The following is a 57162-nucleotide window of genomic DNA, read 5'->3' on the forward strand; positions in this document are numbered from 1 at the left end:
GTGCGTCATCGTGGTGAACGAGCCGGCCAGGCGGGCCACCTCGTCCCGTCCGGCGCCCATGCCCTCCAGCCCGTCGGCGGTGAGGGTGCCGGTGACGGTGACCCGCTCCACCACGGCCGTCAGCCGGGCGACGGGCCGCAGCGCCCGGCCGGCGAGGAGACGCGCGCCCGCCGCCGCGACCAGCGCGCCGCCCAGGGTCAGCGCGGCCAGCAGCAGCTTGAGCGCGTTCAGCGTCTCCTCGTCGCGGTTCAGCGGGAAGGCCGTGCGCACCAGGACGCCCTTGCCCAGGTTGAGCGGGGCGGTGTAGAGCCGGTAGCGCACGCCGTCGTGGGTGACGTCCCGGAAGTAGGGGGGCAGCTTGCCGAACGCGACCGCCTGGTCCTGCTCGGCCAGCGGCACGAACCCGTCGGTCGGGCCGGTCAGCAGCGGGTCGGGGCAGAACTGCAGCAGCGTGTTGCCCACCGGGAGGGGCCTGGCCGGCAGCGGCGAGTCGGCGGCCTTCAGCGACTCCAGCAGCCGCGGCGCCTGCCCGGCGGCCAGCACCAGCTCCCCGTCGTGCTGGCCGGCCAGCCCCGCCGCGGCCGCCGGGTAGACCACCAGCGAGACCGCCAGCAGCGCGGCGGCCACCACGGCGGCGACCGTCAGCGCGACCCTGGTGCGCAGCCTCACGGCTCCTCCCGCAGCACGTACCCCAGGCCGCGAACGGTCTGGATCAGCCGCGGCTCTCCCCCGGCCTCCAGCTTGGCCCGCAGGTAGCTGATGTAGACCCACAACGCGTTCGAGGACGGCCCGAAGTCGTACCCCCAGACCGAGTCGAAGATCACCTCGCGGCTGAGCACCCGGCCCGGGTTGCGCAGGAACACCTTCAGCAGGGTGTACTCGGTCCTGGTCAGGTCGAGCGGCCGGCCGCCGCGGCTGGCCCGGCAGGCGGCCGGGTCCAGCTCCAGGTCGGCGTGGCGGAGCAGGCCCTGCGCGGGCGCGCTGCGGCGCAGCAGCGCGCGCAGCCTGGCCCGCAGCTCCTCCAGCGCGAACGGCTTGACCAGGTAGTCGTCGGCGCCCGCGTCCAGGCCCGCGACCCGGTCGCCGACCAGGTCGCGGGCGGTGAGCATCAGGATCGGGGTGCGGTCGCCCGCGGCCCGCAGGCGGCGGCACACCTCCAGGCCGTCCAGGCCGGGCATCATGATGTCCAGCACCACCGCGTCCTGACGTCCGCCGCCGGCCGCCTCCAGGGCGCGCAGGCCGTCGGCGGCGACGCTGACGTCGTAGCCCTCGCGGGTGAGCGCGTGGGTCAGGGAGCGGCGGACCGCCTCGTCGTCGTCGGCAACAAGGACGTGCATGGTGCCACTCTCCCCTCCGCACCCCCGGCTGAGGAAGATCGGTGCCGGTCTCTATGCGGGCTCGGCACCGGCCAGCGCTCGTTTGACGTTCCGCAGGGCCTGCTCCAGCCGGTCCGGCGTGACGCCGAGGTGCTCGGCCACCGCGCCGAACCCGGCCGAGTCCGGGTCCACGCGGCCCTTCTTCGTCAGGGCGTCCAGCTCCTTGACGGCGCGCAGGGCGCGGTCGTACCCGACGCCCAGCTCGGCCGCGAGCGCCTTGGCGAACGCCTCCTGGGAGATGCCGTGGTCCTTGTTGTCCGGTTTGCCGGGCTTTCCTGGGTGGTCCGTCTTTTCGGGGCCGCAGCCGGGCCTGCCGTCGCGCGGCTTCCCGCCGCCGGGGTCCTTCCGCACGTCGGTCCGTACGCCGGCCTTCACGCCGGCCTTCACGCCGGCGGTCTTCTCGCCCGCGTGGCCCTTGGCCACGTCGGCGGGCGCGCACGTCGACGAGACCTCGGCACACGGGCCGGCCGCCGCGGCCGGCACCGCCCCGGAGGCGGCCAGCGTCAGGGCCGCCGCCGCCCCGAGGGCCAGCGCGGTCTTTCGTGGGTTCATGTCGGTTGCCCTTCTGGCGGCCGGTCCCCGGTGGCCCGGCCCGCTGCGGCAACTCAACCGCGGCCACCTTCACCCCACCGTCGGGGAACCTTAGGAACGCCATAGAAGCCGTCGGGAACCTTCAGCAACGCCATGGAAGGCGCGCCGTCGCGTCCCGCGCGCCGGACCTTCGCCCCGCGAACGGGTTCGGGCGGCGGGGCATTGTGCCAGGCGCCCGGGGAAGAGACCGATCCGCCCAGCGGAAGGGAAGGCGAGGACCCGTGAGACTTCTGGTGATCTGCAACCGGCAGGCCGGCGGCGTCGGCGACGACAGCACGCGGGAGGTGCTGCGGCTGCTGCGGGCGGAGGCCGACGTGCGGGTCTGCGACGGCGACGCGCGGGAGGCCGCCCGGTCGCACGACGACCGGGTCCCGGTGGTGATGGGCGGCGACGGAAGCGTGCACGCGCTGGTCGCCGCGCTGCTGGAGCACGGCCGCCTGGACGCCGGCCCGGTCGGGCTGATCCCCATGGGCACCGGCAACGACCTGGCCCGCACGCTGGGCATCCCGCTCGACCCGGCCGAGGCGGCCCGCGTCGTGCTGGCGGGGCACGAACGACCCGTGGACCTGCTGATCGACGACGACGGCGGCATCGTGGTCAACGCCGCGCATCTCGGCGTGGGCGCGCACGCCGCCGAGCGGGCCGCGCCGCTGAAGCCGCTGCTCAGCCGGGCCGCGTACGCGGTGGGCGCGGTGCTGGCGGGCGCGGGGACGGGCGGATGGCGGCTGCGGATCAGGGTGGACGGCGCCCAGGTGTGCACCGGCCGCCGCCGCGTGCTCATGGCCGGCGTCGGGAACGGCGCCACGATCGGCGGCGGCACGCCGCTGACCCCGGCGGCCCGGCCCGACGACGGGCTGGCCGAGGTGGTGGTCTCCTACGCCACGGGACCGCTGGCGCGGCTGGCCTTCGCCACCGGGCTGCGCCGCGGCCGGCACCCCGCCCGCCCCGACGTGCAGACCTTCCGTGGCAGGCGGATCACCGTGGCGGGCGGGCCCGTCCCGGCCAGCGTGGACGGTGAGCTGGAGCAGGTGGCGGAGCGGCGCACCTGGATCGTGCGGCCGTCCGCCTGGCGGGTTCTGGCGCCGCCGGCGTCCTGACCGGTCAGTGCTCCGGGTGCACGGACTGGCCGAGGTACATGGCGGTGAGCATGGTGAACAGGTACGCCTGCAGGAACATGACGAAGATCTCGAACGCGGTCAGCAGGCACGTCATGAACACGCCCAGCACGCCCACCGCCACGCCGCCCACGGTCGGCCGCTCCACCAGGAACCAGTAGCCGACCGCGCTGAAGAAGGCCAGCAGCGTGTGCCCGGCGAACATGTTCGCGAACAGCCGCACGGCATGGGTGAACGGCGCGGTGACGAAGATGTAGAACAGTTCGAGCGGCGCGTACAGGGTGATCGCCAGGGCCTTGGGCAGGCCCTCGGGGAACATCGCGTTCCTGAGGTAGCCGGCCAGGCCCTGGTGCCTGAACCCGAGGTAGAGCTTGAGCAGGTAGACGACTCCGGCCAGCACCCAGGGGAAGGCGACGTGGGCGGTGACCGGGAACTGGAGCAGCGGGATCACGCCCATCACGTTCCAGAGCAGGATCAGCAGGAAGAGCGTGAGCAGCAGCGGCATCCAGCGGTCGGCGTCGGCGCCGAGCGACGGGCGGGCGATCTGGTCGCGGACGAACAGGTAGGCGTACTCGCCCGCGTTCTGCAGGCCGCGCGGCACCAGCCTGGGCCGGGAGAAGGCGCCCCAGGCCAGCGCGCACACCACGAGCACGCCGGCGGCGGCCAGCAGCACCGGCTTGGTGAGCCAGAGCGGCGCGCCGTCCCACAGCGCGGGGTAGTCGAACAACTCCGGTCCGGGCGGGCGGAAGTCGTCGGAGGGCATGGCGAAGCTCCTCTTGAGAGGTTGCGAGGTTACGGGCTTGCGGGGTCACGGGTTGCGGGCTTGCGGGGTTCCCGGGCTACGGGCTTGCAGGGTTGCGGGGTGGCCGGGTTGCGGGCTTGCAAGGTTGCGGGGTGGCCGGGGGGTCAGAGCCAGCCGCGGGACTCGGCGACGCGGGCGGCCTCGGCGCGGTTGCGCGCCCCGGTCTTGGTGATCGCCGAGGACAGGTAGTTGCGTACGGTGCCCTCGGTCAGGAACAGGGTGCGGGCGATGTCGGCGACGGTCGCGCCGCCGGAGGCGGTCCGCAGCACCTCGGCCTCGCGCTGGGTGAGCGGGCTCGGCCCGACGGTCAGGGCGGACACCGCCAGCTTGGGATCGATCACCGTCTCACCGGCCATCACCCGGCGCACGGCCGCGGTCAGCTCGGCCACCGGCGCGTCCTTCACCACGAACCCGGACACGCCCGCGTCGAGGGCGCGGCTGAGGTAGCCGGGCCGGCCGAACGTGGTGACGATGACCACCCGGTGGCCGCGCAGGCGTTCGGCGACCTCCAGGCCGGACATGCCGGGCATCTCGATGTCGAGCAGGACCACGTCGGGGCGGTGCTCGGCCACCGCGGGCTCGACCAGGTCGCCCCGGCCGACCTCGGCCACCACCTCGATGCCGTCCTCCAGGGCGAGCAGCGCGGCCAGTCCGCCGCGGACGAGGTCCTGGTCGTCGGCGATGAGGACGCGGATCACGGCACCTCCAAGGGCACTCGGGCTTGCAGCCGGTAGCCGCCGGCGGGCAGCGGCCCGGCCTCCAGACGTCCGCCGGCGGCAGCGATCCGCTCAGCCAACCCAGTCAGCCCATTGCCCCCAACAGCCCCGCCCCCCTGAACCACCGCTCCCCCGACCCCGACCCCGCCGGCCGCGTCCCCTTCCGCCCTGCCCCCGTCGGCCCTGCCCCCGTCGGCACCGGCCCCTCCAGCACCGGCCCCTCCAGCACCGGCCCCTTCAGCACCGGAGAGGCCCCCCTCAGCCCCGGATCCGGCTCCGTCGGCCAGGCCCCTGAAGGCCGCAGGCCCGGCCGCCTCGGCTCTGGTTCCGAGCCCTTCGGCTCCGGGGTTGTGGGCGTCGTCGCCGTTGACCGCGTCTCCGGCGGATCGGGTGGCGGGGCCGGGGGCCGCGTCTCCGGAGGATTCGGGGCCGGGGCCGTCGTCGCGGATCTCGACGGTGGCGGTGTGGTCGTCGACGGCGAGGTCGATGTGGCAGTGGCGGGCGCGGCTGTGGCGCACGACGTTCGTGGCGGCCTCCCGTACGGTCCAGGCCAGCAGCGTCTCGGCGGCGGCCGGGACGGGCCCGGCGGCGGGCGAGACCTCCAGCCGGATCCCGGCCAGGTCCAGGCTGTGGGCCGCCGTGCGCAGCTCGCCCGACAACGAGGGGGCACGGTAGCCGGCGACGGCGTGGCGCACCTCGTCGAGCGCCTGGCGGGCGGCGCGTTCCACGTCGGCCATCTCGCGGGCGGCCCGTTCCGGGTCGGTACGGGCCAGCCGGGCGGCCAGCTGGCTCCTGATGGTGATCGAGGTGAGCGTGTGGCCGAGCGTGTCGTGCAGGTCGCGGGCGAAGCGCAGGCGTTCGTTGTCCACGGCGAGCCGGGCGACGTGGGCGCGGGCGGCGTCGAGCCGGGCGACCATCTCGCCCAGGTGCTTCAGGCTCGACACCGTCACCGCCTCGACCAGGATCACCAGCGGCACCCACCAGACCTGCTCGAACGGCCGCCCGTACGCCGCCAGCGCGGCCACCACCACGACCATCGTCACCGCCGCCGACACGACGAAGGCGACCCGCGAAAGGCAGGCCGACAGGGCGCTGACCACGAACACGAACCCGACGTACGCCCACGGCGCCCGCAGCACCGGCAGCAGCGCCAGCGCGGCGGCCACCAGCCCCACCGGCGCCCAGGTCAGCGTCGCCGCGCCCAGGGCGCTGAGCGCCCGCCACATGATCCGCAGCCAGCACGCCACGAAGATCGCGACCGCCGCGACCACCCACACCACGGCGAGCACGCCGGGACGCGAGGAGAAGAACGACCACAGCGGCCACACCACCAGCAGCAGCCACCCGCACGACCCGGCGCGCGCCGCCGTCCGGCCCCGGCCGAACTCCACCTCCCGCACCGCCGCCTCACCCGTCACAGGGCCCGACGGTAACGCCCGGCGGCCGGCGCGGCGACCGCCGGGGGCCGCCGTCCTTGAGTTTCAGCATGGGACCAGCCTGCTGGGAGTGGCGGCGCCGGGTGTAGTGCCGACAGTCAGAGACGCCTCCATGACAAACGTCATGGTCGACTCCCGTCGGAAGCGGCGCGCCCGGGGTGGGGTGGGCGGTTCGTCAGCACGAGCACGCCCGCGGTGACGAGCCCCGCCGCGTGCAGACACAACGCGGGAACGATGCCGACGACCTCGCCGAGCACCCCGGCGGCCGCCATGCCGAGCAGCGAGGTGACGGCCTGGGCACTCGCGAGCAGCCCGATGAGGCCGCCCCGGCGCTCGTCGGTGGTGGCCGTCTGGGCCAGCGTCGCGAACCCGGCCATCGCCGCCGCCGCCGGGAGCCCGGCCAGCGCGATCAGCACGAGGGCGGGCCACAGCGCGTCGAGGGCGAGGGGGTAGGCGAACAGCGCCAGGTCGAGCAGGCCGAACGCGACCGTGCCCCAGCCGAGGAGCACCCGTGGCGCGGGGTCGCGCCGGTGCAGGGCCACGGCCAGCCCACCGGCCAGCCCGCCGACCGCCTGCACCGACAGGAACAGCCCGTACGCGTCGCCCTGGCCGCCCAGCACGTCGGCCACGAAGGGGGCGGCGAGCGTGGCGAAGATCCCCTCGCCCAGCCCCGTGATCACCATGTACGCGACCAGCAACCGGATGCCGGGATTCCCCATGGCCGACCGCACCCCGGAGGCCCACTGGGCGCGGACGGACGGCGCCCGCGCCACGACCGGCGACCTGGCCGGGACACGCAGGGTCGCCTGCAGGACCGCGGAGATCACGAAGCTGGCCACGTCGAGCAGGACGATCGCGGGCAGCCCGCCCGCCGTGACGGCGACGCCGCCCAGCATCGCCCCCAGCAGCCGGGCGAGCTGACCGCTCTGGCCGTGCAGGGCGTTGGCCCGGACCAGCCCGGACGCGGGCACGAGCTGCGGGACGAGCGCCCGTTGCGCCGGGGCGAGCAGGGTGCCGAGCACGCCGGTCCACAGGGCGACCGCGTAGACGATCCAGACCTGGGCGGGGCCGCGTACCGCCAGCAGGGGCAGCAACCCGAGCCCGAGCAGCACGTCGGTGACGACCAGCAACCGGCGGCGGTCCCAGCGGTCGGCCAGCACCCCGGCCACGGACCCGAGCAGGACGGCGGGCAGCCGGGAGACCAGCAGCATGATCGCGGTGGACAGCGTGGAGCCGGTCAGGCGATAGACGTGGAACGCCAGCCCAGTGCTGATCACCCAGTCGCCCGTCTGGGACACGACGGACGCGACCAGCAACCGCCCGAACCCCCGCCCGCCGCCGGGCGACACCCACCCGCCACCGCCCCGCGCCGGCCACCGACGAGCCGCGCTCTCCCGGCCCGGCGGCTCCTCGGCCGTTCGCCCGCCGGCCCGGCCGGTCTCCGCGGCCGGAGGACGTCGCTCAGTCACCGGAGGCCGTCGGGGCGAGCGGGATCACCATCTGCGTCACCAGCACGGGCCGGGCCCCTTCCGGACGGGCCGCCGCGTCGTCCACGCGGGCCATCAGCGGCCGCAGCAGGTCGGCGACGGCCTCGCCGAGCGCCGTGATCTCCTGCGGGGTGACGTAGAGGTAGGTGTTGCCGATGCCGCCGACGCCCCGCCAGGGCTCCTCCTCGCCCCGCCGCGCCTCCTGCCACTCCACCAGCCGCGACAGCGCCCGCTCGGCCAGGACCTGCTCCAGCAGACTGCGGGCGGCCGACCGCTCTGACCCGGTGACGTCGTCGTCCCACAGCTGGACGCTCGCGGTCACCTTCCAGGGCCGCTCCCGCTCGTCGCGCGCCTCGGCCTGCTCCACCAGGCCGTATTTGGCCAGCTGCCGCAGGTGGTAGGAGGCCAGCGCCTGGCTGATCCCGACCTCGCGGGCGGCGTCGGCGGCGGTGGTCGCCCCCGATCGCAACAGCAACTCGTGCAGCGCCAGCCGGACCGGATGGGCGAACGCCCGCATCGCGGCGGGATCGTCGAGCACCAGCCGCCGCCCCGCAGATTCCAAAGACATGCTTGGAATGTTCCGCCACCCGCCCCGGCGATGTCAAGGATTCCTTTGGAATGCCGCCGGAATGCCGCCGGGATACCGCCCGCGGTTACCTCCGGGGTAATCGACGGCGTTCAGGCGGGCCGCAAGACTGGGGGCATGGAGAGGGACACGCGGGACATCGTGCAGGAGTTGTTGCGGCGGATCGGCGAGGGCGATCCGGAGCAGGTGGCGGAGTTGTTCGCCGAGCCGGTCGACTGGCAGCTCAGCTGGCCCGTCGAGGGGCATCCGGCGGTGCCGTGGATCCGGCCCAGGTCCGGGCGGGCCGAGGTGGCCGAGCACTACCGTTCGCTGGGGGCGCATCACGTGCCGGAGCTGAACGGCACCACGGTGCGGCAGATCCTGGTCGACGGGCCGGACGCCGTGGTGCTGGGGCAGATCGTGCAGACCGTGCGCGCGACCGGCGTCGCCTACACCACGCCGTTCGCGCTGCACCTGACCGTCGAGGGCGGGCTGATCACGCGCAGCCACATCTACGAGGACAGCTTGACGGTCGCGGAGGCCATGACCGCCAAGGGGTGATCCCTTGGGAGTGCCGGTGGGGGCGCGGGCGACGGCGGGATCCTCGCCTGATGACCCGTATTCGGCAATGCCCGCCACCGTTTTGTCCCTCGACCGGCGCACGGACCGCGTCGTCCCGCCCAGATGCGGGTTACGGTGATCGCCACAGTTCGTACGGCCGGAGGGATGGGATGGACGGCCGCGCCCCGCTCCCCCTGCGCGTCAACGGCCGGCCGCACGAGCCGCCGGCGGACCCGCGCGTGTCCCTGCTCGACTTCCTGCGCGAGCATCTCCGGCTGACCGGCACGAAGAAGGGCTGCGACCAGGGGGCCTGCGGCACCTGCACCGTCCTGGCCGACGGCTCGCGGGTCTACGCGTGCCTGCTGCTGGCCGTCCAGTGCGAGGGGATGGAGATCGTCACCGTCGAGGGGCTGGCGGACGACGAGGTGGGCGCGCGGGTGCAGGACGCGTTCGTCCGGCACGACGCCCTGCAGTGCGGATACTGCACGCCCGGCCAGGTCTGCTCGGTCGCCGGGCTGCTGGCCGAGCTGCGGGACGGCGTGCCCAGCGCCGCGACGCCCGACCTGACCGCTCCCCCGCGCGAGCTGACCGACGCCGAGCTCGGTGAGCGCATGGCGGGCAACCTGTGCCGGTGCGGGGCGTACCACCACATCGCCGCCGCCGTCCGGGAGGTCGCCGCGAGGTGAGGGAGTTCGCCTACCTGCGGGCGGCCAGTGTGGCGGAGGCCGTCGCGATGATGGCCGCGACGCCGCCGGACGGCGGCCCGGCCCGCTACCTGGCCGGCGGGACGAACCTCGTCGACCTCATGCGGGAGGAGGTCGAGCGGCCGGGCCGGGTGGTGGACATCTCGCGCCTGCCGCTGTCGGCCGTCGAGGACCTGCCCGGCGGCGGGCTGCGGCTCGGCGCGCTGGCCGGCAACACCAAGGTCGCGGCCGACCCGCGGGTGCGGCGCCGCTATCCGGTGCTCGCCCGCGCCATCCTGGCGGGCGCCTCGCCGCAGTTGCGCAACCGCGCGACCGTGGGCGGCAACCTGCTGCAACGTACGCGCTGCCGCTACTTCTACGACACCGCCGCCGCCTGCAACAAGCGCGTGCCCGGCGCGGGGTGCGACGCGCTGGAGGGCTTCAACCGCGCGCACGCCGTCCTGGGGGCGAGCCCGAGCTGCGTCGCCGTCCACCCCTCGGACATGTGCGTGGCCCTGGCCGCCCTCGACGCGACCGTCAACCTGACGGGGCCGCGGGGGGCGCGGAGCGTGCCGTTCACCGGCTTCCACGTCCTGCCCGGCCGGACGCCGCAGGTGGAGACCGTGTTGCGGGACGGCGAACTGGTCACGAGCGTGGATCTGCCGCCCGCGCCGCCGGGGCGCGGGGCGTACGCGAAGGTCAGGGACCGGGCCGGGTTCGCGTTCGCGCTGGTGAGCACGGCCGTGCTGCTGCACGTCGAGGACGGCCGGATCGTGTTCGCGCGGGTCGCGCTCGGCGGGGTGGCGCACAAGCCGTGGCGCGCCCACGCCGCCGAGGACCTGCTGACCGGCGCCGTCCCGGACGCGTCCGCCTTCGCGCGGGCCGCCGGCGTGGCGCTGGCCGAGGCCCGCCCGCTGCGGCACAACGCCTTCAAGCCGGTGCTGGCCGCACGGCTGCTCCGCCGCACGCTCACCGAACTCGCGCGCCCGTCGTAACTCGGCCGCACAGGGTGAATCGGCCGCACAGCGTGAATCGGCCGCGCGCCGGGCGGCCGGGGCGAGTAGGTCTGGTAGCCATGACGCTGATGACGTTCTACCCGCCCGTCGAGCCCTACGAGAGCGGCCTGCTCGACGTCGGCGACGGCCAGGAGATCTACTGGGAGACCTGCGGCGACCCCGGCGGCAAACCGGTCGTCCTCCTCCACGGCGGTCCGGGCGGCGGGCTGCTGCCCGTGCAGCGCCGGTTCTTCGACCCCGCCGCCTATCGGATCGTCCTGTTCGACCAGCGCAACTGCGGGCGCAGCCGCCCGCACGCCGCCGACCCCGGGGTGTCGCTGGAGGCCAACACCACCTGGCATCTGGTCGCGGACATGGAGCTGCTCAGGCGGCGGCTCGGGATCGACCGCTGGCAGGTGTTCGGCGGTTCGTGGGGGGCGACCCTGGCCCTGGCCTACGCGCGCCGCCACCCCAGCCGGGTGACCGACCTGGTGCTGCGCGGCGTCTACCTGGCCAGCGCGGCCGACGAGGCGTGGGCGTTCACCGGTTCGGGGGCGGCCCGGCTGTTCCCGGCGGAGTGGGCGGCCTTCCGGGACGCGATCCCGCAGGCCGAGCGGGACGACCTGCTCGGCGCGTACCACCGCCGCCTGTTCGACCCGGACCCCGAGGTGCACCTGCCGGCGGCGCGGGCGTGGGCGGCGTGGGAGCTGGCGGCCAACACGCTGCTGCCCGCGCCTCCCCCTCCGCTGACGGACCGGGAGGTGCTGGGCTTCGCCCGGATCGAGGCGCACTACTTCACCCGGCGCTGCTTCCTGCGGGAGGGCGAGCTGCTCGACGTGGCGGCGATCCGGGACGTGCCCTGCGTCATCGTCAACGGCCGCTACGACATGAAGACGCCGCCCGACGCCGCCTGGGAGCTGCACCGCGCCTGGCCGGAGGCCGAGCTGCGGATCGTCGAGGACGCCGGCCACGGCGGCGCCGAACCCGGCACGCTGCACGAGCTCGTCAGGGCCACCGACGGCTACCGTCCGAACGCCCGTGCACCACAGGATTCATGATCTACAATGCGAACTTGTAGTGGTTTTGCAGGACTTGCTGGTCTTGCACGCTTCTGCTCACCGTTGTTGACATGTCACCTCGTTCGCAGCCTGCCGCGGAGCAAGACGTGATCCGGATCGCCGTGATCGACGACCACGAGCTGATCCGCCATGGGCTGGAGTACCTCCTGCACCGGCACGAGGACCTGCAGGTGGTGCTGCGGGGCTCGTCCGTCGGGGACCTGCGCGGCTTCGACGCCGGGTACGACGTGCTGATCCTCGACCTCTACCTGGCCGAGGACCGGCCGTGCCTGGCCGCGGTCAAGGAGTTGTCGGCCGTCACGCGGGTCCTCATCGTGTCGGCCTCCGGACGGCCCGCCGACGTGCTGGCGGCGATCCGCTGCGGAGCCAACGGATACGTCACCAAGGACGCCCCCTCCGAGCTCATCGTCGCCGCCGTGCGCACGGTGGCCGCGGGCGGCTTCTACCTGTCGGCGGGCCTGGCCGACATCCTGCAGAGCGAGCTGGACGACGACACCCGCCCGCCCGCCGCGGCCGACGGCTCCGGGAACGGCGAGGACGGCTCGGAGGGCGGCTCGGAGGGCGACGCCCGGCCCCGGCTGTCGGCGCGGGAGGAGGAGACCCTGTCCTACATCGCCCAGGGCTTCACCCACGCCCAGGTGGGCCGCCGGATGGGCGTCAGCAAGGCCACCGTCGACACCTACGTCGAGCGCATCAGGGCCAAGCTGCAGGTCGGCAACAAGGCGGAGCTCACGCGCGCGGCGCTCAACCGGCTCGAACGCCGCGACCGGCCGTGAGCCCCCCGCGCCCGCCGCGTCCGCCCGGGACGGCGGTCGCCGGCATGGAGCGCAGCCGGGCCCTCACCATGGTGGTCGTCCGGGTGGGCGCGCTGGTGTTGTGCGGGTCGCTGGAGGTGCTGGGCGACGGGCGGTGGCTGACGCTCGGGCCGCTGCCGTACCTGCTGGGGGCGATGGGCGCGGTCAGCCTGCTGGTGTGCGTGGTCACGGCGGCCCGCGCCGCGCTCGCGCCGCGCGCGCTGCTCTGCGTGGACCTCGGCCTGGTGACGGCGGCGGTGCTCGCCGCCGGGCACTACGCGGGCTCGCGGGTGACCGACGGCTGGCCGGGCACGGTCCTGCCGTACGTGCTGCTCGTCGGCATCATGGCCGGCATCTCCTTCCGCACGTTCCCCGTCGTGCTGGCGTGGACGGCGGCGCTGGGCGGCGCGCTGGTCCTCGGGTACGTCCAGGCGGACCTGGCGTGGTGGGCCGGGCTGCCGCACGTCGCCGGGCTGACCACGAACGCCACGATGGCCGCGTACGTCATGCGCATCCTGTTCAGGACCGCCGGCGACCTGGACCTGGCCAGGGCCGAGGAGCTGCGCCGCTCGGCGCAGCTGTCGCAGGAGCGCGAGCGCGGCAGGACGGCCCGCGTGCTGCACGACCGGATCCTGCAGACCATGGAGGCGCTGACCCGCGACGGCTGGATCGCCGACGACTCGGTCAGGGCGCGGGTGGCGGAGGAGTCGCAGTGGCTGCGCGCCTTCCTGCGCGGCGACGACGGTGATCCGGCCGAGGACGTCGTCGCCGCCCTGGAGGAGGTCGTGCGGCAGGCGGTCGGCAGCGGGCTGCGGGTGGAGTTCAACGCGGGCCGGCTGCGTTCGGCGCCGGAACGCGAGGGCATGCCGGCCGAGGTCGTCGAGGCGCTGAGCGGCATCCTGCGCGAGGCGCTGACGAACGTGCGCAAGCACGCGGGCGTGCGGCACGCCGTGGTACGGGCCGAATGCCGGTCCGGGACGCTGGCGCTGAGCGTGCTCGACCACGGCAGCGGCTTCGACCCGGACGCGCCGACGACCGGCCTCGGCATCGCCCGTTCCATCCGGGAGAGCGCCCGCGCGGTGGGCGGCAGCGCCGACGTCGAGGCCGCTCCCGGCGAGGGGACGCTGGTGTCGGTGCGCATCCCGCTGCCGTCGGCCGAATGACGTCCCGCCGACACACCACAGGTCGCATGACAGATCTGCGCGGGGTGAGGCTCTTGCCGTCGTAGCCGGTCGAGCGACCGACCAGCCTGCGTTCCACCCACACGTTGCAGTTGCTCCGACCAGGTGCACGCGCCCGAGGTCCCGGCGCGGGCCTGCCCGAGCCCGCCGCCAGGGCTGCTGGACGCGGGCCGGCCCAGCACTCAGCCGGCAGTGGGCGATCAGCGATCAGTGACGGCTCTCGGCTGGACGACGGGGAGACAAGCGTACGGGGAGTGACTGGACGGAGTTGGAGAACAGGGACGGAACGGGGACGAGGTCGCCGGCGGGCACGGCCAGCCGCATGTCGGGGTAGCGATCGAAGAGCGCGGCCAGCGCGAGCGTGACTTCCAGACGGGCCAGTGAAGCGCCTGGGCAGGCGTGGGGGCCACCTCCGAAGGCCAGATGCCTGCTGGGCGGCCGGCGCCAATCGAAGTCGGCGGCATCGGCGCCGTGCTGGGCACGGTCACGGCCGAGGAGGCTGTAAGGGGCCAGGATGGCGTCGCCGGCGGGGATGGTGACGCCCGCGAGGGTCAGGTCGGTGCGGGGGTAACGCGCCATGAAGTTGCCGATCGGCGCGTCCCAGCGCAGGACCTCTTCCACCACGGCGGCCCACGTGTCCGCCGGATTCGCCGCGGCCTGATCCAGGGCGGCACTGAGCTGGCCCGGGTGGGTCAGCAGGGCGCGGACCGCGTTGAGGAGCAGGCTGAGGGTGGTTTCGTGACCGGCGGCGATCATCAGCCACAGTGTGCCGACGAGTTCGGCGTCGGTGAGCGCGTCAGGGTCATCGCGTTGGAGTGCGATCAGGTCGGTGGTGAGGTCGGCTCCGGGTTCGTCGTGGTGCTGCCGGACGAGTTCGGTGAGAACGCTGGTGATCCCGGCTTGTGTCCGGATGACCTCGTGCGGCGGTGTGGTGGACCGGAAGATGGATTCGACCAGGTGGCGCAGGTGGAGACGGTTGCTCTCGGGCACGCCGACGAGTTCGCAGACGACGGCCATCGGGATGGGATAGGCGAAGTGCCGGCGCAGGTCGACGGCGCCGGTGCCGTCGGCGTGGGCGGGCAGCGCGTCGATGACCTCGGTGATGAGGGCGGTGATGCGGGGGCGCATCTCCTGCAGGCGCCGTGCGGTGAGGGTGCGGGTGACCGGCCGGCGCAGCCGTTGGTGGGCGGCGCCGTCGGCGGTGACCATGTTGGTGACCTTGAGCATGCCGGTGAGAGGCCAGTCGTCGGGGATGGCGCCGTTGCGGACGCAGGTCCAAAGGCGCCAGTCCTTGCTGATGCCGGGGTCGGTCAGGACACTGTGCAGGAGGTCCTGATCAGTGATGGCCCATGCGGGAATGTTGCCGGGCAGCACGACGCGTACGACCGGTCCGGCGGCACGTAACCGGGCGGCTTCACCGTGGTGGTCGGCGCCGCTTTCATCCAAGGTGATGACGGGGACCACGTGATCGCCGGATGCGGCCGCTGCGGCGTCGTCGGGGTTGGCGGCGGGAGTGGACTGATGGGAAGCGGGCACCGAATCCTCCAGCACGTTGGGGTGGCGTGAGCGGCCTCGTCGATGCCCAGGCGTCCGCCGTTGACGCGGCCGGCCAGGTGTGGGTCGGTGAGCATCATCCTCAACGCTTGCGCGATCCAGATCAAGGTGGTCTCGTACCCGGCGCCGATCGTCAGAACCGACCAGCCGAAGCCGGCGGAAGGGTGCGGATCAGCCGAAGCCGTTGGGGCACAGGAAGCTCTTGATCGAGGCGGGCGCGCTCGCCACCAGCGCCGGGCGGCCCTCCAGGGAGCAGAAGTTGCTGCCGATCTGGGCGTCGAGGAACCGGGAGGCGTTCCGCCGGGCGATCAGGTCGATGGCGCCGACGCTCGGGGAGGACAGCTCGGCGGCGACCCAGGAGCCGACGCAGCGCTTGCGGGCGACCACGGCGTCCTGCGGGAGGCTGCCGCCGTTCAGCGCGGCGGCCTCGCGCAGGATCGAGCCCGAGGAGGCGCACGGCAACGTGCGGGGCCTGCTCCTGGTGGGCGTCGCCTCGGGCGTCTTCTCCGGCGTGTCGGTCTCGGTCGGGGTGTCCTCCGGGGTGTGGGTCTCCTCGGGGGTCTCGCTCTCCTCCGGGGTGTCCGTCGGGTCCGGGTCCGCGGAGGTGGCGGGCGGGTCGGTGTAGGCGGAGGCGCTGCCGTCCGGGGACGGCAGCGCCTCCGGCGTGCCGGCCGCGTTCAGCGCGAACGCCGCGCCGACCGCCACGACGGCGACGACCGCGACCACGGCGGCCGCCACCGGCCACGACCGCGCCCGCCCCCCGGACGAAGATGGCCCCAGCGGTTCCTGCCCCCCGGACGACGGCGGCCCCAGCGGTCCCTGCCCGCCGGGCGGGGGCGGTGTCAGGGGCAGTGTGCCGGGTGGAGGGGGCGGGGGTGTCAGAGGGAGCGTGCCGGACGGGGGCCGCGGCAGGAGGAGCGTGCCCGACCGGAACGCGCCGAGCAGCTCCACCGCCCCGGGACGCGCCGCCCTGTCCTTGGCGAGCGCCGCCCGGACCAGGTCGCGCACGCCCTCGGGCACCCCGGACAGGTCCGGATCGACGCTCATGACCCGGTAGGCGAGCACGTCGGGCGCCCCCGTGCCGAACGGCGGCCGTCCGGTCGCGGCGTAGACCATCAGCGCGCCCCAGGCGAAGACGTCGGCGGCGGCGTCGGCCTGGTCGCCCCGGTACTGCTCGGGGCTGATCCAGCCGGGCGAGCCGATGAGCGCGCCGGTGCCGGTCAGCCCGCTCTCGTCGAGGGCGCGGGCGATCCCGAAGTCCAGCACCTTCGCCCCGGACGCGGCCAGGATCACGTTGCCCGGCTTGAGGTCGCGGTGGACGATCCCGGCCCCGTGGATGTCGGTGAGCGCCTCGGCGATGTCCACCCCGAAGGCGACCAGGTCGTCCGGCGGCAGCGGCCCGTGGTCGCGTACGTGCTCGGTCAGCGTGGGGCCGGGCACGAACTCGGTGGCCAGCCACGGCGGCGAGGCGGCGGTGTCGGCGGACAGGACCGCGACCGTGCACCGCCCGCGCACCCGCGACAACATCTCGACCTCGCGCACGAACCGGTCGTGGAAGTGCGGGTCGGCGGCCAGCCCCGGATGGATGACCTTGACCGCGACCCGCCCGCCGTCGGGCGCGACCCCGGCATAGACCACGCCCATGCCGCCCGCGCCCATGCGGCCCACGATCCGGTAGGGACCGATGCGCTCGCGTTCGTCCATCTCCAGGGGGCCGAAGCCGCCGGGGTCGCTCATCGTGCTCCCGATCGCCGGATCTTCGCAACAGCGACGATCTTATTGACACATCGGTGTAAACCGCGCCCCCCTCAGGCGGTTGCCTCGTCGAGGAGCTCCAGGAGATGCCGGTAGGTCTGGCCGGTGGCGCGGGTCAGGCCCAGCTCGCAGGTGCGGTTGACCGAGGCGTGCGCGGCGCAGCCCGCCTCGGCCACGGAGGCGGCCTCGGCGCGGGTGGCCGAGGCGGTCAACTCGGGGTGCAGCAGGCCGCGGTCGCCGGCGAAGCCGCAGCACTGCCATCCGTCCGGGATCACGACCTGCTCGGCGACCGCCTCGGCGAGGCGGGTGACGGCGGCGTCCAGGCCGAGGCGGGTGGAGGAACAGGTCGGGTGGAGCGCCAGCGACGGCAGGCGGCGCGCCTGCGGCAGTCGGGGCAGGACGTGCTCGGCGGTGAAGGCGACCGCGTCGACCACCTGGAGGCCGGGCACCAGGTGGGCGTAGCCCTCGGTGCAGGAGGCGGCGTCGCTCACCACGGGCAGCCGGCCGCCGTCGGTGGCCCGCGCGAGCACGTCCCGGACGCGCTCGCCCATGGCCTCGTGACCGCCGGCGAAGCCCTTGGACGACCACGGCGTGCCGCAGCACAGGCTCGCGATCTTCTCCGGGACGTGCAGCGTCAGCCCGGCGCGGGCGGCCAGGCGCTGGAAGGCGGTCATCACGCCGGGGCCGCCGTCGGCGGGGGCGAACAGCGTGTTCAGGCAGGACGGCAGGTAGACGGCGTCGGCGTCGTCCGCCGGGGACGGGCGGCGCCGGGTGCCGCCGCGCGGCAGGTCGCGGCTCCACCGCGGGACGTCGTCCGCCCCGGCCACGGCTCGGGCGGCGCGCGAGGCGGCCTCGGGCAGCGCGGGCGGGACCGCGGCGGCGGTGTCGAGGGCCAGGTTCATGGCGCGGGTGACGCCGTCCCAGTGGCGGGCGGCGCTCGTCCAGGCGCGCTCGGCGGCGCGGCCGTGGCGTTCGGCGCGCAGGCGTTTGGTCAGGTCGCCGGTGTTGATGAGGACGGGGCAGGCGGTGGCGCACATGCCGTCCACGGCGCAGGTGTCCACGGCGTCGTAGGCGTAGGCGTCCTCCAGTTCGCGGGCCAGGGCGTGGTCGCCGGCCGCCTGGGCCGCGGCCAGCTCGCGGCGCAGCACGATGCGCTGGCGCGGGGTGGTGGTCAGGTCGCGGCTGGGGCAGACGGGCTCGCAGTAGCCGCACTCGACGCAGCGGTCGACCTCGGGCTCGACGGTCACGACGGTCTTGAGGTCGCGCAGGTGGGCCTGCGGGTCGTCGGTGAGGACGACGCCGGGGTTGAGCGTGCCGGCCGGGTCGCACAGGCGTTTGACCTCGCGCATCACCTCGTGCAGCTCGTCGCCGTACTGGCGGCGCACGAACGGGGCCATGACGCGGCCGGTGCCGTGCTCGGCCTTCAGCGTGCCGCCCCTGGCCAGGACGGCCTCCACCATGTCCTCGGTGAAGGCGGCGTAGCGGTCGAGGTCGGTGGCGAACCGCTCGTTGAGCATGAAGTGCAGGTTGCCGTCCTTGGCGTGGCCGAAGACGACGCTGCGCTCGTAGCGGTGCTCGGCGAACAGGGCGGTCAGGTCGTCGCACAGGTCGGCCAGCGCGGGCACGGGGACGGCGACGTCCTCCAGCAGGGCGGTCGTGCCGCTGGGGCGGGCGCCGGCGACGGTGGCGTACAGGCCCTTGCGGATGTGCCACAGCGCGGCCCGGCCGCCGGCCTCCCTGCTCAGCCGGGCGGGGGCGGCCAGGCGCAGCCCGGCGAAGACCCGCTCGGCGGCCTGCTCCCGCTCGGTGAGCAGTCCGGCGTCGGACTCCTGCCATTCGACCAGCAGCGCGGCGTGCTCGGCGACGGTCATCGCGCGCAGCGTCCCGTCGGCCTTGGGGTCGGTCTGGGCGACGCGCAGGGACTCGGCGTCCAGCAGCTCGACGGCGGCGGGCCCGGCGGCGACCAGTTCCGGCACCGTGGCCATCGCCTCGCGCAGCGTGGGGAAGACGAGCAGGCCGGTGGCGGCCAGGCGGTGGGCGGGGACGGTGCGGAAGACGGCCTCGGCGACGAAGCCGAGGGTGCCCTCGCTGCCGATGACCAGGTGGGCGAGGATCTGCGCCGGGCCGTCGTGGTCGAGGAAGCTGTTCAGTCCGTAGCCCATGGTGTTCTTCAGCGAGAACTGCTCCTGGACGCGCCGCACTGAGCCGGGGTTGCCGCGGACGCGGTCGCGCAGCCGTTCCAGTCCGGCCGCGAGGTCGGGTTCCAGGGCGCGCAGCCGCTCGTCGGCGTCGGGGGCGCCGGTGTCCAGGACGGTGCCGCTCGGCAGCACCAGCGTCATCGACTCCAGCGTCCGGTAGGTGTTGGCGTGCGTGCCGCAGGTCATGCCGCTGGAGTTGTTGGCGACGACGCCGCCGATCGTGCAGGCCGACTCGCTGGCCGGGTCGGGGCCGAGCTTGCGCCCGTACGGGGCCAGGCGGGCGTTGACCTGCCGCAGCACCGCGCCGGGCTGGACCCGTACCCGGGCGCCGTCGTCGAGCACCTCGATCGAGCGGAAGTGCCGGCGGGTGTCCACGAGCAGGTGCTCGCTGACGCCCTGGCCGCTGAGGCTGGTGCCGCCCGAGCGGAAGGTCAGCGGCAGGCCGGTGCGCAGCAGCGCGGCGACCTGGCCGGCGCTCTCGGCCACCAGCACGGCCTGCGGGGTCAGCAGGTAGTGGGAGGCGTCATGGGCCATGCCGAGCCGGTCGCTCGCGCGGGCGCGGGTGATCCCCGGGACGGCCGTCTCGACCGCCGCCAGGACGGCGGCGTCCGGCGCGTTCAGCCGTCGCGGTTCACGGTGGGTCATGCTCGTGCTCTCTTCCAGGTTCATTGCCGGGGATCGATGTGGATCTTGGGCCCCGGGCCGGCGCCGGGCGGTCGCCGTCCGGCCAGCACGCCGGCCGTCTCGGCCAGCCCGACCGTGGCGGCCACCAGCGGACGGGCGTCCACCGAGCCGCCGGCGTAGGCGTCGATGGCCCCGGCCAGCCCCGCCGAGCCGCCCAGGACGCCGACCGCGGTGACGTCCTTGAGCACCAGCTCGCGGGTGTCGAGCGTGGACGGCGTGCCGGCCAGGCCGATGTAGACGACGCGGCGGGCGGGTTCGGCCAGGCCGAGCGCGAGCGCGGGCATCGCCGCGGCGTTGGTGGCGTCGATGACGGCGTGCCAGGGCAGGTCGGGCAGCGTCGCACGGGTGTGGGCGTGCCGGAACCCGAGGCCCGCGGCCAGGCGCAGGTCGGGCTCGGCGCGGCCCATGAGGTGCACCTCGGCCCCGCCGGCGCGCGCGAACAGCGCGGCCAGCAGGCCGATCGTGCCCGTGCCCAGAACCAGCAACCGCTCCCCCGCCTCCAGCCCCGCCGCGCGGACGGCGCGTAAGGCGTTGCCACCGGGCTCGACCAGCGCGCCCGAGGTAGCGTCCACCGTATCGGGCAGCCGGTGGAGCGCCGCGACCGGGACGGCGAGCCGCTCGGCCAGCGCTCCCGCGGCGCCCCGGCTGATGCCGAGCTCGGCCAGGTCGGGGCACACGTGGTGGCGGCCCTGACGGCAGCGGTCGCAGCGCCCGCAGCCGAGCATGGTGTCGCCGACGACCCGCCGCCCCAGCCACGACGGGTCCACGCCCGCGCCCAGCTCCGCGACGCGCCCGCACCACTCGTGGCCGGGGCGCAGCGGGTAGCGGGAGCGGCCGGTGCGCAGGTAGCTCATCCCGCCGCTGAACAGCTCCATGTCGGTGCCGCACACGCCGGCGCGCTCGACGTCCACGACCACCTGGCCGGGCCCCGCGGAGGGGGGCTCGACCTCCTGGACCTCGGCCGCGCCCGGCCCGGTCAGGACGAGCGCCCGCACTACCGGGGCTCCACGACCCGCTGGCGCTGGCTGCCGAGCCCGTCGATGCCGAGCTCCATGACGTCGCCCGGCCGCAGCCAGATCTGCGGGTCGTGGCCCATGCCGACGCCGGGCGGGGTGCCGGTGTTGATCAGGTCGCCGGGCTCCAGCACCATGAACTGGCTCAGGTGGTGCACGATGACGTACGGGTCGAAGATCATCGTCTTGGTGCTGCCGGTCTGGCGGCGCACGCCGTTGACGTCCAGCCACATGCCCAGGTTCCGGACGTCGGCCAGCTCGTCGGGGGTGACCAGCCAGGGGCCGGCCGGGTTGAACGTCTCGGCCGACTTGCCCTTGCTCCACTGGCCGCCGCGTTCCATCTGGAAGGCCCGCTCGCTGACGTCGTTGACCACGCAGTAGCCGGCGATCGCGGCCGCGGCCTGCTCGGGCGAGTCCAGGTAGGAGGTGCGGCGGCCGATCACGATGCCGAGCTCCACCTCCCAGTCGGTCTTGGTGGCGCCACGCGGGATGCGCACGTCGTCGTCCGGGCCGACCAGGGTGTTGGGCGACTTGGTGAACAGGATCGGCTCGGCGGGCACGGCCTGGCCGGTCTCGGCGGCGTGGTCGCGGTAGTTCAGGCCGATGCACAGGATCTGGTGCGGGCGGGCGATCGGCGCGCCGACGCGCTCGCCGGCGAACGCCTGCCGCGGGCCGGCGGCGACCCGCTCGGCGAGCAGGGCGGGACCGCCGGCGGCGAAGAAGCGCTCGTCGAAGTCGGGGGTGAGGTCGGAGACGTCGACGTAGTGGTCGTCGTCCACGCGGACGACCGGCTTCTCGGCGCCGGGCGCGCCGATGCGCATGAGGTACAAGGGGGACTCTCCGGTTCTGTACGGGTCAGGGAAGGTGGCGCCCGGCGACGACGGCGCGGATGGCCGGCACGTCCTCGACGAGCACGCTCAAGGGGGTGCGGTAGGCCAGGCCGCTGATGCTGACCGCGCCGCTCGGCACGGTGGGCGAGGTCAGGTACGCCGGGACCGCCACGCAGTTGACGCCCGGCTCGTTCTCCTGGTCGTCGGCCGCGTAACCCTGCGCGCGGACGCGTGCCAGCTCGGCGTGCAGCTCCTCGGCGGTGCCGACCGAGCGTTCGGTGGGCCGCTCCAGCCGCCGGTCCCCCACCCAGGCGCGCACGGCGGCCTCGTCCCGCAGCGTCCCGGCCAGCAGCATCTTGCCGACGGCGGTGCAGTGGGCCGGGTTGCGCCCGCCGACGACCGAGGTCAGCCGGACCGCGCCGGACGGCGGGTCGAGCTTGGACCGGTAGACCACCGACGTGCCCTCCAGCACCGCGTAGTGCACGGTCTCGCCGTAGCGGTCGCACAGCGCCTGGAGGATCGGGGTGACCCGGACGTGGTCGGGCCGGGCCTCGTGATGGGCGAAGGCCATGCGCAGGAACTCGTCGCCGAGCACGTACCGGCCGTGGCCGTTCTGGACGGCGAGCCCGGCGCGGCGCAGCGCGGCCAGGGCGCGGTGGGCGGTCGGCTTCGGGCTGGACACGGCGCGGGCCATCTCCTCCAGGCCGATGCCGTCGGGGTGCCGGGCGAGCTCGGCCAGCACGGCCAGCACGCGGTCGGCCCCCACCAGCTTGGCGTCACCGTCGGACATGTTCCGAAGGTTAGACCACCGTTCCGGAAAACGGAAGTTTGCCCCGATCCTGCCCTGCGTTGACGCAACCAGCCGGTTGCCATAATGTGGCAACCGATCGGTTGCTATTATGTGGAGGCCGCAATGAGTGTTCCTGTCGCGACCGTCGAGGCCGCCCCGCCACGCCTCGACGGCAGACAGCGGTTGATCGCGTTCGTCCTGCTCGGCGCCGGTTTCATGCTGGCGGTCGACTTCTCCATCCTGAACGTCGCCCTTCCCCAGACCGGCGCGGGCGTCGGGCTGAACCCGGCCCAGTGGCCCTGGATCACCTCGGCGTACGCGTTGCCGGCGGCCGGGTTCACCCTGGTGTTCGGCCGGACGGCCGACCTGTTCGGCCGGCGGAGGCTGTTCCTTGCCGGCATGGTCGTGCTGGCCGGGGCCTCCCTGCTCGGCGGCTTCGCCGGCGGGCCCGCGACGCTCCTGACCGCCCGGGTGCTGCAGGGCCTGGCCACGGCGATGACGGTCCCCGCCGCATTGTCGCTGCTCACCACCACCTTCAAGGAGGGCCCGCTGCGCGCCCGCGTCCTCGGGCTGAACGGCGCCCTGCTGTCCGGCGGCTTCACCGTCGGCGCGCTGCTCGGCGGCGCCCTGGTCAGCCTGCTGAGCTGGCGGGCGGCGTTCCTGTTCAACGTGCCGGTCGCGGTGGCGATCGTGGTGCTGACGCCGTTCCTGATCCGGGAGAGCGTGCTGCCGGAGCGGGTGCGGCTCGACCTGCCCGGCGCGGTCACCGTGACCGGCGGCCTGCTGGCGGTGATCTACGCGGCCGTCGAGACGAACCTCCTGGCGGCCGTCGCGGGCGTGCTGCTGCTGGGCGCGTTCTGGCTGATCGAGCTGCGCGCGCCCGCACCGCTCGCGCCGGTGCGCATCCTGCGGCGGCCCACGGTGAAGTGGGGGAACTTCGCCGGGTTCGTCATCTTCACGATGGAGCCGGCCATGATCTTCCTGGTGACGGTGTACCTCCAGCGGGTGCTGGGCCTGTCGCCGCTGGTCACCGGCCTGGTGTTCGGCATCCCCGGGCTGGCCTCGGTGGTCGCCGGGGTGATCGCCGGGCGGTTCGTCGGACGCCACGGCAGCCGCCGCGTCCTGGTCGCCGGCATGACGGTCCAGGCGCTGGCGACGCTTCCCGCCGTCTTCCTCGGGACCGGCTGGACGGTCCTGGCGATCCTGGTCCCCGCGCTGTTCGTCGGGTTCTTCGGGCACGTCACCGCGATCGTCGCCTACACCGTCACCGCCACCTCGGGCCTGCCGGACGAGGAGCAGGGGCTGGCGACCGGGCTGACGTCGATGACGCAGCAGGTGGCCGTCACCGTCGGCATCCCGCTCCTCGGCGCGGTCGCCGCCACGCGCGCCGGGGAGCCGGCCGGCATCCGCCTGGCCCTGCTGGTGGACGTCGCGGTGACGCTCGCCGCCGTCGTCCTCGTCTCCTACGGCCTGCGCCGGCACGCACGCCCGGAGCGGTGACCGTCCACCTGTCGCCACGAGGTGTGGCAACCTTTTCCCTGCCGCATATGGAGGTCGTCATGGGATTCCCCGATCGGGTCGAGCGCACCGTCGAGCTCGCCCATCCGCCAGGCAAGGTGTGGGCGGCGCTCACCACCCCCGAGGGGCTGGCCGCCTGGTTCGGCCAGGAGGCGGCGATCGAGCTGCGTCCCGGCGGGCCGGCGCGGATGAGCTGGAGCGACGGGCACACCGTCGACCTGCGCGTGGAGCGCGTGGAGGAGCCGTCGGTGTTCGGCTTCACCTGGCCGGTCTTCGGCATGCCGGAGGGCGACCCGCGCCGCACGTACGTCGAGTTCACCCTCGAACCGGCCGGCACGGGCACCCGGCTGACCGTCGTCGAGACCGGCTTCGCCCAGTTGCCGGACGACCACCACCGCAAGGCGTACGACGCCCACACCGAGGGGTGGGCGAGCGAGCTGGGCGAGCTGGCCGGGCACCTTGACGCCGCCTGACGTCGAGGCGGTCGCCGAGCAGGTCTTCGTCGCGCTGGCCGACCCGAGCCGGCGCGCCGTCCTGGCCGAGCTGGCCGCCCGAGGCCCGGCCACGGCGACCGACCTGGCCGCCCGCCTGCCGATCACCCGGCAGGCGATCGCCAAGCACCTGACGCTGCTGGGCGAGGCCGGTCTGGTGACGGCCGAGCCCGGTGAGCGCCGCCGCGTCCGCTACCGGCTGCGCTCGGCTCCGATGCGGGTGGCCCAGCAGTTCCTGGCCGCGCTGGCCAGCGACTGGGACGGCCGCCTCGACGCCCTGCGCGACCACCTCGACGGCTGACCGCCCGTCCCCTCCCCCGCTCACGCGGCCCGGCGGGGACGGGTGAGCCAGGAGAACGACCCGGCCATCACGAGCGCGACCAGCCCGCCCGCGACCATCGCGGCCGAGACCGAGAAGGCGTCGACGACCGTGCCGCCCAGGAGCGCGCCGAGCGCGAAGGTCGCCTGGAACGACGAGGTGAAGACGACGGTCGCCGCCTCCGGCGCGCCGGGCGCGGCCCGCAGGAACCACGCCTGGGAGCAGACCGGCACTCCCCCGTAGGCCAGCCCCCACAACACCAGCAGCACGACCGCGCCCGCCGGCGAGTTGCCGGCCAGGGGCAGCAGCAGGGTGGCCGCCGCGATCAGGCCGCCGCAGACGGCGAAGGCCAGGCGGGGTGCGGTGGCCACGGCCCGGCCGGCCAGGAAGTTGCCCGCGATGCCCGCCGCGCCGTAGGCCAGCAGGACGGCGCTGACGGCGGCCGGGGACAGACGGGTGACGTGCTCCAGGAACGGCGTGACGTAGGTGTAGGTGCCGAAGTGCGCCAGCACGACGAGGAACGTGCCCAGCAGGGCGATCCCGGTGCCGCGCACCCGCAGCAGGTCCAGCAGGACGCGCGCGCCGGTGACCTGGCGGGCGGGCAGCGGCGGCAGCACGCACAGCAACGCGACCAGCACGAGGACCGAGAGCCCGGCCAGGACCAGGAACGCCGTCCGCCAGCCCGCCAGGTGGCCGATGAAGGTTCCGGCCGGCACCCCGAGCACCGAGCCCAGCGGCACGGCCGAGAAGATCACCGCCGTCGCGGCGCCCACGGCGGCCGGCGGCACCAGCCGGGACGCCAGCCCCGCCGCGATCGACCAGAAGCCGCCGATGGTGAGCCCGACGAGCACCCGCGAGGCCAGCACCACCCAGTAGGCCCCGGCCACGGCCGCCAGCACGTCGGCGGCGGCCAGCACCGCCATCAGGACGCAGAGCATCACCCGGCGGTCCAGCCGGGCGGTGGCCACGGTCAGGACGGGCGCCGCGACGGCGGCCACGAAGCCCGGCAACGTCATGGTCAGCCCCGCGGTGCCGTCGGTGACGCGGAAGTCGGCGCCGATGGTCGTCAGCAGGCCGATGGGCAGGATCTCGCTGGTGACGATGGCGAAGATGCCCAGGGTGATCGAGGCGACCGCGAGCCAGGAGATCAGCGGCGGGCGCGGCGGGGCGAGGGTGGTGGTGGCCATGGTTCCGTTCCAGGACAGGGGTTGATCTACGGCGACCCAGCCAACCAGCCACGACGTCCCCGGCACCGGCCGATTTCGGACCACACCGTCAACCGCCCCCGGACCACACCGTCAACCCTCGGACCACACCGTCAACCGCCCCCGACGACGGCGCGATGCGCGGGAAGGGCCCGTCAGTCGGCGTGCAGCGCGGTCCGCAGGCCGGCGAGCAGGTCGGGGGTCGCGGCGCCCGGCGTCCTGAGCCGGACCGAGAGCAGCCGCCCGTTCCACCGGGCCGGGACGCGGTACCGGCCGGAGACGGGCAGCCCGAGGTCGTGGCCGAGCCGCAGCCCGGCCCCGCCGTGCTGGAGCGCGACCGGCAGCAGGCCGTCGAACGCCAGTGTGCCCACCACGACCCCGCCCTGCGACAGATGGAAGGCCGAACCCGTGGGGCCCGTGGTGTGCACGACGTCCACGGACTGGCGGCCGGCGGGCAGCGGGCGGTCGGCGGTGAGCTCCAGCGGCTCCCCGGCGCGGGAGAAGGTGAAGGCCAGGCGGCCTCCGGTGACGTACAGGGCGAAGCCGCCGTTCCAGTCGCCCAGCGCGAACAGCACGCCTTCGGGCTCGCGGGCCGCCTCGATCTCGGCCGTCCAGCGGAAGCCGCCGAACAGCAGCGGCAACGACTCGTCGCACACGGGCGAGGCCCCGGGCCGGAACGTGCGGTCGTCGCCGGGCGGCCAGGCCGGCCCGATGAGCGCGCCGAGGCGGGCCACCAGGTCGTCGTACAGCGGCAGGACGTTGTTGCGCCCGGCCTCCCGGTCCCACAACCGCCGCAGCTCGGCGACCACGTCCGGATGCCCGGCGGACACGTCGGCCGCCTCGGAGAAGTCGGCCGCCAGGTCGAACAGCGCCCAGTGGTCGGCGTCGAGGTCGCGGCTGCCGGTGAGCAGTTCCTCCTCGTCCAGGACGCCCGTGGACACGTGGTCGGTGGTGACCTTCCAGCGGCCGTGGATGAGGGAGCGCGAGCCCAGCATCTCGAAGTACTGGGTGGTGCGCGGCGCGGGCGCCCCGGGGTCGGCGAAGGTGGCCAGGAAGCTGGCCCCGTCCACCGGCTGCTGCTCGATCCCGTCCACGACGTCGGGCGCCTGGATGCCGATCGCGTCCAGCAGGGTCGGGAACAGGTCGTTGACGTGCACGATCTGGTCGCGCACCGCGCCGCCGCCGCCGATCCCGGCCGGCCAGTGCACGATGAGCGGCGTACGGGTGCCGCCGAGCCAGGTGTAGCGCTTCCACAGCCGGAACGGCGTGTTCCCGGCCCACGCCCAGCCCCACGCGTAGTGGTTGTAGGTGCGCGGCCCGCCCCAGTCGTCGTGGTGGGCCAGGTTGTCCTGCGGGGACTCGCGGATGCCGGCGGAGAAGCGGTGCTCGTTGACGCTGCCGTCCACGCCGCCCTCGGCGCTGGCGCCGTTGTCGGAGAAGATCACGATGATGGTGTCGTCGAGCCGCCCGGTCTCCTCCAGGTGGGCGATCAGGCGGCCGAGCTGGGCGTCGGCGTGGGTGAGGAAGCCCGCGAAGACCTCCTGCTGGCGGGCGTACAGGCGGCGGCGGTCGGCGGGGAGGCCGTCCCAGGCGGGCACCCACTCCGGGCGCGGGGTGAGCACGGTGCCGGGCGGGACGACGCCCGTCTCGGTCTGGCGCCGGAAGATCTCCTCCCGCCAGGCGTCCCACCCCTGGTCGAAGCGGCCCCGGTAGGGCTCGCTCCACTCGGGCGGGACGTGGTGCGGGGAGTGCGTGGCGCCGAGGCCGAGGTGGAGGAAGAAGGGTTTGCCGGGGGCGGCGTGGCGCTGGTCGTCGAGGTGCCGGATGGCCTGCGTGAGGAGGTCCTCGGTGAGGTGGTAGCCCTCCTCGGGGGTGGCGGGCGGCTCCACGTGGTGGTTGTCCCGGACGAGGTTGGGCGCGTAGTGGTTGGTGTCGCCCTGCAGGAAGCCGTAGTAGCGCTCGAAGCCCTGGCCGAGCGGCCAGTGGCCGAACGGGCCGGCGGCCGAGCGCTCGTAGCGCGGCGTGAGGTGCCACTTGCCGATGGCGATGGTGGAGTAGCCGTGGTCGCGCAGGATCCGCGGCAGGGTCGCGGCCGAGCGCGGGATGCGGGCGGTGTAGCCGGGGTGGTCGAGCGGGATGTCGGCGAGGAAGCCCATGCCGACGGCGTGGTGGTTGCGCCCGGTGAGGAAGCAGGCGCGCGACGGCGAGCACAGCGCGGTCACGTGGAACCGGTTGTAGCGCAGGCCGCCGGCCGCGAGCCGGTCGATGTGCGGCGTGGCGATGCCGGAGCCGAAGCAGCCGAGCTGGGCGAAGCCGGTGTCGTCCAGGACGACGGCCAGGACGTTCGGAGCGTGCTCCGGCGGGCGGCCGGCCCGGCGGAAGATCGGTTCTGCGGTCACGGCGAGGCTCCTGCCAGGAGAGGCGTACGGTCTTGGACAGCAGACGGCACGAGAGTAAGACAGGTTGTCTTAATCCGCGACGATACCTCGGTGATCCGGAAAAGGTGGGAATGCAGGCCAAAGAGAAGATTCTCCTGGCGGCCGAACGGCTCTTCGCCGAACGCGGCCTCGACGTCTCGCTCCGGGAGATCGCCGTCGCGGCCGGGCAGGGCAACCATTCGGCGGTCCAGTACCACTTCGACGGCAAGGCCGGCCTGATCGACGCCCTGTACGCCCACCGCATGACCCCCCTCAACGAGCGCCGCCGCGCGCTGATCGGCGACCTGCGCGCCCGCGGCCTGGAGGAGGACCTTCCCGCCCTGGTCGCGGCGTACCTGGCCCCGCTGGCCGAGCACGTGCTCGGCCACCCGGGCACGAGCTGGTACCTGCGCTTCACCAGCCGTTACGTGTTGTCCGGCGGCTACCGCTCCTGGCCCTACTCCAGCGACCACCATCCCGGGGTCGCCGAGCTGGCCGTGCTGCTGCGGCGGCGGCTGCCCGGCCTGACGCGGGAGCGCCTGCGGGTGCTCAACCTGCACGTCGTCGTGGTGCTGGCCGACCTGGAGCAGCGCCTGTGCGACCCCGCCTTCGACGCCGGGCGGGCCGCGGCGGCCGTCGCCGACCTGCACGTCACCTCTCAGGCCCTGCTCACCGCCTGACGTCCGGGAGGGCCCGCGCCGGGGCGGAAGGCGTCCCGGCCCGCCACGCGGTCGCCGGGCACGCGGAACGCCCGGGGCGGCCGCCCCGGGCGTTCCGGTCAGGCTCAGGCCAGGTCGAACCGGTCGAGGTTCATGACCTTGTCCCACGCCGCGACGAAGTCACGGACGAACTTCTCCTTGGCGTCGTCGCTGGCGTAGACCTCGGCGACCGCGCGCAGCTCGGAGTTCGCGCCGAAGACGAGGTCGGCGCGGGTGCCGGTCCACCGCACCTCGCCGGTGGCGGCGTCACGGCCCTCGAAGAGGTTGGCGTCCTCGGTCGAGTGCCACGTCGTGCCCAGGTCGAGCAGGTTGACGAAGAAGTCGTTGGTCAGCGTCCCCGGGGTCGTGGTGAGGACGCCGAGCGTCGACTGCCGGTGGTTGGCGCCCAGCACCCGCAGGCCGCCCACGAGGACGGTCATCTCCGGCGCGCTCAGCGTCAGCAGGTTGGCCCGGTCGAGCAGCAGGTACTCGGCCGGAAGCCGGTTGCCCTTGCCGAGGTAGTTGCGGAACCCGTCGGCGACCGGCTCCAGCGCGGCGAACGACTCCACGTCGGTCTGCTCCTGCGTGGCGTCCGCGCGTCCCGGCGTGAAGGGCACCTGGACGTCGAAGCCGGCCTCCTTGGCGGCCCGCTCGACGCCCGCGCACCCGGCCAGCACGATCAGGTCGGCCAGCGAGACCTGCTTGCCGCCGGTCTGGGCGCCGTTGAACGCCTTCTGGACGCCCTCCAGCGTGCCCAGCACGGTCGCCAGCCGGTCGGGGTCGTTGACCTCCCACGCGCTCTGCGGCTGCAGGCGGATGCGCGCGCCGTCGGCGCCGCCGCGCTTGTCGCTGCCGCGGAAGGAGGAGGCCGAGGCCCACGCGGTGGAGACCAGCTCGGACACCGACAGCCCCGTGGCGAGGATCTGCTCCTTGAGCGCGGCGACGTCGGCCGCGTCGACGAGCTCGTGCGTCACCGCGGGCAGCGGGTCCTGCCACAGCAGGGTCTCGGCCGGGACCTCCGGGCCGAGGTAGCGGGCGCGCGGGCCCATGTCGCGGTGGGTGAGCTTGTACCAGGCGCGGGCGAAGGCGTCGGCGAGCTCGTCGGGGTGCTCCAGCCAGCGGCGGGTGATCTGCTCGTAGATCGGGTCCACGCGCAGGGCCAGGTCGGTCGTCAGCATCGTCGGGGCGTGCCGCTTGGCCGGGTCGTGGGCGTCGGGCACGGTGCCGGCGCCGGCGCCGTCCTTCGGCCGCCACTGGTTGGCTCCCGCGGGGCTCTTGAACAGCTCCCACTCGTAGCCGTACAGGATCTCCAGGAAGCTGTTGTCCCAGGTCGTGGGGGTGTTCGTCCAGATGCCCTCAAGGCCGCTGGTGATGGCGTCGCCGCCCTTGCCGGTGCCGAAGGTGTTGCGCCAGCCGAGGCCCATCTGCTCGATCGGGGCGGCCTCGGGGTCTGGGCCGACGTGGTCGGCCGGGCCGGCGCCGTGCGTCTTGCCGAAGGTGTGACCGCCCACGATGAGGGCGGCGGTCTCCTCGTCGTTCATCGCCATGCGGCGGAAGGTCTCGCGGATGTCGCGGGCCGCCGCCAGCGGGTCGGGGTTGCCGTTGGGGCCCTCGGGGTTGACGTAGATGAGGCCCATCTGGACCGCGGCCAGCGGGTTCTCCAGCTCGCGGTCGCCGGTGTAGCGCTGGTCGCCGAGCCAGGTGGACTCGGGGCCCCAGTAGACGTCCTCGTCGGGCTCCCAGGCGTCCACGCGGCCGCCGGCGTAGCCGAAGGTCTTGAAGCCCATCGACTCCAGGGCCACGTTGCCGGTGAGGATCAGCAGGTCGGCCCAGGAGATCTTGCGGCCGTACTTCTTCTTGACCGGCCACAGCAGGCGGCGGGCCTTGTCCAGGTTGCCGTTGTCGGGCCAGCTGTTGAGCGGCGCGAAGCGCTGCTGCCCGGCGCCGGCGCCGCCGCGTCCGTCGCTGATGCGGTACGTGCCCGCGCTGTGCCAGGCCATCCGGATCATGAACGGGCCGTAGTGGCCGAAGTCGGCCGGCCACCAGTCCTGCGAGGTCGTCAGCACCTCGGCGATGTCCCGCTTGACGGCCGCGAGGTCGAGGGTCTTGAACTCCGCCGCGTAGTCGAAGTCCTCGCCGAACGGGTTGGCCACGGCCGGGTTCTTGGCCAGGATCTTGACGTTGAGCCGCTCCGGCCACCACTGGCGGTTGCCGCCGCCCTGGGTCGGGTGCGGGGCGCGCTCGTGCGCGACCGGACAGCCGCCCGAGTCCTCCGACTTGGCGTCTGTGACGATCGCATCATGGTTCTCAGACATGGGAATCCTTCCGGACGAGGCGGAATCTGGGTGCTCAGGAACTGCTGCCGGTGGAGCATGCGGGGCACAGGCCCCAATAGATGACCTCGGCCTCGTCGATGGCGAAGCCGCGGTCGTCGGAGGCGGTCAGGCAGGGGGCGTGGCCGACGGCGCAGTCGACGTCGGCCACGGCGCCGCAGGACCGGCACACGAGATGGTGGTGGTTGTCCCCGACGCGGCCCTCGTACAGGGCCGAGCTGCCCGGGGGGTCGAGGCGGCGGACGAGCCCCGCGGCGGCCAGCGCGTGGAGGGCGTCGTACACGGCCTGCAACGAGATATGACCCACGCGCTCGCGCACCCCGGACGCGATCGCCTCGACCCCGAGGTGGTCACCCTCGCGGACGGTCTCGAGCAGCGCGACCCGGGCGGCGGTCACCCGCAGCCCGGCGCCGCGCAGCTCCTCGGCGGTCGTCGGAGCCTTCGATGCGGTCATAGCCGCCAAACCTACCTATACAAACCTGAATGACACAAGAGAACGAACCATCCAAGTTTAGTAATATGTCCGGAAATAGCCCCCTACAAGGGACGTCACCCCAGCTCCGGCCCGCCGCCCTCCAGCAGCCGCCCGCCGGACAGCTCCAGCCTGCGGTCCACCCGGATCTCCGCCAGGAACCGCTCGTCGTGGCTGACCACCACGAACGCCCCCTCGTACGCGCCGAGCGCGCTCTCCAGCTGGCCCACGCTGACCAGGTCGAGGTTGTTGGTCGGCTCGTCCAGCAGCAGTAGCTGTGGCGCCGGCTCCGCGCACAACACGCAGGCCAGCGTGGCGCGCAGCCGTTCGCCGCCCGACAGCACACCTACCCGCAGATGGGCCCGCGCTCCCCGGAACAGGAAGCGGGCCAGCAGGTTCATCCGCTCGGCGGCCGGCATCGCGGGGGCGAAGGCGGCCAGGTTCTCGGCGACGGTGAGGTCGTCGTCGAGCAGGTCGAGCCGCTGCGACAGGTAGGCCACCCGGCCGTCGGCCCGCCTGGCGGCGCCGCCGTCGGGCTCCAGGTCGCCGGTGATCAGGCGCAGCAGCGTGGACTTGCCGGCGCCGTTGGGGCCGGTCAGCGCGATGCGCTCGGGCCCGCGCACGACCAGGTCGATGCCGGGCTCGGCGAACAGGCCGCGGGCCATGAGGTGCTCGCCCTGGAAGACCGTGCGCCCGGCGGGCACGTTGGTGCCCGGCAGTTGCAGGGAGATGCGCTGGTCGTCGCGCAGGGCGCGGCCCGCCTCGTCGAGCCGGGCCTTGGCGTCGCTGACGCGGGCGGCGTGCGTCTGGCTCGCCCGGCCGGCCGACTCCTGGGCGCCGCGCTTCATGTTCCCGGCGAAGATGCGCGGCAGGCCGGCGTTCTTGAGGTTGCGGGCGGCGTTGCCGGCCCTGCGCTCGGCGCGCTCGCGGGCCTGCTGCATCTCCCGCTTCTCGCGCTTGAGCTCCTGCTCGGCCGTGCGCACGTTGCGCTCGGCGGCCTCCTGCTCGGTGCGTACGGCCTCCTCGTAGGCGGTGAAGTCGCCGCCGTAGAAGCGCACCTCGCCCCGGTCGAGCTCGGCGATGCGGTCCATGCGGTCGAGCAGGGCGCGGTCGTGGCTGACCACGAGCAGGCAGCCCTTCCAGTCGCCGAGCACGGCGTGCAGCCGGTGGCGGGCGTCGAGGTCGAGGTTGTTCGTGGGCTCGTCGAGCAGCAGCACGTCGGGCCGCCGGAGCAGCTGCGCGGCCAGGCCGAGCGAGACGATCTGCCCGCCGCTCAGCGTGCGCAGGGTGCGGGCGAAGTCGAGGTGGCCGAGCCCGAGCCGGTCGAGCTGGGCACGGGTGCGCTCCTCGATGTCCCAGTCGTTGCCGATGGTGGTGAAGTGCTCCTCGGCGGTGTCGCCCGCCTCGATGGCGTTGAGCGCGGCGATCACCGGGGCGATGCCCAGGACCTCGGCCACGGTCAGGTCGCCGGCCAGCGGCAGGCTCTGCGGCAGGTAGCCGAGCACGCCGTTGACGGACACGCCGCCCGAGCGCGGCCGGTACTCCCCGGCGATCAGCTTGAGCAGCGTGCTCTTGCCGGCGCCGTTGGGGGCGACCAGGCCGGTACGGCCGCCGGGCACGCTGAAGGACAGGTCGCTGAAGACGGGGGTGTCGTCAGGCCAGGAGAAGGACAGGTTGGAGCAGACGATGAACGCGTCGGACATGTGAAGAAGACCTCGACGGAGAACGCGGGCATGCCGAAGCCGCCCGCTGAAAGGACAGGGATTCGGGAAACGACGAACGCGGCCACACCGGCGGCGCTCACACGCTCACGCCGGGGCCGATCACCCTCCGGTATCACCCGGAGATGTCGTCGTCACCTGCCATGTCTGGTCTCCTAGCTGAGAATCACAAGCATTTCACACTTTAGCAGGCGCCTGCCGCGCTCCGGACGCCTGCCTCCTGCGCGCCCGCCGAGGCCGGGCCCCGCCGGGTCAGTGGGCTCCGGCTGCGCGGAGCAGGGCGGCCACTTCCCTCTGGCCCTTGGAGACGGCGTGGGCGAGCGGCGTGACGCCGTCGCGGTCGGCCAGGTCGACGTCGGCGCCCGCGGCGATGAGCAGCCGCACGACCTCCTGGTGGCGCTCGCCGCCGTCGCCCAGGATGACCGCCTCCAACAGGCCCGTCCAGCCCAGGTCGTTGACGTGGTCGACGTCGATGCCGGTCTTCAGCACCTCGCGCACGTACTCGACGTGCCCGCGCTCGCAGGCCGGGATGAGGGAGACGCCTCCGTACCGGTTGCGCCTGGTCAGGTCGGGCCCGGCGGGCAGCAGCGCCTTGAGCATCGCCACGCTCCCGGTGACGCCGGTGACCAGCCAGGGGGTGTCCTTCCTGGCGTCCTGGGCGTCGGGGTCGGCGCCCGCCGCGACGAGCACCTTGGCCACCTCGACGTGGTCGGCCGCCGCCGCGAGCAGCAGGGCCGTACGGCGTTGCCCGTCGCGGGCCTCGACGTCGGCCCCGGCGCCGAGCGCGTCCCGGACGGCGGCGGCGTCCCCGCGCGCGGCTCCCGCCAGCAGTTCCTCGTCGGCCATTCCCGCTCCCTTCACCTCGCGCCCGCCGCAGGCCGCGAGCATCAGACCGAGTCCCCAGGTCAGGATGGCTCGGCGGTTCATCCCCTCATCCTTCCGTCCGCCCGCCCCCGGCGGCGCGCCGGGGGCCGGTCCAGCCGGTCAGCGCAGCTGCCCGGCGACCGCCTTGAGGCCCGCCTGGGCGATGGACTCGTCGATGTCGCCGCTGGGGGCGCCGCCGACGCCGATGCCCGCGACGGGGGTGCCGGCCGAGGCGACCGGCACGCCGCCGCCGAGGAAGAGGGTGCCCGGGATGTCGGCGATGGACGGCCCGCCGCCGTTGATGCCCTTGCCCAGCTCGGACGTCGTCCGGCCGAAGGAGACCGCGGTGAACGCCTTGCGCCGGGCCGACTCCTCGGTCTGCGGGCCCGCGCCGTCGCCCTTGAGCACCAGGCGGGTCGCGCCGGACCGGTCGACGATCACGACGGTGACGCGCTGCTTCTGCTTGACGGCCTCCTTCAGGGCGGCGTCGGCGATCTTCAGCGCGGCGTCGGCGGAGAGCGTGCCGGTCTGCACGACGGGCTCGGCCGCGGCGACCCGGGCGACCCGAGCGCCGTGGGCGGCGTCGGCGGCCTGGGCGGGCGAGGTGGCGGCGACGGCGCCGGCCAGCACGGCCAGCCCCGACAGCGAGCCGGCGACCAGGCGAGTACGGATGTTCATGGTTTCTCCAGTTCGTCAGGGCGAAGTCGGACACCTCTAGGTTTCCGGGCGGGCCGCCGCGGGCCATCGGGAGCACGGGCGATCTGCGCGCGCCGAGCGGTCGAGGGCCGGGTCAACCGATCGGTTGATGCGCCGCCGCCCTGGCAGGGGCCATTCTCGGGCAGGGGATAGTGTCGAAGGGCGCGGCGACGGGGAGGGCCATGAGGGAGCGCACCTGGCTCAACTGGGCCATGCACGTCGGCTTCTACCTGCTGCTCGCCGCCTCGGCCCTGCGGCTGGTGTCCCGCCACGGCATGAGCGCCCAGACGGTGACGTCGCTGGTCGTCTGCGGCCTGCTCGCGCTGGCGTACGCGGCGGGGATCGTCTGGTGGCACCGGCTGGGGCGGCAGGGGCGGCTGGTCTGGCTGGGCGGCGTGGCGGCGGTGTGGCTGGCGCTGGTGGTGCTGGCGCCGTCGTTCAGCTGGTGCGCGGTCCCCCTGCTCTTCCTGTGCCTGCGGCTGCTCAACGCGCACGGCTTCGCGGTGGCCGCCGCGGCGCTGACCCTGGTGGTGATCGTGGCCCAGCTGGAGATCGCCCGCGAGCTCGACGTCAGCCTGATCCTCGCGCCGGTCGGCATCGCGGCCATGACGGCGGTGATCTTCGGGGAGCTGCAGCGCGAGAGCGCCGCCCGGCAACTGCTCATCGACGACCTGATCAGCACCCGCGGCACGCTGGCCGACTCCCGTCACCGCACCGGCGTCCTGGAGGAGCGCGAGCGGCTGGCCAGGGAGATCCACGACACCCTCGCCCAGGGCCTGACCAGCATGGGCATCCTGCTCCAGGCCGCCGACCGCATGTGGGTCACCGACCCGGCCCAGGCCCGCGCCCACGTACGGCGGGCCGCCGCGGCCGCCGCCGACAACCTGGCCGAGGCGCGGCGGTTCGTCCGCGACCTCCAGCCGCCCGGTCTGGTGGACGTCACGCTGCCCGAGGCCCTCGCCCGGCTCTGCGCGGACGCCGGCGAGACCGGGCCGCGGGTGCGCTTCCGGCTGGCGGGCGAGGAGTACCCGCTGGCGCCGGAGGTGCAGGCGGCGCTGCTGCGGGTGGCGCAGGCGGCGCTGGCCAACGTCCGCGACCACGCCGCCCCGGCGGCGGACCCGGCGTCCGGGGTGACGGCCACGGTGACGCTGTCCTACCTCGACGGCGAGGTGACGCTCGACGTGTTCGACGACGGCGTCGGCTTCGCCGAACCGGCCCCCGCTCCCGGCCGCGGCTACGGGTTGCGGGCGATGCGCGACCGGCTGGCGGAGGTGCACGGCGTCCTGGTCGTCGAGAGCGCGCCCGGCGAGGGCACGGCGGTCGCGGCCCGGGTGCCCGCCGTGTGGCCGCCGCGGGCCCTGGACGGCGGTGGGGCATGAGGTTGTTCCTGGTCGACGACCATCCGGTGGTCCGGGCGGGGCTGGTGGCGCTGCTCGGCGGCGAGCCCGACATGGAGATCGTCGGCGAGGCGGCCGACGGCGCCGAGGCGTTGCGCGGCATCGCCGCCCGCTCCCCCGACGTCGTCCTCATGGACCTGCAACTCGGCGAGGGCGTCGACGGCGTGGAGGTCACCCGGCGGGTCCGCGAGCTGCCCGCGCCGCCGCAGGTGCTGGTGCTGACGACGTACGAGAGCGACGCCGACATCATGCGGGCCGTCGACGCGGGGGCCATCGGCTACCTGCTCAAGGCGTGCCCGCCGGAGGAGCTGTTCCAGGGCATCCGGGCCGCGGCCAGGGGCGAGAGCGTGTTGTCGGCCAAGGTTGCGACCCGGATGATGCGGCGCATGCGCGAGCCTGGCCCGGCGCTGAGCGCCCGCGAGGTCGAGCTGCTGGAGCTGCTGGCCAGCGGGGCGAGCAACCGGGAGATCGCCCGGCGGCTCTACATCACCGAGGCGACGGTCAAGACCCACCTGGTGCACATCTACGACAAGCTCGGCGTGGACACGCGCACGGCCGCGGTCACGGCCGCGGTCGAGCGGCGTCTCATCCGGCTCCCCTGACCGCCCCCGGCCAGAGCCGCGTGTCAGCGGACGGCGGCCGGGGAGCTCGCGCCGGGGATCAGCCGTCGGGGCGGGCCGCCGCCGACGTCGGCCGCCCACACGTCGCCGTCCTTGGCGTACATGACGGTGCGGTCGTCCAGCCAGGCGGCCTGGTCGTCGATGCTGGCCCGCTCCCCCAGCGGGGTCTCCCGCATCGTGGCCAGGTCCAGCAGGTGCAGCCGCCACGGGCCCGGCGAGAGGCGTTTCTTGAACACCAGCCGGGTCCCGTCCGGCGACAGGGACGGGCACTCGGCGTTCTCCCTGAGCGCGCGCGCCCGCCAGGCCCCGAAGTCGCCCTCCACCAGGTACGTCCTGCCCTTGGTCGAGACGGTCGCGTAGAAGCGGTTGTCGTCGGCGGCGAACGTGACCCCCCAGTAGTTGACGTCGGCCGAGTGGTAGCGGCGGCCGTCGAGGTAGAGCGGGATGTCCTCCATGTTGGTGACGAGGTAGCCGGTCCGGGTGTCGAGGATGCCGGTCCAGGTGGAGAAGCCGCCGGTGCTGTAGGAGTCGCCGGTGACGAACACCGTCCAGGAGGCCATCCGGCCGCTGGCCGACACGCGCGCCCGGCTCGGGACGCCGGCCAGGTTGATCCGGCGGGTCTCCTTGAGCGACCGGTCCAGGACGAGCGCCTCGGTCTTCGGCAGCGGGCCGGGCCGGGTGACCAGGCAGAGGGTGGTGCCGTTCGCCGTGTAGAAGCGGTCGCAGGCCCGGGAGCTGACCCGTGGCGGCGCGCCAGGGTCGGCGAGCGGCACGGAGGCGACGCGTCCGCCGCTGCGCACCAGCACCCGGCCCGGCTCGCCGGCGTCGAAGCCCGCGACGGCGGGTCCGGTCTGCCGCGAGGACGCCGCCCAGGTGGCGTACGCGGTCGCGCCGCCCGCCAGCAGGACCACCGCGGCCAGGAGCACGAGCACCCGTCTCATGGACGACCTCCTTGTGATCGCAGCGCCCGCCACGCGATCGCGGACGCCGTCACCAGCCCCGCGGCCATCACCGCCAGCGCCGGCCCCTCCCCCGTCCCCGCCCACAGCAGGCCGAACAGGATGGACGACACCATCCGGGCCGTGGCCTGCCCGGTCTGCAGCAGCGCCAGCCCGCCGGTGCGCGCGCTCTCGGGCAGCATCGGCCCGGTCAGGGCCATCAGCACTCCGTCGGTGGCGGCGTAGAACAGGCCGTGCAGCAGCAGCGCGGGCAGCAGCCAGGCCGGGCCCATCAGCACCAGGTAGACCGCGAGCAGCGCCACGTGCCCGGTGACGAACACCGCCGCGCGCCCGAACCGGTCCGCCAGCCGGCCGAGCGGCACGGCGAGCAGCAGGTACGCGCCCGCCGTGCCGAGCGGCAGCAGCGGGAACAGTTCGGGCGCGATCGCCAGCCGCCGCTGCAGCACGAGGTAGACGAACGAGTCGCTGACCGTGACCAGGCCGAGCGCCACCGCCACCAGGCAGGCCCGGCGGAACCCGGGCTCCCGCGTCACCGCCGCCCGCAGCCGGACGCGGACGGTCAGCGGGCCGCGCCGGTCGCGTACGTAGAGGATCAGCAGCAGCACGGCCAGCGCGGCCACGCAGAAGCTCGTCACGAACACCGCGTCGTAGGCGCCGGCCGTCGCCGTCAGCACCGCGAAGGCGGCCAGCGGCCCGAGGAAGGCGCCCACGGTGTCCATCGCCCGGTGCACCCCGAACGCGCCGCCCAGCCGGTCGGGCGGGGCGCTCAGGGTGATGAGGGCGTCCCGGGGCGCGGTGCGCAGCCCCTTGCCGGTGCGGTCGGCGGCCAGCACCAGCCCGAGCGCGGCGGCCGATGCGCCGGCCGCGAGCAGGCCCAGCTTGCAGACGGCCGAGAGCCCGTACCCGAGCCCGGCGACCAGCTTGCGGCGGCTCCACCGGTCGGCGGCGTGCCCGCCGGCCAGCCTGACCAGCGCGGTGACGCCGAAGTACAGGCCGTCCAGCAGGCCGAACTGCACCAGGCTGAGCCCGAGCGTGCCCACCAGGTACAGCGGCAGCACCGCGGTGACCATCTCCGACGAGACGTCCGTGACCAGGCTGACCAGGCCGAGCGCCACCACGTTGGCGGGCACCGCCCTGGTCAGCCGGGTGCCGAGAAGCGAGATGTACATCTAGTGGCAGGAGTAGGTCGGGCTGCTGTCCTTGACCGAGCCGTCGGTCCCGATCAGCTGCCAGCCGAACGTGCTGCCGGTGAAGGTCAGCTTCAGCACGCCGAACGTGCCGCTGAGCCGCTTCTGGCTGTTCGGCTGCACGTTCTCGATCTGGTACGGCGACGCGCCGCCCATCCCGCCGAGCACCTCGACGATGCCCTTCGCGGTGTCGGCCTGGGCGCTGGGGTTCTGCGGCCCGAACCGCTCGTAGTGGTGGTCGTGCCCGTTGAGCACGAACTCGGCGCCGGCCGCGTACAGGGCCTGCCACACGGGCTTGGAGACGGGGTCGTTGCCGTGCTCGCCGGAGCTGAACAGCGGGTGGTGCCAGTACGCGGCCACGCACGGCTTGGTGGTGGCGGCGAGGTCGCTCTTGAGCCAGGTGAGCTGGGCGGACTGGTCGAAGTGGTTGGAGTCGAGCGCGACGAAGTGCCAGTTGCCCCGGTCGTAGCTGTAGTAGCTCTTGCCCTGCGGGAAGGCGATCGCGCCGAAGTACGACTTGTACCCGGCTTCCGATCCGGCCGGGTCGTAGGTCTCGTGGTTGCCGGGGACCGGGTGGGTCTTGGCCTTGAACCTGCCCCACGTCTTGTCGTAGTAGTTGCGGAAGTCCGACAGCAGGGCGTCGTCGTACTGGTTGTCGCCCATGGTGATGACGAACTCGGGGTTCATCGACTCGACCAGGGCGGCCGTCTTCGGGTGCACGCAGGAGGACGAGCTCGCGGTGCACTGCTCGGCGATGTCACCGGCGGCGGCCACCACGAACGTGTCGCCCGGCGGGTCGGTGGGCTGGGTGCCGCCGCCGTAGACCTGCATCTCCCACAGGGAGTAGCCGTAGTCGGTGCCGCGCGCGGTCCCGTACATGCGGACGTAGCGGCCGGTGGCGGTCAGGGTGAGGTCGTCCACGCCGCCGTCGCCGCTGGTGGTGGAGTAGACGTCGGTCCAGGCGCTCCCGTCCGGGGAGGTCTGGATCTTGTACGACGTGGCGTAGGCGTCCTCCCAGGTCAGCTTGACCCGGCTGATCTGCTGGGCGGCGCCGAGGTCGACGCGCAGCCATTCGGGGTCGTGGCCCTCGGCCGAGGCCCACCGGGTGGCGGCGAGGTCGCCGTCGAAGGCCTTGGCGGCGGCGTAGGAGGTGGCTTCCTTGGAGGAGGAGGTGGCGGGTTTGCCCTGTGACAGCAGCGTCTCGGCGGTGCCGGCCGAGGCGTTGGCGGCCACGAGCAGGCCGGCCAGCAGGCCGATCACGGCCATGACGGCCAGGCGGACTCTGGACATGGCGATTCTCCTGGGAGTGAGAGATCGGAGCACGGTCCGGTGGGCGGCCGGGGCAGGAGGTCTTTCGCTGAGCGCGTCACATCCTGGGGAAGGAAGCCGCGCCGAGCCGCTTACCGGGATCGTGGCGCAGGGCGCTGAGGGCTGTCAATGAAGTTAGGAAGGTTTCTTAACCCTGTTGGGCGGGGTTCACCTGGGCGGCGCGCGGCACGGCGGGACGGCCGCCCGGAGGCCGGGCGGCCGGTCCTGAGCGGGCCGTCAGCCCGGGGTCACCGGGACGTTCGTCAGGCCGCGGGTGGCGCCGGTGACGGTGTTGGAGGAGTGCACGACGTTGGGATCGGCCGCGCACTTCGACGTCGAGGTGATCTTGATGGCGTACCCGCCGACGCCGCCGAGATCGGACCGGTTGCCGCGCCACACGTTGCCGCAGCCGTTGAGGAAGGACGGCGTGGTGGCCGGATTGTGCGTCTCGTAGCCGTTGGCGAAGGTGCCGGGCGGGGCGAACGTGCCGGTGTTGTTCTCGATGGTGTAGCCGGAGCCCTTGACGTCCACCCAGGAGTCGGCGGAGTTCTGGCCGCTGACGCCGGTGCCGTCGAAGGTGTTGCCGCTGATCAGGCCGCCGCTGGTGCCCTCCTTGACGTCGATGTGCTCGGCGGCGACGTACGGGCCGATGGTGTTCCCGGTGACCTGGACGCGGTCCGAGCGGTCCGCGCCGCCGGTGTTGCCGTGGCAGCCCCAGTTGGAGCCGGCCGAGCCGAGGTAGACGCCCTCGCCGTAGCCGGGCTGGACGAGGCCGGTGTGGGTGATGCGGGAGTCGCGCAGCACGCCGTCGGACGAGCTGCGCCGGAAGTGCACGCCCTCGTCCTCGACGTGGTGCACGTACACGCCGTCGATGACCACGTGCGGGGAGGCGTCCAGGACGACACCCTTCTTGGAGTCCTTGACGGTGAACCCGGTGAGCCGCCAGTACGGCGCCTCGTACAGCCACAGCCCGTAGCCGGAGTCCCAGCCGCCGCCGGGCGCGGGGCAGGACGGCGCGGCGCCGGAGGGACCGTCGTTGACCAGGACGGCGTCCGCCGGTCCGGTCAGCGTGATCGGGGCGGCGGACGTTCCGGGGCGCCGGGCGACGAAGGCGCCGTGGTACTCGCCGGGCGCGAGCCTGATGGTCTGCCCGGGAACCGCCGCGGCCAGCGCGCCGGCGAGCTGGGCCGCCGTGGCCACCTCGACCACCTCGACCACCTCTGCACCGGTCTCTCCGGAAAGTGGCGTCGCGGCGGCCGGGGCGGACAGCAGGAGTGGCAGCAGGCCGGTCAGCAGGGCCCGTCTCATGGGGTTCCTCCCTTCGGGGGGCCGTGCCCGCGGACGGCGTCCGCGGGCACGGCTCGGGTTCCGCCGCCGGTCAGGGCACCCAGTGGTTGCCGGTCACCGTGATCATGACCTGGAGCTGGATGCTGGCCGAGTAGTAGCTGCTCGCGTCGATCGGGGTGCCGAGCATCTTGTTCCAGAGCACGTCGAGCCAGGACTGGCTGCCGGAGTCCGTCATCGCCGCCACCGCGAACGGGGCGAAGAAGGCGGCCTCGCTGCCGCTGGAGATCTGCGTGCCGTTCAGCTTGTAGCCGATGGCGATCTTGCCGGGGTCGCCGCCGGTCTTGCTCTTGATCCAGGAGTTGAGCTTCCGGGCCGAGGCGAGCGACTTGGCGTCGCCGCTGGTCACGGCGTCGTCGGCGATGCGCCACGGAGTACGGCAGGCGTTCCACCAGTACTGGCCGTCGTTCGGGTCCTCCAGCACCTGGCCGGGGGCCGGCTTGGCGGTGGTGTTGGTGTTGACCACGAAGTCCGGCAGCAGGCCGGTGGCCGAGGCGTAGTTGTTCTGGAGGGTGGTGATCAGGTTCTGGTGGGCGGTCCTGATCGTGTCCCAGGCGCTGTTGCCGGTCGCCTTCCTGAAGGCCCTGAAGTGGTCGACCATCCAGTCGGAGGTGCGGGTGATGTAGTAGTACTGGTCGCCCGAGCTGCTCCAGTCGCCCAGCTTGAGCAGGTTCGTGGACGGGTTGATCTCGTCCTTCTTGATGGCGTTGATGTGCTTGACCGCCAGGTCGAGGTAGTTGTACGTGCCCGCGCTGCCCCACTGCCGGTGGGCCAGGAGCAGGCCGTAGGCGACGTCCATGTCGCCGTCGGTGGCGCCGTCGCCGCCGTCGACGCTCTTGCAGGCGGTGTCCTGCTCGGCGGCCAGCAGGTCGGGGTTGATGGACGACGGGTGGGCGAGCATCCACTTGACCATGCCGTCGAAGATCTTCTTGGCGTCGGGGTCGGCCCCGGCCATGGTCGCGACGATCACCATGCCGTAGCCCTGGGCCTCGGCCACGTACGGGTGGTCGGCGTCCGGGGAGATGACCTCGTACCAGCCGTTCCCGCAGTTCTGCCGGACGAAGGCGGCCTTCCACCGCTTGTAGTAGTCGACCACCCGCGCGTCCAGCGTGGCCTGGTCGCCGGAGGGACGCAGCATGCCCGCCGCGTACGGGATGGTGTGGCTGCCGAAGGGCACCGCGGGGCCGCCCCCGCTGCCGGGCTGGGTGGTCGCGGTGACGGCGCCGGTGGCCGCCGACTGGTTGCCCGCCGCGTCGCGCGCCTTGACCGTGTAGCTGTAGGCGGTGGCGGGGGTCAGGCCGGTGTCGGTGTACGTGGTGCCCGCCACGGTGGTCACCAGGGTCGAGCCCCGGTAGACCAGGTAGCCGGTGACGCCCACGTCGTCGGTGGCGGCGTCCCAGGCCAGGGAGACGCTGGTGGAGGTGGTGCCGGTCGCGCGCAGGTTGCCCGGGACCGAGGGCGGGGTGGTGTCGGTCCCGCCGCCGCCGCTGCCGTAGACCTCCAGCTCGTAGAGCGAGTAGCCGTACGTCGTGCCGCGGGCGGTGCCGTACATGCGCACGTACCGGCCGCTGCCGCTGACCGTCAGGTCGTCGGTCGCGCCGTTGCCGGAGGTGGTGGCGTAGACGTCGGTCCAGGTGGCGCCGTCCGGCGAGGTCTGGATCTTGTACGACTTGCCGTAGGCCGCCTCCCAGGTCAGCTTCACCCTGGAGACGTTGTACGTGTCGCCGAGGTCGACCCTGATCCATTCGGGGTCGTGGCCCTCGACGCTGGCCCAGCGGGTGGAGGCGTTGCCGTCCACCGCCTTGGCCGCCTCGAAGCCGCTGCCCTCGACCGAGGAGGCGGTGACCGGTTTGCCGCCTGACAGCAGCGTGTCGGCGCTGGAACCGGCCGCGGCGGTGGCCGGCGGCGCCAGGGGCGCGGCCGCCATCAGGGCCGCGACCAGGGCCGTGACGAGCAGCGACGACCGCCGGGGTCGCCGCTCAGGACGTTTGATCATGCGTTGATCCTTCGGATAGGGGGTGCCATGGGGCCATCCGCAGGTGGACCGTGATCGGTGAACAGGCGTTAGGAAACTTTCCTAACCCTCACAGCGGACGGTAAACAAGAACACCCCCATCCGCAACCCTTCCCCCCAAACCAACCCCGCCGTTCACCTCCCCGACACGCACACACCACCAAAAACCCAGACAAACCCCACCCTTGGACGGGCCCGTCTTTCATGAGCCGCGACCGCGCACACGGAACCCCCGGACGGGCGGCAACCCCGGCGTGGCCCTTCGGCGATGCTCTGCCTCCAGGCATCACCCCGCCGCGTCCACGAACACCTCCGCCCCCCGGCCGTACAAGGGGAAGGCACGGTTCGCGCGGTGACAGTGGCCGGGCAGGACGCGCCCGGCGCCGCCCGGACGGCGCATGCGTCCGGGCGGCGGGTGGCGTCAGAGACGTTCGAGGAGCTTGCGGAGCTGGGCCACCTCGGCCTGCTGCGTGCTCTCGATGGCCTTGGCCAGCTCCTTGGCCTGCGGATTCACCCCGCTCGCCTGCTCGGTACGGGCCATCTCGATCGCTCCCTCGTGATGGGCGATCATCTGCTCGGCGAAGAGCCGGTCGAAGGCGGCCCCCTTGGCCCCGTCGAGCTTCTTCATGTCCTCGGCGGACATGATCCCGGGCATGTCATGCCCCATGCCCCCGGACGGGACGGGCTTGCCCCACTCGGTCAGCCAGCCCTTCATGGTCTGGATCTCCGGGTCCTGGGCGGCCTTGATGTCGGCCGCGAGCTTTTTGATCTCGGGGTCCTTCGCCCGCTGCGGGGCGAGCTCGGCCATCTCGACCGCCTGCTGGTGGTGCGGGATCATCATCTGGGCGAACATGACGTCCGCGTCGTTGAACGACGGCTGCGACGGCGGCGCGCTGGCGGTGGCGCTGGCGGTCGTGGCCTCGGGCGCGGCCGTGGAGGCGGTGTCGTTCGCGCCGCACGCGGCGAGCAGGACGAGCGCGCCCGCGGCGGCGGCCAGGCCGATCTTACGGTTGGTGGACATGCTGATGTGCTCTCTCGTTCGCTGGAACTGCGGGTAGGCCGATGCGCGCGGATCGCCGTCGAGGGCGTCCGCGCGGATGACCGGCCTATATGCGCAGGATCGAGAGACGAGCCAGCCGCAGGGACGTCGGTCGCGGCGGCGGCCGGGCGACGGGCCGGAAGGCCGGGCCGGGACCGGCGCCGCCGACGGCCCGCCGCCGCACCCCCACCCACAGGGCCAGCAGCACCACGACGAGCAGCGAGGTCAGGACGGCCAGGCACACCCCGGCCGGATCGAGCCCCGGCATCTCGTGGCCGGGCGCGAGCCCCGCCAGCGCGGCGACGGGGACGACGGGCAGCTCGTGGGCGACCGCCAGAACGGGCCGGGCGTTCGCCATGTCGTGCCGGGCGTTCACATGGCCGAGCGTGTGCATCCCGCACACGCCGAGGGCGAGGACGACGAGCAGGAGTGCGCGCGCACCCCGCCGCAGGATCCCCACCGGCCCTCCCCCCGTCGCTCCGGCTCTCACGAACGTGCAGGATACGGGAGGCGCCCCACTCGGGCAACCTGGACCCGGTACGGGTATGTGCCGGCTCCCTGCTCGGACCAGGAACGATCCGGGCGGCGGCAGCGCGTCAGAAGAACTGGCCGAGGCGGAACGGGCGTACCACGAGCGGGACCTCGGACCGGCTGATGACCTTGACCTTCCTGAGGCCGGTCAGCCAGTCGGCCGTCACCTTGACGCATTTCAGGCGCACCACGTGCTCCCCCGGCGGCGCGTACCGGGAGATGACGACGCCCTTCTTGCCGAACCCCATCCCGCCCAGCCCGACCCCCACCTCGCGGAAGATCCGCCACGACCCCTTGATCGGGAACGCCGTGGACCCGACGACGGCGTGGTTGGCCTGGGAAGGGCAGTGGATGAGCAGCCGGAGGGCGTCGTTCTGGTGCGGCGCCGCCGGCGAGACCCGGAAGGAGGTGAGCTTCTGCCAGGTCGTGTCCCCGTCCGGCCCCGTGTCCGCCGCGGCGAGGGCGGCGGGTCCCGCGACCACAACCGTGACGGCGACCGCTGCCGCCCATGTGATCGACCGCATCGTTCCCCTCACGTTGAGTGACCAGATGCTTCCCATTCTGGCCACTTCGCCCCAGCGACGAAGGACGCCACGCCGCGCAGGCCGACGACGTGATCCCGATGGCGTACAAAGGAGGCGTGAACCGGCCGGAGGCACGCCTGATCGCCACGTTCGTCGTGATGGGGCTCGCGTTGAGCGGGACGTTCACCGCGCTGCTGCTGGAGGGCGCCGGCGACCGCGCCGCCCCGCCCCCTCGCACGCCGCTCCCGGCGACGGCCTCCCCCACCTACCTCGGCTCCATGCCCGCGCTGTCGGGCGTGGAGCTGGACGCGGCGAACGGGCGGCTCGCCGCGCTGGGGGTCACCGCGCGGGTGCGGCGGATCAACCCCGACGGCGGTCCGGAGACGGGCGCATGGGTGGTGACCGCCCAGGCGCCGGCCCCCGGCGCGCTCCTCACGATCACCATGCCGGTGTTCCTGTTCGTCGAGCCGCGCGACTGAGGCCCCGGCGCCCTCGCCCCCCGGACCGGCGGCCCGGGGGGCGGGCGGGGTCAGCCCTGGTGCAGGCGGGCGATGCCGCGTTCGATGGCCTCGATGATCCGCGGACGCAGCTCGGCGGCGCTGATGATCGCGTCGACCGAGCCCACCTCGACCGCGCGCTGGATGTTGTGCACCCGGTCGAACTCCGCGGCCACCTCGCCCAGCTTCTCCGCCCGTACGGCCGGCTGGACCTCGGCCAGGCGAGCGTTGAGCGCGGCCCGCTCGGCGCCGCTGGCCGCCGCGACCTGCCGCTGCAGCTCGCTCACGCGCGGGTCGGTCGCGGTGCGGTTGTTCACCTCGCCGGAGAAGACCACCGCCGCGGCCGGGGCGCCGCCGAGCACCGAGGCGAACGAGCCCTCCAGCGCCAGCACGGTCATGTTCGGGTTGAGCGCCTTGGAGAACACCACGAACGCGCCGCCGTGGTAGCGGGAGATGACGCAGAACACGATCGGCCCGTCGAAGTTGACGATCGCCCGGCCGATCTCCGCGCCGTACTCCAGCTGGAGCTTGCGCATCGACTCGGGCGAGCCGTCGAAGCCGGACAGGTTCGCCAGCACCACCAGCGGCCGGTTGCCGGAGGCCGCGTTGATCGCCCGCGCGGTCTTCTTCGACGAGCGCGGGAACAACGTGCCGGCCGTGTACGAGTCGGGCCCGTCCGCGGGCGGGAAGCCGCGCCGCGGCACCGGCCGTGACTCGATGCCGATCAGGCAGACCGGCCGGCCGCCGATGTGCACGTCCTGGACGGCCGAGGTGTCGGCGTCGGCCATGCCCGCCCAGCGTTCCAGCACCGGGTGGTCCTGGTCGGACAGGGCGCGCATCACGGTGCGGATGTCGAACGGCTTCTTGCGGTCGGGGTTGTGCTCGGCGGAGAAGATCTGGCCGACGGTGGTGAAGTCGCTGCCCGCCACGGCGTGCGGGTAGTCGCGGACGTCCCGGTCGGCCGGGTCGGCGGTCGGGGCCCGCCGGGGGCCGTTCTCGCCGGGCACGACGTAGGTGTGGTCGTAGTGGGCCATCAGCACGTCGCGGGCGGCCGGCAGGTTGGGCGCCCAGTACTGGGCCTGGCCGTTGGGCCCCATGACGCGGTCGTAGCCGCCGATGCCGAAGTTGTCCTCGGCCGACACGCCGCCGGAGAAGTCGAGGGACTGCTTGCCGGTGAGCACCATCGCCGAGTCGGGGGTCATCACCAGGATGCCCTTGGTGTGCATGAGCATCGTCGCCTCGGCGTTCCAGTACGGCTGCGCCCCCACGGTGATCCCCGCGACCACGATGTTGATCTCGCCGCCGGCCTGGGTGAAGGTGACGATGCGCTTGAGCGCCGCCGCCACCCAGTCCATGTTCTCGGTGCCCGAGGTCATCGAGATCCGGGCGCCGGCCGACAGCGCGAACCACTCCAACGGCACGCGCATGCGCTCGGCCAGGTCGAGCGCGGCGATCACCCGCGAGCACTCCGGCTCCGACAGCGCGCCCAGCGCCTTGGTCGGGTCGCCGAGCAGCACCACCCGGGTGACGCCTTCGGGGTGGCGGGCGGTCGGCGTGGTGACCACGCCGGCCACGATCGCCGCGGAGTTGTTGCCCTTGGGCCGGTCGACCGGGACGAGCACGCCGTCGGCGTCGAGGTCGTGCTCGACGAAGCGGCCCTGCGGGCCGGCGAGCAGGCCGGTCAGCTCGTAGGGGTAGGCGTTGCCGCGCCGGGCGGCGCGCAGCACCTTTTGGCGGTAGTCGTCGAGCGGCTGGACCGGCTCGTCGGACGGCTTGCCGACGTGCAGGCTGGCGCCGTGGCCGGGGCCGAGGGTGATGCGCACGGCGACCTCGCTCAGCTCGCCCGAGGGGGTGCGCTGGCGGGCCACGAACTGGACCTCCTCCAGCCCGGCGCCCGCCGTGGTCGGCAGGATGCGCTGGACCAGCATGTTGAGCTCGTCGGTGGTCAGCTCGGTCGAGGGCCAGACGTACATCATGATGCGGTTGGTGTCGAAGCGCTTGTTCTGGGGGCGCTGGGCCTGGATGTTGCGGATCGCGTCGAGGCCGGCGTTGAGTGCGTCCTCGACGGCGGGCAGCGCGACCAGGCGGCCGTCGGCCTCGCGCAGCGGCGTCAGGTCGCGGACCTGGCCCATGGCGATGAGCCGCTCGTCGGCCGGGTTGCTCTTGGCGACGGCCTTGAACAGGTAGAGCTCCTCGTCGACCGAGGGCAGCCGGGTGAGGTCGAACTCCTGGAGCCGGTGCAGTTGCAGGCGCTGGGCGATCTGCGGGTGCAGGCCGCGGATCAGGCGGTCCTCGGCGAAGCCCGCGCCGTCGGGGCGGAAGGTGAAGTGGTGGTGCATGACCGCGCCGCTGGTGCCCACGACGGTGGTGGTGATCCGCCGTACGCCCGCGATCTGCGGGCGCTCGGCCAGGACCTGCCCGAGCCGTACGGCCATCTCCTCGGCGTCGGGCTGGTCGTCCCAGGTGAGGTAGAGGTCGGCGACGAGCCCGCGCCCGCCCACCCCCTCGGCCAGCGCGCCCACGGCGTCGACGGCGGCGGGCAGGGCGGCGATGTCGACGGCGGTGGTGACCAGGCGGGTCACGCCGCGCGGGCCGGTGTGCTCGGCGGTGACGAACCGGCAGCCCGCGCTGTCGCGGGTGGTGACCTGCGCCAGCCCGCGGTTGCCGTAGTAGCGGCGGGTCAGGACCTCCAGCAGGGGCGCGAGGTCGCGTTCGGGCCGGCCGATGCGCTGGCCGAGCAGCCGGACGAGCGGCTCGGAACTGGCCACCATGGCCTGGATGCGCTCGGCGCGGTCGGGCGCGTCGGGGTCGCGGTCGAGGTGGCGCAGCTCGTCGCGGACCGCGGCGTAGACCTTGGCGCGGTTGCGGCGCAGCAGCGGCTGGGCGAACCAGCGGAACACGACGCCGCGGGCCAGGTCGGCGACCACGGGGAAGCGCACCTGCGTGGCCTCGACCAGGTGCTCCAGGGCGAGCCCGGCCCGCTCGCCGAGCGACTCGCGCGGCGGCGCGCCGGCCAGCCAGGTGCGCAGCAGCTCCGACACGACGGCGACGCCGGCGGTCATCCGCTGCTGGGCCAGGAAGATCCGGAAGACCGCGGCCTCCAGCTCCGGGGTGCGGTCGAGCTCCTCGACGCCGTAGTGCCTGAGCATGCGCCGCAGCTTGGCCTGGAACGCCTCCGGCAGGCCGGCGCGCTCGACGTCGAGGCTCTGCAGGTAGCTGTGGAAGTACTCGCGCGGGCTGTGCACCGGGCTGCCCGGCTCGACGTCGAGCTCGCCGCCCGGCTTGTTGCGGCTCAGCTCGGACAGGTCGGCGAAGACGGTGAGCAGGTCGAGCTCGCCCTCGATCACGCGGTCGTCGAGCTCGGCCCGCGCGGCCAGGTAGCCCGACAACATGCGGGTGCGCTCGTGGCGGTCGGCGTCGAAGCCGAGCAGCAGCTCGCGCAGGTCCTGGACGCCGCGCTCGGCCTGTTCGGCGGCGGAGGCCCGCGGCGGGGCGGCGGGCAGGTCGATCTCGGCGGCGCCCGTCGTGGCGGCGGCCTGCTCGGCCTCGGCGCCGGCGAGGGGTTCCAGGCGCATCAGCGGCGCGCCGGCCTCGACCTGGCTGCCGACCGAGACGCCGCACTCGCGGACGCGGGCGCGGAACGGCGCGCGCAGCACCGTCTCCATCTTCATGCTCTCCAGCACCAGGATCGGCGCGCCCGCCTCGACCTCGTCGCCGGCCGACAGGGGCGTCGCCACCACCAGCGCGGGCGCGGGCGAGCGGACGACGCCGCCCTCGTCGCGGCTGATGCGGTGGGTGACGCCGTCGACCTCGACCAGGTGGATCGGGCCGTGGGTGGCCGACATCAGGCGGAAGCGGCGGCCGTTGACGGTGATGCGGCCGGCGTGCTCGTCGAAGCGGTCGATCTCGACGTCGAGCGGGTGGGAGCGGTCGCCGTCGGAGATGCCGACGCGGAAGCGCCGCTGCCCGGCCCTGGCCACCGTGAGCCGGTAGCCGGCGCCGCGGAGCTTGAGGGTCAGCGGGCGGCCGGTCTCGTGCTGCACCTGCGGGCGCCCGCCGTGGGCGGTGGCCAGCAGCCGGTTGCGGCTGACCTCCTCCTCGTCCTGGTACGCCTCGATCGCGGCGGCGGCCAGGGCGACCGCGGAGTGGCGGTGGCTGACCAGGCGGCCCTCGGCGCGTACGCGGTCGATCCAGCCGGTGTCGGCGACGGCGTCGATCACCTCGGGCTGGTCGAGCAGGTCGAGCACGAAGCTCTTGTTGGTGGCGCCGCCCTCGATGATCACGGTGGTGGCGGCCATCGCGCGGCGCAGGCGGGCCAGGGCCTGCTCGCGGTCGCGGCCGTAGGCGATGATCTTGGCGATCATCGAGTCGAAGTCGGCGGGGATGGTGTCGCCCTCGCTGACGCCGGTGTCGACGCGGATGCCGGGCCCGGCGGGCAGCACCAGGCGGGCGATGCGGCCCGGCGCGGGGGCGAAGTCGCGGTCGGGGTCCTCGGCGTTGAGCCGGGCCTCCACGGCGTGGCCGCTCTCGGCCGGCCGGGGGCCGTCCAGGCGTCCGCCGGCGGCGACGTGCAGCTGCAGCCGGACCAGGTCGGTGCCGGTGGTCAGCTCGGTGATCGGGTGCTCGACCTGGAGCCGGGTGTTGACCTCCAGGAAGGCGAACATCTTGTCGCCGGGGTGGTAGAGGAACTCGACGGTGCAGGCGCCGCGGTAGCCGACGGCCACGGCGAGCCGCGCGGCCGACGCCTTCAGCTCGTCGGCCTGGTCGCCGGTCAGGACCGGGGAGGCGGACTCCTCGATGATCTTCTGGTTGCGCCGCTGCACCGAGCAGTCGCGCACGCCCAGCGCCCACGCGGTGCCCTGGCCGTCGGCGATGACCTGCACCTCGACGTGGCGGGCGCCGGTGACCAGGCGCTCCAGGAAGACCACGCCCGAGCCGAACGCGCGCTCGGCCTCCTGGCTGGTGCGCTCGTAGGCGTCGGCCAGCTCGTCGGCCGAGGCGACCATGCGGATGCCGCGCCCGCCGCCGCCCGCGGTCGCCTTGAGCATCAGGGGGTAGCCGATCTCGTCGCCGGCGCGCAGGGCGTCGGCGAGCGTGGCCACCTCGCCGCGGCTCCACGGCGCGACGGGGACGCCGACCTCCTCGGCGATGAGCTTGGCGCCGATCTTGTCGCCGAGCCGGCGCATCGCCTCCGCGCTCGGCCCGACGAAGGTGACGCCGATCTTCTCGCACAGCTCGGCGAAGGCCGGGTCCTCGGCGACGAAGCCCCAGCCGACCCACGCGGCGTCGGCGCCGGTCTCGATCAGCGCCCGCTCCAGCACGGCGTGGTCGAGGTACGGGCGCGCGGAGGCGGGCCCCAGCGGGTAGGCGACGTCCGCCTCGCGGACGAAGGTCGCGTCGCGGTCGGCGTCGGTGTAGAGCGCGATCGTCTCGATCCGCTTGCCGGTCTCCGCCGAAAGATCCCGGACGGCGTGGATGAGCCGCATCGCGGCCTCTCCGCGGTTGACGATGGCGACACGATTGAACACCGGTTGAGCCTCCCACGTACCCCGTACAAGTAGGCGAAGTCCGGGGTTGTCCCGGAGCCTCGCCTGTCACTGTCTCTACCGTGCTCGATCACCGCCGCGTGCACCAATGTCCGCATAGTGCACGCCGGGGCTCCTGCTTTGTGTGGATCCCACAAAAACAGGCCCCGCCACAGGGTTCGAGCGCCGGTTCCCGTGGCAGCCTGCCACAAGCCGTCACGGTACCGACGACTGTACCGGCGACCCGGGGTCACGCCTGCGCAGCCCTCGCCCGCCGAGCCGCTTCCCCAGGACGGAACGTCCATGAATGTGGCAGAGTGCGGGCAACTACAAGATCGAAAGGTGCGTGCCTTGGCCGTCCCCCTCGCCGCCTCCCTCGCCGCCCTGACGCTGGCCTCCTCGCTCACCTCGCCGTCCGCCGCCCAGCCCGCGGCCCAGCCCGCCGCCCAGGCCGCCGCACTTCCCGCCTGCCCCCTGATCTTCGGGCACGGCGGCTACCCGACCGGCGCCAACGCCTGGGAACGGGACCAGGTGCGCCAGCCCAACAACCCCACCGCCGTGAAGCGTTACAAGGGCTGGGGCGCCTCCGGCGTCGAGGCCGACCTCCAGCTGACCAAGGACGGCACCAAGGCCGTCATGTGGCACAACACCTCGACCTGGGGCCTGTCGGGCACGAAGAAGAACATCACCGAGATCTGGTGGGCGGCGGGCGACACCGCGCTCAAGGGCCGGACCATCGTGCGCGGCCTGTTCAAGGGCGAGACCGTCTACACCTTCCGCGAGTGGCTGGCCGCGATGAGGTCGGCCGGCATGATCGGGCTGGTCGAGATCAAGCCCGAGGCCCGCCAGTCGCTGCTCAGCTCGAACGCCACCGTCAAGGCGCAGGCGTGGAACGAGGTGCTCGGGCCGGTCAAGGAGAACCACCAGGCGCAGGAGATCATCCTGTACTCCCACGACAGCGCGATCGCCGCCGAGCTCAGGACCCGCGTGACCGCCGCGGGCCTGAGCCAGGTGCTGACCGGCGGCCCGATCTGGCCGGAGGTGACCAAGTGGGAGGAGCCGCCGCCCTCCTGGACCCTGAACGAGAACGCGTGGAAGTCGGCGCTGGCGAGCGGGGCCAAGCGGGTGGCCACCGACTACACGCCGGAGTTCAGCGCGTGGCTGAAGGGCAAGTGCCAGTGACCGCGTCCTGAGGACGCGGGCGAGGTTCGGCCGGGCGGCGGGGCGCCCCCGAGGGACGCATCCGCCGCCCACGCCGTCCTGGGCGCTCCGTGGCGCCGGGTCAGGCCGTGCTGCCGGTCAGTCCGTGGTGAGGGCGTCGAGCAGGTCGCCCACCTTGGCGTCGGGCACCGACTTGGCGACTTCGGCGAGCGCGACGATCCCCACGAGGCGGTGCCCGTCGATGACCGGCAGGCGCCGCACGCGGTGGCCGGCCATGGTGCGCAGGATCTCGCGGGCGTCGTCGTCGGCGCCGATGGTGACGGCCTCGCCCTGGGCCAGCTCGCCCGCCCGGCACTGAGCCGGGTCCTTGCCCGCGGCCAGCACCTTCACCACGATGTCGCGGTCGGTGAGCATGCCCTTCAGCCGGTCGTCGGAGCCGCAGATGGGCAGCGACCCGACGTCCAGGCGGGCCATCTTCTCGGCGGCCACCAGCACGGACTCCTCGGCGCTCACGCACTCCGCGTGCGGGGTCATGATCTCTCGCGCGGTCGGCACGATGGTCCTCCTCGTCTCGGGGTCCCGCCCGACTGCCCGCCGCCCGGCGGCCGAAACCGGTCGCTAGCGCGGCTGGGCGTCCGGGCCGGGGGCGGGGAGCGGGAGGCGCAGGGCGAAGCAGGGGCCGTCCGGGGTGTCCTCGATCTCCAGGTCGCCCTGGTGGGCGCGGGCGATGGCGCGGGAGATGGCCAGGCCGAGTCCGCTGCCCCCGGGGTCGCGCCGGCGTCCCTCCGACAGGCGGACGAAGGGGTCGAACACCCGCTCGCGGTCGCCGGGCGCGACGCCCGCGCCGTCGTCGCGGACCGTGACCACCGCCTGGCCGTCTCTGCGCTCCACCCGGACCTCGACCATCGTGCGGGTGTGCCGCTGGGCGTTGACCAGCAGGTTCGTCAGCACCTCGCCGAGCTGGACGCGGTTGCCGAGCACCTGGAGGTCCTCCTCGACGTGCACGCGGATCAGCAGGCCCGCCCGCCGGCTCGCGACCTCCTCGCGGACCAGCTCCCCGAGCCGCACCGGCTTCCGGTCGTGCGGGGACGCCGTGCGGACGCGGGCCAGCAGCAACATCTCCTCGATGATCGCCTGGAACCGGTCGGCGGTGGACAGGGCGTCGCTCAGGGCGGCGCGGGGGTCCACGTCGGGGTAGGTCAGCGCCTCCTCCAGCCGGGCGCGCAGGCCGGTCAGCGGCGTGCGCAGCTCGTGGGAGACCATGGAGGAGAAGTTGCGCTGCTGCTCGACCGCCTCCTCCAGGCGGGCCAGCGTCCTGTTGGCGGTGCGCGCGAGCTCGGCGACCGCGTCGCCGCCGGGCGGCTCGGGCACCCGCTTGCTCAGGTCGGTGACGGTGATCTCGGCCATCCTGGCCCGCATCGCCTCGACCGGCCGCAGCGTGCGCCCGATGAGGAACGCGGCGATCCAGGTCAGCAACGCGCTGACGGCCAGGCCCCCGGCGACGATGATCAGCTCCAGGCGGTGGGTGGACAGCAGCGGCGGCTCCACCCGGGCGGCGTAGACGACGTGGGACGCGCCATGCCACAGCAGCCGCTCCTCCTGCGGCGAGGGCCGGGTGGCGGTGAACATCAGGCACTCGTCCCCCCGGCAGGCCACGCCGTGCCGGATGCGCTCGTCGGAGGGCGGCCAGAGCGTGCTGACGGGCGGCCTGCCCCGCGCGGCGCGGTTGGCCGCGACCACGTGCCCGCGGGCGTCCACGAGCTGGATGAGGTCGACGTACGAGGTGGTGACCGGGGGCGGGAAGGTGGTGCCCATCGAGCCGATCCACTCGGTGGTGGCCCGCTGGGTGTCGGCGAAGACGTCCTGCCGCATCCTGTCGCGGATCAGCAGGTCGAGGGCGACGCCGATCGCCGCGCAGACGATGAGCGACAACACGGCGGTCGCCAGGATGAGACGCGCCTGGACCGAGAGCCGAAGCGGCCGCAGGGCCCCCACCCCCTCACCGGTCTCGCCGGGACTCCTGCCGCCCACATGCTCTCAACCCGGCTCTCATGGCACGCCCAAGGAGCGGCAATGACCGCGTCGGCGGCGATACGCAGTTCAGCAATTGCTCCCACAATGGCCAGGGATATACGCGAAGATTTACCCGGACTTATACCGACCGTCAGGGCCGCCAATACAAATGCCCGGTTTGTTTCATGGCGGTGGCCGCGACTCCTGCTGTACGATCGCCATTCGTGGCAGCGGGGCTTTCCGGTGGCGCCGAATGGGTCGGGGGTTCGGGCGATTCGGGCCCGCGTCCGGCCGTGCGCGCGCCGCGATTCTCCCCTCGCCCGGCCAGGAATCGCGCCGGCCAGTCAGGAGAGAGCATCGTGAAGATCGCACACGCCGCCGCCGCGCTGGCCCTCGTCGCCGGCCTCGCGGCCTGCGGCGGCGGCGCGGCCCCCACCCCCACCAGCGGCTCCGGCAGCTCCGGCGGGCTGGAGAAGACGCAGCTCCTCGTCGGCGTGGTGCCGGTGCCGTCGGCGGCGCCGCTGTTCATCGCCGAGAAACGCGGTTTCTTCAAGGCCGAGGGCCTGACGGTCAAGACCGAGATCATCCAGGCCCCTCAGGCGGTCATGCCGAAAATACTCAACGGCAGCATGGACGCGTTCCTGACCTCCTACGTCTCGCTGCTGTCCATCAACGATTCCGGGGCGGCCAAGCTCAAACTGTTCCAGCACAGCCAGGAGTCGGCCCCCGGAGTCGCGGGCGTCGTCGTGCCCAAGGGGTCGCCGGTCAAATCCGCCACCGACCTCAAGGGCAGGACGGTCGCGGTCAACGTGCTCAAGGCGCTCGGCCAGACGGTCACCAACGCCCACCTCCAGCAGGCCGGGCTCGCCCCCGACGCCGTCAAGTACGTGGCGATGCCGTTCAACGAGCAGCTCGGCGCGCTGGCCTCGGGCAAGGTCGACGCCGCCTGGCTGGTCGAGCCGTTCCTGACCGCCGCCAAGAAGGCGGGCGGCACCGAGGTGATCGACACCATGTCGGGCCCGACCGCGGGCATCCCGATCGACGGCTGGGGCGTGTCCGAGTCCTGGCTGGCCGCCAACCCCCGCACCGCCGCCGCCTTCCACCGCGCCCTGGCCAAGGCCCAGGCCGTCGCCGCCGCCGACCGCAAGGCGATCGACGAGGTCATCCCGACGTACACGCAGATCGACGCGGCGAGCGCGGCGGCCATGAAGCTCGGCGTCTTCTCGATGGAGCCGCCCCGGGAGGGCTTCCAGAAGCTGGCCGACCTGCTCGTCGGCTACGGCTACCTGAAGAGCAAGCCTGACGTCGGCACGCAGATCGCGACCGGCCTGGAATGATCACGCGGGGCGGGCGGCTGGTCCTCGGGACGGCGGGGGTCGCCGGGGCGCTGGTCCTGACCGAGGCCGCGGGCCGGGCCGGGCTCATCGACCCCGGGGTGCTGCCGTACGCCTCCGACGTCCTGGCCGCCGCGGCCGGGCTGGCGGCCGACGGCGCCTTCCACGCGCAGGTGCTGGCCACGCTCGGCGCGTGCGCGGCCGGCCTGCTGATCGCGATCGCGGTGGCGGTGCCGGCCGGGCTGCTGCTCGGCACGGTGCCGGTGGTGGAACGCTCGGCGCGGCCGCTGGTGGAGTTCCTGCGGCCGATCCCGTCGGTGTCGCTGATCCCGCTGGCCATGTTCCTGTTCCCCGACAGCGCCGACGCCAAGACCTCGCTGATCGTCTACACCTGCTGCTGGCCGCTGCTCGTCAACACCATGTACGGCCTGTCCGACGTCGACCCGCAGGCCAAGGAGACGCTGCGCAGCTTCGGCTTCGGCCCGCTGGCGGTCGTGCTGCGGGTCTCGCTGCCGAGCGCCGCGCCGTTCGTCGCGACCGGCGTGCGCATCTCCGTCGGGGTCACCCTCATCGTCGCCGTCAGCGTGGAGCTCATCGCGGGCGGCGACGGCATCGGCACGTTCCTGCTCCAGGCCGGCAGCGCCAACCACGTCGACCGGGTGCTGGCCGGCACGCTGTGGGCGGGCCTGCTCGGGCTGGCGGCCAACCTGCTGGTCACCACGGCCGAGCGGCGGCTGTTCCGCTGGCACCACGCCCGCGCGCAGGTGGCG

49 protein-coding genes (2 of these 49 only partly in view) are annotated in these 57162 nt (G+C 73.7%); 17 read left to right on the forward strand and 32 right to left on the reverse strand.

The window, feature by feature from the left end; genetic code table 11:
* The 3 genes in view from AB0C33_RS39485 to AB0C33_RS39495 are tightly spaced (at most 51 nt apart) and all read right to left on the reverse strand, a layout consistent with a single transcriptional unit that may run on beyond the window.
* Positions 1–669, reverse strand: partial view of a HAMP domain-containing sensor histidine kinase gene (locus AB0C33_RS39485; RefSeq protein ID WP_358297587.1) — the 5' portion only. Its footprint begins 666 nt before the window's first position; only the first 669 of its 1335 coding nucleotides appear in the window; it begins with the start codon at positions 667–669; its stop codon lies off the left edge, out of view.
* Positions 666–1337, reverse strand: a complete 672-nt coding sequence (locus tag AB0C33_RS39490; protein WP_358297590.1) for a response regulator transcription factor — start codon at positions 1335–1337, stop codon at positions 666–668. Before AB0C33_RS39490 ends, AB0C33_RS39485 begins: the two co-directional genes overlap by 4 nt.
* Before the next feature lie 51 nt (positions 1338–1388).
* On the reverse strand, positions 1389–1928 hold the full coding sequence (locus AB0C33_RS39495; protein WP_358297593.1) for a hypothetical protein: 540 nt from the start codon (positions 1926–1928) through the stop codon (positions 1389–1391).
* A gap of 260 nt (positions 1929–2188) precedes the next feature.
* On the opposite strand from AB0C33_RS39495, the gene AB0C33_RS39500 reads away from it, so the two are divergent.
* Positions 2189–3064 (forward strand): diacylglycerol kinase family protein, encoded by an 876-nt coding sequence (locus AB0C33_RS39500; RefSeq protein WP_358297596.1) that lies wholly within the window; start codon positions 2189–2191, stop codon positions 3062–3064.
* Between the two features lie 4 nt (positions 3065–3068).
* Here the strand turns inward: AB0C33_RS39500 and atpB are convergent, their stop codons facing one another.
* The 5 genes from atpB to AB0C33_RS39525 form a co-directional block, all read right to left on the reverse strand.
* Complete coding sequence (gene atpB, locus AB0C33_RS39505; protein WP_358297599.1) at positions 3069–3845, reverse strand: F0F1 ATP synthase subunit A; 777 nt, start codon at positions 3843–3845, stop codon at positions 3069–3071.
* A 143-nt stretch (positions 3846–3988) separates the two neighbouring features.
* On the reverse strand, positions 3989–4582 hold the full coding sequence (locus AB0C33_RS39510; protein WP_358297601.1) for a response regulator transcription factor: 594 nt from the start codon (positions 4580–4582) through the stop codon (positions 3989–3991).
* Complete coding sequence (locus tag AB0C33_RS39515; protein ID WP_358297603.1) at positions 4579–6018, reverse strand: histidine kinase; 1440 nt, start codon at positions 6016–6018, stop codon at positions 4579–4581. Before AB0C33_RS39515 ends, AB0C33_RS39510 begins: the two co-directional genes overlap by 4 nt.
* A gap of 140 nt (positions 6019–6158) precedes the next feature.
* On the reverse strand, positions 6159–7505 hold the full coding sequence (locus AB0C33_RS39520) for an MFS transporter (RefSeq protein WP_358297606.1): 1347 nt from the start codon (positions 7503–7505) through the stop codon (positions 6159–6161).
* Positions 7498–8091, reverse strand: coding sequence for a winged helix-turn-helix domain-containing protein (locus AB0C33_RS39525; RefSeq protein ID WP_358297609.1), 594 nt, complete (start codon positions 8089–8091; stop codon positions 7498–7500). The genes AB0C33_RS39520 and AB0C33_RS39525 overlap by 8 nt, the downstream gene beginning before the upstream one ends.
* Positions 8092–8226: 135 nt before the next feature.
* On the opposite strand from AB0C33_RS39525, the gene AB0C33_RS39530 reads away from it, so the two are divergent.
* The 6 genes from AB0C33_RS39530 to AB0C33_RS39555 all read left to right on the forward strand — a co-directional run bounded on the left by AB0C33_RS39530 (position 8227) and on the right by AB0C33_RS39555 (position 13363).
* Positions 8227–8649, forward strand: a complete 423-nt coding sequence (locus AB0C33_RS39530) for a nuclear transport factor 2 family protein (RefSeq protein WP_358297612.1) — start codon at positions 8227–8229, stop codon at positions 8647–8649.
* A gap of 170 nt (positions 8650–8819) precedes the next feature.
* Positions 8820–9335: a 2Fe-2S iron-sulfur cluster-binding protein gene (locus AB0C33_RS39535; RefSeq protein ID WP_358297614.1), complete on the forward strand. Its 516-nt coding sequence runs from the start codon at positions 8820–8822 to the stop codon at positions 9333–9335.
* The gene (locus AB0C33_RS39540) at positions 9332–10327 is read left to right on the forward strand and encodes a xanthine dehydrogenase family protein subunit M (protein ID WP_358297617.1); all 996 of its coding nucleotides are present in this window, start codon (positions 9332–9334) and stop codon (positions 10325–10327) included. The genes AB0C33_RS39535 and AB0C33_RS39540 overlap by 4 nt, the downstream gene beginning before the upstream one ends.
* Before the next feature lie 86 nt (positions 10328–10413).
* Positions 10414–11385 (forward strand): prolyl aminopeptidase, encoded by a 972-nt coding sequence (gene pip, locus AB0C33_RS39545; RefSeq protein ID WP_358297769.1) that lies wholly within the window; start codon positions 10414–10416, stop codon positions 11383–11385.
* A gap of 107 nt (positions 11386–11492) precedes the next feature.
* Positions 11493–12182, forward strand: a complete 690-nt coding sequence (locus tag AB0C33_RS39550; RefSeq protein ID WP_358297620.1) for a response regulator transcription factor — start codon at positions 11493–11495, stop codon at positions 12180–12182.
* Positions 12179–13363 (forward strand): ATP-binding protein, encoded by a 1185-nt coding sequence (locus AB0C33_RS39555; protein WP_358297623.1) that lies wholly within the window; start codon positions 12179–12181, stop codon positions 13361–13363. The genes AB0C33_RS39550 and AB0C33_RS39555 overlap by 4 nt, the downstream gene beginning before the upstream one ends.
* Before the next feature lie 225 nt (positions 13364–13588).
* On the opposite strand, the gene AB0C33_RS39560 is transcribed toward AB0C33_RS39555, so the two are convergent.
* The 6 genes from AB0C33_RS39560 to AB0C33_RS39585 all read right to left on the reverse strand — a co-directional run bounded on the left by AB0C33_RS39560 (position 13589) and on the right by AB0C33_RS39585 (position 22205).
* Positions 13589–14917, reverse strand: coding sequence for a cytochrome P450 (locus tag AB0C33_RS39560; RefSeq protein ID WP_358297625.1), 1329 nt, complete (start codon positions 14915–14917; stop codon positions 13589–13591).
* 189 nt (positions 14918–15106) lie between these two features.
* Positions 15107–16672, reverse strand: a complete 1566-nt coding sequence (locus AB0C33_RS39565; RefSeq protein WP_358297628.1) for a protein kinase — start codon at positions 16670–16672, stop codon at positions 15107–15109.
* Between the two features lie 71 nt (positions 16673–16743).
* Complete coding sequence (locus AB0C33_RS39570; RefSeq protein WP_358297631.1) at positions 16744–19533, reverse strand: FAD-binding and (Fe-S)-binding domain-containing protein; 2790 nt, start codon at positions 19531–19533, stop codon at positions 16744–16746.
* Positions 19534–19553: 20 nt separating this feature from the next.
* Positions 19554–20567 (reverse strand): alcohol dehydrogenase catalytic domain-containing protein, encoded by a 1014-nt coding sequence (locus tag AB0C33_RS39575; protein ID WP_358297634.1) that lies wholly within the window; start codon positions 20565–20567, stop codon positions 19554–19556.
* Positions 20567–21415, reverse strand: coding sequence for a fumarylacetoacetate hydrolase family protein (locus AB0C33_RS39580; RefSeq protein WP_358297637.1), 849 nt, complete (start codon positions 21413–21415; stop codon positions 20567–20569). Before AB0C33_RS39580 ends, AB0C33_RS39575 begins: the two co-directional genes overlap by 1 nt.
* A gap of 25 nt (positions 21416–21440) precedes the next feature.
* Entirely contained in the window at positions 21441–22205 is a 765-nt protein-coding gene (locus AB0C33_RS39585) for an IclR family transcriptional regulator (protein WP_358297639.1), read from the reverse strand.
* 123 nt (positions 22206–22328) lie between these two features.
* Between AB0C33_RS39585 and AB0C33_RS39590 the strand changes: the two genes are divergently transcribed.
* The 3 genes from AB0C33_RS39590 to AB0C33_RS39600 are packed head-to-tail and all read left to right on the forward strand — an operon-like array spanning position 22329 to position 24515.
* On the forward strand, positions 22329–23705 hold the full coding sequence (locus AB0C33_RS39590) for an MFS transporter (protein WP_358297642.1): 1377 nt from the start codon (positions 22329–22331) through the stop codon (positions 23703–23705).
* Between the two features lie 59 nt (positions 23706–23764).
* Positions 23765–24196: an SRPBCC domain-containing protein gene (locus AB0C33_RS39595; protein WP_352365156.1), complete on the forward strand. Its 432-nt coding sequence runs from the start codon at positions 23765–23767 to the stop codon at positions 24194–24196.
* The gene (locus tag AB0C33_RS39600) at positions 24183–24515 is read left to right on the forward strand and encodes a metalloregulator ArsR/SmtB family transcription factor (RefSeq protein WP_358297646.1); all 333 of its coding nucleotides are present in this window, start codon (positions 24183–24185) and stop codon (positions 24513–24515) included. Before AB0C33_RS39595 ends, AB0C33_RS39600 begins: the two co-directional genes overlap by 14 nt.
* A 20-nt stretch (positions 24516–24535) precedes the next feature.
* On the opposite strand, the gene AB0C33_RS39605 is transcribed toward AB0C33_RS39600, so the two are convergent.
* Together AB0C33_RS39605 and AB0C33_RS39610 are read right to left on the reverse strand one after the other, a co-directional pair.
* Positions 24536–25720, reverse strand: coding sequence for an MFS transporter (locus AB0C33_RS39605; protein ID WP_358297649.1), 1185 nt, complete (start codon positions 25718–25720; stop codon positions 24536–24538).
* Positions 25721–25893: 173 nt separating this feature from the next.
* Positions 25894–28137, reverse strand: a complete 2244-nt coding sequence (locus AB0C33_RS39610; RefSeq protein ID WP_358297652.1) for an arylsulfatase — start codon at positions 28135–28137, stop codon at positions 25894–25896.
* Between the two features lie 110 nt (positions 28138–28247).
* Between AB0C33_RS39610 and AB0C33_RS39615 the strand changes: the two genes are divergently transcribed.
* Complete coding sequence (locus AB0C33_RS39615) at positions 28248–28835, forward strand: TetR family transcriptional regulator (protein WP_358297655.1); 588 nt, start codon at positions 28248–28250, stop codon at positions 28833–28835.
* Between the two features lie 104 nt (positions 28836–28939).
* Here AB0C33_RS39615 and katG read toward each other — a convergent pair whose 3' ends face one another.
* The 5 genes from katG to AB0C33_RS39640 all read right to left on the reverse strand — a co-directional run bounded on the left by katG (position 28940) and on the right by AB0C33_RS39640 (position 34921).
* Positions 28940–31168: a catalase/peroxidase HPI gene (katG, locus tag AB0C33_RS39620; protein WP_358297658.1), complete on the reverse strand. Its 2229-nt coding sequence runs from the start codon at positions 31166–31168 to the stop codon at positions 28940–28942.
* Between the two features lie 34 nt (positions 31169–31202).
* A complete protein-coding gene (locus tag AB0C33_RS39625; RefSeq protein ID WP_352327424.1) occupies positions 31203–31640 on the reverse strand; it encodes a Fur family transcriptional regulator in 438 nt (145 codons plus the stop codon).
* 95 nt (positions 31641–31735) lie between these two features.
* Positions 31736–33361 (reverse strand): ABC-F family ATP-binding cassette domain-containing protein, encoded by a 1626-nt coding sequence (locus AB0C33_RS39630; protein WP_358297661.1) that lies wholly within the window; start codon positions 33359–33361, stop codon positions 31736–31738.
* Between the two features lie 270 nt (positions 33362–33631).
* The gene (locus AB0C33_RS39635) at positions 33632–34306 is read right to left on the reverse strand and encodes an ankyrin repeat domain-containing protein (protein ID WP_358297664.1); all 675 of its coding nucleotides are present in this window, start codon (positions 34304–34306) and stop codon (positions 33632–33634) included.
* A 57-nt stretch (positions 34307–34363) separates the two neighbouring features.
* Positions 34364–34921 (reverse strand): heme-binding protein, encoded by a 558-nt coding sequence (locus tag AB0C33_RS39640; RefSeq protein ID WP_358297667.1) that lies wholly within the window; start codon positions 34919–34921, stop codon positions 34364–34366.
* Positions 34922–35121: 200 nt separating this feature from the next.
* Here AB0C33_RS39640 and AB0C33_RS39645 point away from each other — a divergent pair, with 200 nt between their 5' ends.
* Together AB0C33_RS39645 and AB0C33_RS39650 are read left to right on the forward strand one after the other, a co-directional pair.
* Positions 35122–36318, forward strand: coding sequence for a histidine kinase (locus tag AB0C33_RS39645; RefSeq protein WP_358297670.1), 1197 nt, complete (start codon positions 35122–35124; stop codon positions 36316–36318).
* Complete coding sequence (locus AB0C33_RS39650) at positions 36315–36938, forward strand: response regulator transcription factor (RefSeq protein ID WP_358012529.1); 624 nt, start codon at positions 36315–36317, stop codon at positions 36936–36938. The genes AB0C33_RS39645 and AB0C33_RS39650 overlap by 4 nt, the downstream gene beginning before the upstream one ends.
* Before the next feature lie 23 nt (positions 36939–36961).
* Here AB0C33_RS39650 and AB0C33_RS39655 read toward each other — a convergent pair whose 3' ends face one another.
* The 8 genes from AB0C33_RS39655 to AB0C33_RS39690 all read right to left on the reverse strand — a co-directional run bounded on the left by AB0C33_RS39655 (position 36962) and on the right by AB0C33_RS39690 (position 45862).
* Positions 36962–37897, reverse strand: a complete 936-nt coding sequence (locus AB0C33_RS39655; protein WP_358297673.1) for a hypothetical protein — start codon at positions 37895–37897, stop codon at positions 36962–36964.
* Complete coding sequence (locus AB0C33_RS39660; protein ID WP_358297675.1) at positions 37894–39084, reverse strand: MFS transporter; 1191 nt, start codon at positions 39082–39084, stop codon at positions 37894–37896. Before AB0C33_RS39660 ends, AB0C33_RS39655 begins: the two co-directional genes overlap by 4 nt.
* The gene (locus AB0C33_RS39665; RefSeq protein WP_358297678.1) at positions 39085–40392 is read right to left on the reverse strand and encodes a discoidin domain-containing protein; all 1308 of its coding nucleotides are present in this window, start codon (positions 40390–40392) and stop codon (positions 39085–39087) included.
* A 255-nt stretch (positions 40393–40647) separates the two neighbouring features.
* Positions 40648–41718, reverse strand: coding sequence for a right-handed parallel beta-helix repeat-containing protein (locus tag AB0C33_RS39670; RefSeq protein ID WP_358297681.1), 1071 nt, complete (start codon positions 41716–41718; stop codon positions 40648–40650).
* A gap of 70 nt (positions 41719–41788) precedes the next feature.
* Positions 41789–43750 (reverse strand): glycosyl hydrolase family 8, encoded by a 1962-nt coding sequence (locus AB0C33_RS39675; protein WP_358297684.1) that lies wholly within the window; start codon positions 43748–43750, stop codon positions 41789–41791.
* A 439-nt stretch (positions 43751–44189) separates the two neighbouring features.
* The gene (locus AB0C33_RS39680; protein WP_358297687.1) at positions 44190–44789 is read right to left on the reverse strand and encodes a DUF305 domain-containing protein; all 600 of its coding nucleotides are present in this window, start codon (positions 44787–44789) and stop codon (positions 44190–44192) included.
* Positions 44790–44874: 85 nt separating this feature from the next.
* Positions 44875–45267, reverse strand: a complete 393-nt coding sequence (locus AB0C33_RS39685; protein ID WP_358297690.1) for a hypothetical protein — start codon at positions 45265–45267, stop codon at positions 44875–44877.
* A gap of 136 nt (positions 45268–45403) precedes the next feature.
* Positions 45404–45862: a hypothetical protein gene (locus AB0C33_RS39690; RefSeq protein WP_358297692.1), complete on the reverse strand. Its 459-nt coding sequence runs from the start codon at positions 45860–45862 to the stop codon at positions 45404–45406.
* A 116-nt stretch (positions 45863–45978) separates the two neighbouring features.
* Here AB0C33_RS39690 and AB0C33_RS39695 point away from each other — a divergent pair, with 116 nt between their 5' ends.
* Positions 45979–46341, forward strand: coding sequence for a hypothetical protein (locus AB0C33_RS39695; protein WP_358297695.1), 363 nt, complete (start codon positions 45979–45981; stop codon positions 46339–46341).
* Between the two features lie 50 nt (positions 46342–46391).
* Here the strand turns inward: AB0C33_RS39695 and AB0C33_RS39700 are convergent, their stop codons facing one another.
* Positions 46392–51887: a carboxyl transferase domain-containing protein gene (locus tag AB0C33_RS39700; protein WP_358297697.1), complete on the reverse strand. Its 5496-nt coding sequence runs from the start codon at positions 51885–51887 to the stop codon at positions 46392–46394.
* A 348-nt stretch (positions 51888–52235) separates the two neighbouring features.
* On the opposite strand from AB0C33_RS39700, the gene AB0C33_RS39705 reads away from it, so the two are divergent.
* Positions 52236–53066 carry a glycerophosphodiester phosphodiesterase family protein gene (locus AB0C33_RS39705; protein ID WP_358297699.1) on the forward strand — a complete coding sequence of 277 codons (831 nt, stop codon included), beginning with the start codon at positions 52236–52238 and terminating at the stop codon, positions 53064–53066.
* A 117-nt stretch (positions 53067–53183) separates the two neighbouring features.
* Here the strand turns inward: AB0C33_RS39705 and AB0C33_RS39710 are convergent, their stop codons facing one another.
* Both AB0C33_RS39710 and AB0C33_RS39715 read right to left on the reverse strand, forming a co-directional pair.
* Positions 53184–53600, reverse strand: a complete 417-nt coding sequence (locus tag AB0C33_RS39710; RefSeq protein WP_358297701.1) for a CBS domain-containing protein — start codon at positions 53598–53600, stop codon at positions 53184–53186.
* 63 nt (positions 53601–53663) lie between these two features.
* Positions 53664–55076: a HAMP domain-containing sensor histidine kinase gene (locus AB0C33_RS39715; RefSeq protein WP_358297704.1), complete on the reverse strand. Its 1413-nt coding sequence runs from the start codon at positions 55074–55076 to the stop codon at positions 53664–53666.
* A 341-nt stretch (positions 55077–55417) separates the two neighbouring features.
* Between AB0C33_RS39715 and AB0C33_RS39720 the strand changes: the two genes are divergently transcribed.
* Positions 55418–56395: an ABC transporter substrate-binding protein gene (locus AB0C33_RS39720; RefSeq protein WP_358297706.1), complete on the forward strand. Its 978-nt coding sequence runs from the start codon at positions 55418–55420 to the stop codon at positions 56393–56395.
* Positions 56392–57162: the 5' portion of an ABC transporter permease gene (locus tag AB0C33_RS39725; protein WP_358297708.1), read on the forward strand. Its footprint extends 6 nt past the window's final position; only the first 771 of its 777 coding nucleotides appear in the window; it begins with the start codon at positions 56392–56394; its stop codon lies beyond the right edge, outside the window. The genes AB0C33_RS39720 and AB0C33_RS39725 overlap by 4 nt, the downstream gene beginning before the upstream one ends.

The sequence above is a fragment of the Nonomuraea sp. NPDC048881 genome (assembly GCF_040649795.1).
Lineage (GTDB): Bacteria > Actinomycetota > Actinomycetes > Streptosporangiales > Streptosporangiaceae > Nonomuraea.

Excerpts from the sequence above, each read along its gene's own strand:
- AB0C33_RS39490 (WP_358297590.1), bottom strand. The coding sequence starts at position 1,337 with ATGCACGTCCTTGTTGCCGACGACGACGAGGCGGTCCGCCGCTCCCTG.
- AB0C33_RS39495 (WP_358297593.1), bottom strand. The coding sequence starts at position 1,928 with ATGAACCCACGAAAGACCGCGCTGGCCCTCGGGGCGGCGGCGGCCCTG.
- atpB (WP_358297599.1), bottom strand. The coding sequence starts at position 3,845 with ATGCCCTCCGACGACTTCCGCCCGCCCGGACCGGAGTTGTTCGACTAC.
- AB0C33_RS39525 (WP_358297609.1), bottom strand. The coding sequence starts at position 8,091 with ATGTCTTTGGAATCTGCGGGGCGGCGGCTGGTGCTCGACGATCCCGCC.
- AB0C33_RS39530 (WP_358297612.1), top strand. The coding sequence starts at position 8,227 with ATGGAGAGGGACACGCGGGACATCGTGCAGGAGTTGTTGCGGCGGATC.
- AB0C33_RS39535 (WP_358297614.1), top strand. The coding sequence starts at position 8,820 with ATGGACGGCCGCGCCCCGCTCCCCCTGCGCGTCAACGGCCGGCCGCAC.
- AB0C33_RS39565 (WP_358297628.1), bottom strand. The coding sequence starts at position 16,672 with ATGAGCGACCCCGGCGGCTTCGGCCCCCTGGAGATGGACGAACGCGAG.
- AB0C33_RS39570 (WP_358297631.1), bottom strand. The coding sequence starts at position 19,533 with ATGACCCACCGTGAACCGCGACGGCTGAACGCGCCGGACGCCGCCGTC.
- AB0C33_RS39585 (WP_358297639.1), bottom strand. The coding sequence starts at position 22,205 with ATGTCCGACGGTGACGCCAAGCTGGTGGGGGCCGACCGCGTGCTGGCC.
- AB0C33_RS39590 (WP_358297642.1), top strand. The coding sequence starts at position 22,329 with ATGAGTGTTCCTGTCGCGACCGTCGAGGCCGCCCCGCCACGCCTCGAC.
- AB0C33_RS39595 (WP_352365156.1), top strand. The coding sequence starts at position 23,765 with ATGGGATTCCCCGATCGGGTCGAGCGCACCGTCGAGCTCGCCCATCCG.
- AB0C33_RS39605 (WP_358297649.1), bottom strand. The coding sequence starts at position 25,720 with ATGGCCACCACCACCCTCGCCCCGCCGCGCCCGCCGCTGATCTCCTGG.
- AB0C33_RS39615 (WP_358297655.1), top strand. The coding sequence starts at position 28,248 with ATGCAGGCCAAAGAGAAGATTCTCCTGGCGGCCGAACGGCTCTTCGCC.
- katG (WP_358297658.1), bottom strand. The coding sequence starts at position 31,168 with ATGTCTGAGAACCATGATGCGATCGTCACAGACGCCAAGTCGGAGGAC.
- AB0C33_RS39625 (WP_352327424.1), bottom strand. The coding sequence starts at position 31,640 with ATGACCGCATCGAAGGCTCCGACGACCGCCGAGGAGCTGCGCGGCGCC.
- AB0C33_RS39630 (WP_358297661.1), bottom strand. The coding sequence starts at position 33,361 with ATGTCCGACGCGTTCATCGTCTGCTCCAACCTGTCCTTCTCCTGGCCT.
- AB0C33_RS39635 (WP_358297664.1), bottom strand. The coding sequence starts at position 34,306 with ATGAACCGCCGAGCCATCCTGACCTGGGGACTCGGTCTGATGCTCGCG.
- AB0C33_RS39640 (WP_358297667.1), bottom strand. The coding sequence starts at position 34,921 with ATGAACATCCGTACTCGCCTGGTCGCCGGCTCGCTGTCGGGGCTGGCC.
- AB0C33_RS39645 (WP_358297670.1), top strand. The coding sequence starts at position 35,122 with ATGAGGGAGCGCACCTGGCTCAACTGGGCCATGCACGTCGGCTTCTAC.
- AB0C33_RS39650 (WP_358012529.1), top strand. The coding sequence starts at position 36,315 with ATGAGGTTGTTCCTGGTCGACGACCATCCGGTGGTCCGGGCGGGGCTG.
- AB0C33_RS39655 (WP_358297673.1), bottom strand. The coding sequence starts at position 37,897 with ATGAGACGGGTGCTCGTGCTCCTGGCCGCGGTGGTCCTGCTGGCGGGC.
- AB0C33_RS39660 (WP_358297675.1), bottom strand. The coding sequence starts at position 39,084 with ATGTACATCTCGCTTCTCGGCACCCGGCTGACCAGGGCGGTGCCCGCC.
- AB0C33_RS39665 (WP_358297678.1), bottom strand. The coding sequence starts at position 40,392 with ATGTCCAGAGTCCGCCTGGCCGTCATGGCCGTGATCGGCCTGCTGGCC.
- AB0C33_RS39670 (WP_358297681.1), bottom strand. The coding sequence starts at position 41,718 with ATGAGACGGGCCCTGCTGACCGGCCTGCTGCCACTCCTGCTGTCCGCC.
- AB0C33_RS39675 (WP_358297684.1), bottom strand. The coding sequence starts at position 43,750 with ATGATCAAACGTCCTGAGCGGCGACCCCGGCGGTCGTCGCTGCTCGTC.
- AB0C33_RS39680 (WP_358297687.1), bottom strand. The coding sequence starts at position 44,789 with ATGTCCACCAACCGTAAGATCGGCCTGGCCGCCGCCGCGGGCGCGCTC.
- AB0C33_RS39690 (WP_358297692.1), bottom strand. The coding sequence starts at position 45,862 with ATGCGGTCGATCACATGGGCGGCAGCGGTCGCCGTCACGGTTGTGGTC.